Source organism: Burkholderia sp. BKH01 (assembly GCF_025685725.1).
Lineage (GTDB): Bacteria > Pseudomonadota > Gammaproteobacteria > Burkholderiales > Burkholderiaceae > Burkholderia > Burkholderia pyrrocinia_C.
Genome location: NZ_JAOTQT010000001.1, coordinates 114,890 through 169,634, shown reverse-complemented (window position 1 = coordinate 169,634; position 54,745 = coordinate 114,890). Strand labels below are relative to the sequence as shown.

Genomic DNA, 54,745 nt, shown 5'->3' with positions numbered 1-54,745 from the left:
ACGAATCTCGGCCACACCTCCTTCACGGGCGGGAAATCGACGACCGTGTCGTTGATGCGGTTGAACGTGTTGGTGAAGATCGTCAGCGCGATCGCGAGCGAGATTTCCGCGAGTTGCGCGTCCGTGTAGCCGGCTTCGCGGATCGACGCGCATTCGTCGTCGGTGATCGTGCCGCTGGTCCGTTCCGTTGCAGGTTCAACACGAAGCGGATCAGCGCGTCGCCGGTGTTCGGCTGGCCCGAGCGGCTCGCGCGCAGCGCGCCGACCGACGCTATCGCCACCTGGTCAACAAGATTTCTTCTGTGAAACCGACGAACTCGCGCAGCCTGCCGATCAGTGAATGGCCCTCGGTACCAGGCCTTGCCGCGTCTCAAACTCCCGCCAGTATCTCGTGTCGGCTTTTCCGCTGCCATTCGTAGCGCTCGATAAAATGATCGAAGACGGCGGGGCGGTTCAGGACCCTGGCGAATTCGTTCTCCAGTTCCTCGGCCTCGTTGTCGTCACTAATCGTGACGAACAGCGTGATCTTCTCGCACTCGGCACTGCGTTGGCGCGACTTTCCTAGTGGGGCGATCGTCTCGACCGCCATGCCCTCGCTGTTGTAGCGTATATGGGTCTTCGTGTCGTCCGCTCGGGTGATGGTGCTCAGATTGAAAAACGAATCGGCGACGGTGTGGAATCGTGTCGGCGACGAACGGCTCGATATTCGGGTGAAAAGATTCAGAGCCATATCCGGCGCGTAGCCGGCAGGGAACCCTGACGAGGCGTCGTTCGGGCGAAAACGTTTGCGGAAAACCGCTTGCGCTGGCCAATGCGAGGCACGGTAAAGTTACTCGAAATATCATTACAAAATATTACGTACGGCGCGACGCATGGTTCCCTACAATCCTCGCAACTGAAGGACGTGCATGCCTTGCAGCGGTTTCCGCTCTGTCGTCAAAGGGCTTGCAGCGACGAAGGCGGCGACCGATACACGCGGTTTCCCGCGTTCGGCGCGCCACTGCCGGCATTGAACGCATGTGGTCGGTGTTGACGTCGCAGGCCTTCGAGGGGCAAGCATCCGGACCGTACGATGTATTGACAGGAGTGCGAAATGGAACCGCTGCAGGTCAGCCAGAATCTCGATGTGCTCACGAATGCGATCGAAGTCGCGGTCGCCCGGGCTGACTGGAGCGAGGCCGTCCGGGCGGCCGAAACACGTTCAAGGTTCGTGATTACGCTTGCGCCCGATCCACCGGACGAGGTTCGCGCGGCGATCGGGAAAATGCAGGAGATCGATGTCCGGATCTTCACCGTCGCCCGGGAGACGTTCGAGGCACTCATCGCCGAGGGCGGGATCGCGTTGTACGAATCCGGGCCGGCGACGCAGGCGTTGGCGGCGCAGCCGCTGTCGCCCGGGGCGGATGCGATGGCATCCCGGTTCTCTTCTTTTCCCGCATGAGCGTCACTACCCGGGCGATGCACATGCTCAATACGCGGACAAACCTTTGGAATTGCCTGTCGCGGGTTTAACGTTTCGGTGGCGGTATGCGATTCCGAAAACGCATCAATTATGTCGATGCAACACGGTGGTTCGCCGACGGCGACTATGATCGAGTGGAGCACCGTGAAGGCGTGTGGGCGGTTGCCACGCCGGAAGGTTGGCGTTCGGTGAAGCCCGGCGACTGGATATTGCTCGACGAGCGCAGCAACTGCTGGTCGATGGACGACAGGCTCTTTACGAATTTCTACGAACCGGCTGCGGAATGAGTGCGGCTGAAGTACACGCGCCGCAAGCGGATGCGCCATCGTGCCTACCGGCTCGCGCGTGAAAACAGCAACGAATCGGCGTCGTTGAAGCGGACGCGCACCGGCTCGCCATAACCGGCTTTCTCCGCCACGCGGATCGACGCGACGTTGGTCGGCGCGATCAGACACACGCTGCGTTCGAACCGCTGCTGCGAATCGAGCCATGCGAGCGCGGCCGCGAGCGCCTCGGTCGCATAACCCTTGCCGTGTGCCCACGTAGCCAGCGCCCAGCCGGCTTCCGGTACGCCGCGAATCGACGGCTCGACGAGCCGGTGGAAATCGGCGAAGCCGAGATCGCCGACGTAAGGGCCCGACGCCTTCTCGCGAATTGCCCAGTATCCGTAGCCGAGCAGCGGCCACAGCCCGCGATACGCGAGCAGGCGCATCCACGAATCGCGCGGCGCGGACGGCTCGCCGTTGAAGATGTGCGCGACGACGTCCGGCTCGGCCCACATCGCGGCGAGCGCGTCGAAGTCACCCAGCGGATGGCCCTCGAGGACGAGGCGCGGCGTGTCGAGGACGGGCGGGGCATTCGACGTCATCGGGCATTCCATGGGCACGAAGGGGGAAGGCGCGCGAACCGGCCGCGCGGACGTGCCGGTACGATACCGCGGAATCCGCCCGCGCGGCCGCTACTTCAGGCTTTTCAGGAAGGTCCGTCCTGCGGACGTGATCGAAATGCCGGAGCGGCCATGCGGCGGATGGCTGGCGAAACCCGCACCGACGAGTTCCCGCGCGATCGACCAGCCGAGTGCCGGCGAATCCCGGCCGTAGCGAACGTCGGCGAGGCGTTCGAGTGCCCAGACGGCGGACGCCGACAGGTTGGGGGCGTTTGACGTGTCTTGGTCGCTCATGACTTCCTCCGGGAATGGGTATACGGTGTGGAGCGCGGGTGCGGAATGCGGCGGCAGGCATTCCGTCATCGGGCGCGTGTCTCGCGGCGTGAGCGCATCGACAGCAGCAGGTCGACGCGCGACGAGGCGGAGGGCTGCACGCGGGTCACCCCTCCTGCAGCAACGGCAGCAGCGCCTGAAGCGCCGCTTCCTCATCGGGCCCGGCGGCCAGCACCTGGGTGGACGTGCCGCCGCGCAACTCCAGCGACGCGATCGGGCGCCGTTTTTCGCGTTGCCGCGGCCCCCGTTCACGATCAGCACGATGTCGCTTTCGAAGCGGCGTGCCGCTGCGACGACCGCGTCCCTGGCCGCGCCTGCGCGAGTCCGGTTCCACGCGGCGCCGAGCCCGCAGTGCGCCAGAAACGCGCGAAACGCGGTTTCCCACGCGGCGTCGTGCAAGTCGATGTCGATGCGGGCGAGTCGTTCCATTTGAATCTGGCCGTCATCTGAATTTGGAAATCTCAGCAGTTCAGTGTGGAGGAAGGTCTCATGCATGTGCCCCCGGTTTTTCGATTGTCACGCCATACATCTGTGTCGACGGTGCCGAGGCGTATATCGCTTTTCTTGAGCATGCCCTCGACGAGAGGGAGAGAGGACGCAGCTTGCGCCCCGATGGCAAGATCGCGAATGCCCAGATCTCCTTCGGGCCATCGACGGTGATGGTAAGCGAAGCCCTGACGAGCGTTTCCCGTTTGCGATGTAGTGTCGCAGCCGTTCCCAGGCGTCCAGATAGCGATACCACGGGATCGCGGCTAGCTGCTCGTCGTGGACGACGAGAATACGTTCGATGATCGCCAGTTCGTGGTCAAGCAGTAGACAACGTTCGCCTTGCTCCACACGAGTGACGCACGCATTGAGCGCCGCCTCGGCACGTCGGTACAGACAAAATCCGCGCCGGACGAAGTCGCCTCCCGCAGATAGAAGGCGACGTACACCACGCGCACCAGGCAACTGACCTGATCAAGATCACGGCGACCGCCACGCACGGTAGCCAGAGCAAGATGGGTTACCGCCACTTGATGGAGCCAAAATGAAGTCAGATCCAGTGCTGAGCGCTTTAATCTTGGGGCAATGATGGCAGACCACGTGGATTAAACATTGAGATTGGATGGGTAGCGGCCTGTTCTCTTATTGTGATCGGAAGGAACTACCCAATTTCGGCGTTACTTCAGCGGCAAAAACAGTTCCGCGACCGTCTCATGTTCCTGCACCTCTGGGAAGAAACTCAGCCGCTGGCAATAGATTGGGAAGTCGCGGGCTTCCTCGCCACTGGCCGGGAGCCAGTCGCGATAAAGGTAGAGTGCGGCAGGCTCCAAATTGTCGGTGTTGCCAACGACGCGCAGCACTGCGCAGCGTCCGCCGGGAATCTCTCCCAGTTTGACCTGCTCTCCGTTTGCATCTATCGGTTGGTCGATCCCGACACAAAGATCCACACTGTAGTCGGCAGGCGCTGCGGGACGCCGTTCGGAACGCCAGACGTTGAAGGTCGGACTTGTCTTGGGATGCAGACCAGAGGCCTTGCGCCACGCGATGAATCGCTGAATAGTCGCGCCGAGCGTCGCTGGGTCGCCACGATGCTCCATGATTGCCACCCGCGTGGTGTCTACATCACGAATCGTCACATCGTCAGTGGTAAAAGTCTTCTGCATGATTTTTCTCCTTGCGTTGTCGAGAGGCTCGAAGGCCGAAAGCCATGGCTCCCAGTCGGGAGACTTCCGGAACGATGAAGGCGATTGTCCAAAACGTTGCCTAAAGGCCCGAGCAAAGGCGTCTGGTGCTTCGTAACCAGCATCCATTGCTATCCCCGTGACGCTTTGAGCATCTCCGTAGGCCAGCCGGTAAGAAGCTCGCTTCATGCGAGCGAGTTGGACGTAGCGATGCACGGACAGCCCGAAGGCCGCAGTGAACTGCCGATGAAAATGGAATTTCGAGTAGGCTGCGACGCCAGCCAGCGCGTCGAGGTCAAGATCGTCATCCAGATGTCGGTCTATGTAATCCAGCACCCGCTGCATTCGAGCATGGTAGTTTTGAAGCGCAGCTTTCATCGTTATTCTCCGAAGAAGCATCAGTTTCGCGCAGTCAGACGGTAAACGCTCGACCGATCTTGCCGTTTTATAGCGGAGCTACAACGGCCATTTAGGGTTATGCCTTTCTGCCCCATAGCTCGCCGTCCTACGCTACAGCAAGTTGTCGCAACGGTTATTAAAGCTCCGCAGGCCGTGCCGCTCACCGTGTACACGCACGCGATGCTGCGCGCCCGCGCCCTGTCCTTCGCCGACGCCTGCGCCCGCGAGCAGGGCGGGCTCGACCTAGATGCGGGGCCGCTGTTCCGCGCGGCGCTGCTCGCCACGCACGACGCCGAGCCGGACCGGCTGCTGCTGGTTGCGCACCACCTGGTCGTCGACGCGGTATCGTGGCGTATCCTCGTGAGCGACCTCGCGGCCCTGTTGAGCGGCGTCGAGCCGCCGCGCTCGCCGTCGTTTGCCGCGTGGGCGCAGCAGACCACCGGGCAGGCGCATGAGCCCTGGCTGGTTGGCCGCGCGGCGCCGTGGCTGAGCGCCGCCCCCGCCGTTGCCCCCACTCCCTTGGCCGACGCAGGCACCGAGGCGGAAGCGGCCTGCTTCGCGTGGACGGCATCCCGGGACCAGCGCGACGATCGACCGTGTCCGCAACATTTCGGATACGTTGTTTTGGCCTTTTTCGACGATCTGGCGCCAAGCCTCCCACGCTCTGGGAGCACCCGTCGCATGCGGATTCAACCCGTCGATGCAACACACTTGAGGCTGCATAGCAGCGAGGAGTGTTGCAATGAAACAGAGGCGGCGGATCTTGTTGAAGGAAGCCGTTAAAAACCCCGGGATGTTTGCTCCCAGGGCCACGTAATGCGTCGCTGCCCAATCCATGGAAATAGTCGCTGTGCGAGTTCGTGAAATTCTCGGTTCAACAACGCGACGCGCAATTGCACAATACGGTGTGCTCCCGGGCGACTCCAGCACATATGCTGGCTCTTGCCCATTCGACGGCCAACGATTCGGTTAATCGAAGACTCGACGAAACCTGTGGAGATTCGGCATCCCGCACGTTGCCATGTGCGATAGTCAATCAGCGAGTCAACGTTGTTTTGCAGATAGGTGACTACATTCGAGAGGCTGTGACTTGTTTTTCTGGCTTGGTTGCTCATTGCTGGATCCTGTTTCTCACGCAGATCGAGCAAGTCGGCGAGCTCGGCTGCGGACTGTTGCCGAGCCCATGTGTCTCCAATCCAAACGTAGTGGCGGAATCGGACAAACAGATCCCAGAGCTCGAACGCTGAGCCACCCTCCGTAAGTCGTCCATACGCCAAAGGCGCGATTGCTTGATCGACACGATGCAACATCCGCCCGATGTGTGCCCAATCGAGGATCCACTCGTTATCGTAGGGAAGATCGGTGGCAACGCCAGCCAGGTCCCGTGCTCCATCAGTCAGAACAAGGACTTCATTTGGGTCCGCGTATCCGCTGTCCTCCAGAAATTGCGTCATTTCTTGATTCAAGCGTCTAGTGCGGGGCATGGCCGAAGCCCACACTCGTGGTTGCTCGTCGGCTTGGCTCACAGCAGCAACGACAACGGCGATCGACGCTGAACAGTTGCCCGCTTCTGCGCGATTGTCCTTGCCCGAATCTTTGCGATTGCAACGGGCGCGACGGACATAGCCGACGTCAATGCCGAGCGCCACATCCGGCTTTGTCGTCTCGCACTGCCGGCGCACGGGCCGCGCGTGCTGTATCGACTTTCCGACGGCCACGGTTGTGATTGCGAATGGTTACGTGACTGTCGCGGCCTGAGGTGGGTGACAAAAGGTCCGTGACACTCTTGGCTTGCCGATAGGGCATCGTAGCGCCAAGCTCCGCGTGCAGCCATCTCAGTTCACCAGTGCTTGCCTCCGTCAGATAGTCCTTGAGCGGAGAGACATACGTTGATCTGTCAGCACCGCAATTACAGGCCTTCCACCGTTCGCGGCAATAGAAAACCTTTCCCAGCGTGGTTTTCAGCTCCGAGCAATGACTATCGTGCAAACGACGCAGTCCGCCGCAATCAGCACAGGATCTACGCGACGCGCAATACCGTTCGATCTGCTCGACAACGAACTGTTGCTGCACACAATTGAGCAATGACTTGCCTTCGGCAAGTGTTAGTCCCACGTCCCCGGGCGCCTGCTCCCCGGCAGCCCTGTGAAATCGCATGACCTCCGCCCGCTTCACCACACTCCCATCGCCGCTATCGAACTCAAGAACGATCGTGCATCGCATGGCAGCTCCTCGTCTCGAAGTTAGGGAGACGATACGCTTTCACGCGGCTGCTTCCCAGCCTTTTTAACGGCTCCCTTCAACACGGGTTCCGGGAAAATCTGGCTGGCGGAACGTATTGCCGCGCACATCGGCGCCGCCTGCGTCGATCTCGATCCGATCCATTGGCTTCCCGGCGGGGACAACGCTGCCCGCGAGCGGGCGGACGCGATCCGGCTGGTTCGACAGGCTGCCGGCGACAGGATCGTGCTTCGGTCGCACGATGTCGTGACGCAGTTTGCCGGCCGGCTTTGTCGATGTTACGGAGAAGCCGGTACTTGACGAGGCTTCGATTGCACGAGTGCCCGACGTCGCGCATCCCGGTAAGGCGCGCACTGGTTCTGGGGGCACCGAACGTACGGATGATCGCGGCAGGCGCGTTGCGTGTACGACCTCCCACGCGTTGCAGCGACGTTGTAAATTTGGCGCGCGGATCGCGCGGCCGGGGCCGGCTGCGGCATGTCGATTGCCACGCCATTCGCGCTCCGGTGTGCTGCCTTTCACGATGCCGTGGCGGCTGCCGGCTATGCCGAGCGACGGGAGGAACCAGGCGCGAAGACGGTCGCTAACGTCGCACTGCGCGCGGCAATGTGCTGGCGTGACCGGCTCGTGCGGGCGATTCGCTCTTCCGGCCGCGCGGCGTCGGCGATCACGTCGACATCGCGCGGATTGCCTTCCCGCGGGGCGGCAAGGTCGCCGGGCATGCGACATGCTCGTCCGTGGGCGGCGCGTGCATACGGGACCGAACGCCGCGCCGAGATCGACAGTCCCGTCCGGGAGGCGCCATGCGCGAATCGAACGATCCTTCCCGCGTCCGGCAGGACGCGGGCGGCGAACTCAGAGCCGGCGTCGCGGCGGCGTACCGGCCGGCACGCCATCCCGTCACGCGCCTCTTCGAACGCTTCGCGTCGCACGTGACCGTGTGGGCCGGTTCGCCGGTCGCGTTCGGCAGCGCGGTCGCCGTCACGGTGCTGTGGCTTTTCACCGGGCCGCTCTTCCACTATTCGGATGCGTGGCAGCTCGTCATCAATACCGGGACGACGATCATCACGTTCCTGATGGTGTTCCTGCTTCAACGCAACCAGAACCGCGACAGCGTCGCGCTGCATCTGAAGCTCGACGAGCTTCTCGCGGTCACGCACGCGGCGAGCGACCGGCTGATCGGGATCGAGGACGCATCCGAGGAAGAATTGCGCGCACTCGCGCGGACCTACCTCGACATGGCGAAGCGGGCAGCCGAGCGGGAAGGCGAGCCGCCCGACAATCCGCCCGAATCGTGACGGAAGTGACGGGGGGAGAACAGGTGCGCGGCACGGCTGCGGCACGACCGGCACGAGAACTGCGGACATTTTTTCAACCTGTTGTCATTTCTGTTGCGGCATCGCAAAGCGAGATGCATCCGCGCGATGAACGCGGGTTGCGCGTCGGCACGCATTCGGCGTTATTCCCACGCTTGCTTGCTGAACTGATAGCCATTGCGGCGGATCGTTTTGATTCGCTTCGGTTCGAGCGCGTCATCACACAATTTGCGGCGCAGCTTCGAGATGCGACAGTCGATCGAGCGATCGAGGCCGTCGAACTCGATGCGGCGTAACAGCAGCGTCAGGTCTTCCCGGCTGACCACCTCGCCGGCGCGGCTGGCAAGGGCCCTCGGCAGGTCGACGATCTCCGGCGCGTGGCCGGCAGGGAATACCGACGACGCGTCGTTCGGGCGGAAAAACTACTCATGCAAATGCCGCTTGTGCTGGCCAACCCGAAGCCCGGTCAAGGATACTCGACATATCAATACAAAATATTACGTACGCTGCGGCGCATGGTTCCCTACAATCGTCGCAACTGACGGGCGTGCATGCCGCACCGCGGTTTACACTCTGTCGTCAAAGGGCTTGCGGCGACGAAGGCGGCGACCGATACACGCGGTTTCCCGCATTCGGCGCGCCACTGCCGGCATTGAACGCATGTGGTCGGTGTTGACGTCGCAGGCCGTCGAGGGGCAAGCATCCGGACCGTACGATGTATTGACAGGAGTGCGAAATGACGCCGCTGCAAATCGTCCAGAATCTCGACGTGCTCACGAACGCGATCGAAGTCGCGGTCGCCCAGGCTGACTGGAGCGAGGCCGTCCGGGCGGCCGAAACACGTTCAAGGTTCGTGATCGCGCTTGCGCCCGATCAACCGGACGAGGTTCGAGCGGCGATCGGGCGAATGCAGGAGACCGATATCCGGATCTCCACCGTCGCACGGGAAACGTTGGTGGCACTCGTCACCGAGGGCTGGATTGCTCGGTGCGGAACCCAGCGGGCGACGCAGACGTTGGCGGCGAAGTCGCTGTCGCTCGGGGCGGATGCCATGGCATCACGAAACCCTTTTTTTCCCGCATGAGCGTCACCGCACCGGCGATGCACACGCTCAATACGCGGACGGATCGTTGGAAGTGCCTGTCACGGGTCAACGTTTCGGTGGCGGTATGCGATTTCGAAAACGCACCAGTTATGTCGATGCAACACGGTGGTTCGTCGACGGCGACCATGATCGAGTGGAGAACCATCAAGGCATGTGGGCGGTCGCCACGCCGGAAGGCTGGCGTTCGGTGAAGCCTGGCGACTGGATATTGCTCGATGAGCGTGGCAACTGCTGGCCGATGGACGACAGGCTCTTTACGAATTTCTACGAACCGGTCGCGGAGTGAGCGCGGCTGAAACACACGCGCGCCGCAGGCGGATGCGGCACGCCCGCGATAGCGGGTGCGCCATCGTGCCTACCGGCTTGCGCGTGAAAACAGCAACGAATCGGCGTCGTTGAACCTGATACGCACCGGCTCGCCGTAACCGGCTTTCTCCGCCACGCGGATCGACGCGACGTTGGTCGGCGCGATCAAACACACGCTGCGTTCGAACCGCTGCTGCGCATCGAGCCATGCGAGCGCGGCCGCGAGCGCCTCGGTTGCATAACCCTTGCCGTGCGCCCACGTCGCGAGTGCCCAGCCGGCTTCCGGCACGCCGCGAATCGACGGCTCGATGAGCCGGTGGAAATCGGCGAAGCCGAGGTCGCCGACATAGCGGCCGGACGCTTTCTCGCGAATCGCCCAGTAGCCATAGCCGAGCAGCGGCCACAGCCCGCGATACGCGAGCATGCGCATCCACGAGTCGCGCGGCGCGGACGGCTTGCCGTTGAAGATGTGCGCGACGACGTCCGGCTCGGCCCACATCGCGGCGAGCGCGTCGAAGTCGCCGAGCGGATGGCCTTCGAGGATGAGGCGCGGCGTGTCGAGAACAGGCGGGGAGGAGACGGGCGGCATCGCGGTTTCCGGGAAGGCGTTGAACGGGGCGGCTGGACTGTCGACTTGTCGACGCCGCGTTGCCGAAGATCGTCGATCACGGCCGGATCGGCGCCTGTATCGGTGATCGGCATGTCGAGCGGCTCGACGCTCGCGATCGCGGACAGGTTGCATTTCATCCGCTTCGACGAATCGATGACGGCGATTACCTGGCCCGCACGGCAGAGCGCTGAAATGATATCAAAGCTCTTCGCCGGCGTGAGCGCACGCAACGCCGAAGGTTCGCGCGGCCGTCCGTCCGGGCCGGCCGCGCAAACATCCGCTTCGGCGTCACGCAACCGCTGCTTCCCGATGAAATGGATAGTCCGTATACCCGCGCGCACCGCCGCCATAGAACGTCGTGCGGTCGTAGCGCGTCAGCGGCGCGCCGGTACGGAGCCGTTCCGGCAGATCGGGGTTCGAGATGAACAGGCGGCCGAACGCGACAAGATCCGCATGACCGTCCGCGAGGATCTGTTCCGCGTTGTCGCGCGTGAAACCGCCGGCCGCGACGATCGTCCCGTGGAACGCGTTGCGCAGGTCCTTCGCCGACACGTCGTGTTCGCTCGCGTCCGCGTTTTCCTCGTTGCCGCGAATCCGCGGCTCAATCACGTGCAGGTATGCGAGGCCGTAGTCGTTCAGGCGCCGCGCGACATAACCGAACGTCGCGTGCGGATCGCTGTCGGACACCGTACCGTACGAACCGCTCGGCGACAGTCGTACCGCGACGCGGCCGGCGCCCCAGACGGATACCGTCGCATCGACGACTTCGAACAGGAAGCGCGCGCGATTCTCGATCGGCCCGCCATAAGCGTCGGTACGGTCGTTTGCGCCGTCGAGCAGGAACTGGTCGAGCAGATAACCGTTCGCCGCATGCAGTTCGACGCCGTCGAAACCGGCCGCCTTCGCGCGCTGCGCGCCCGCGCGAAACTGCTCGACGATGCCCGGAATCTCGTGCAGCGCGAGCGGGCGAGGCTCGACGAGCTCGGCTTCGGTAATCGCGCCATGCGCGTCGCGGATCGCCGCGTGCTCGAGCGAGCGCCGCGCGGACGGCGCGATCGGCGTCACGCCGCCGGTGTTGGCCGGATGCGCCTGACGGCCCGCATGCCAGAGCTGCAGGAAAATGCGCGCGCCCTTCGCATGCACGGCGTCGACGACCTGCTTCCAGCCGGCGACCTGTGCGTCGGTATAGATCCCCGGCGCATCCACGTAGGCGATCGCGAGCGGCGAGATCGCGGTGGCGTCCGTGATCAGCAGGCCGCCGTCGGTCGCGCGCTGCGTGTAGTACTCGACCATCAGGTCGCCCGGCACGTTGCCCGGTTCGGTGCGCATCCGGGTCACCGGCGCATGCACGATACGGTGGTTGAGCGTGACGGGGCCGAGCTTCAGCGGGTTGAACAGCTTGTTCATCGTGTTCTCCTTGGAACAGGTGTGAGACGACTCGATGGTCGTCTCGAACGCTGCCGGCCAGAAGACCGGTCGGGGCGATAAAACCCATTCCGCGGCGGAATAACCGCTGCACCGCAGCCGCCGGCAGCACGGCCGGGCAAGATTGAACGGCCGTCCCGCGCGATAATCGGGGTTGCACGTGTCGCGCGTCGTGCGCGCGCCGCATTCCCGATTGGCCTCCACCACTCATCATGACGCTCGACTCCGATTGGCTCAGCCGTTTCATGACGCTCGTCACGGTCACGGGGAAGCTGGAAATCCGCTGCGCGTTCGGCGCGCCGTGGGCGATCGCGTACGAGCGCTCGCCCGCGTGCGAGATTCCGTATCACGTCGTGCTGCGCGGCCGCGCGATCCTCGAGAATCCCGACGACGGCACGGTGCGCGAGCTCGGCGGCGGCGACCTCGTGCTGCTTCCGCACGGCTCGCCGCACGTGCTGCACGACGGCAGCGGGCTACCGCCGGTGCCGGCGATCAAGCGGCCCGGCGGTCACGTTTTCATCGGCGAGAACGCGGGCACGGGGGCGCGGCTGGACATGTTGTGCGGGCGTTTCGTGGTCGCGCCGCCGCACGACCGGCTGATCCGGCGTCACCTGCCGACGGATCTCGTCGTGCGCTCGGCGGCGGACAGCCGGGTGCCAGATGCACTGGCCGCGACCGCGCGGCTGACCGCGCTCGTGGAAATGATGCGAGCGGAATCGCTCGAGCAGCAGCTCGGCGGCCTTGCGATCCTGAACGCGCTGTCGGCGGCGCTGTTCGCGCTCGCGCTGCGCGCGATCAGCGAATCGGGGCAGGCGCCGACCGGCCTGCTGGCGCTGGCCGGCCATCCGCGCCTCGCGCCCGCGATCGTCGCGATGCTCGACGATCCGGCGAGACCATGGACGCTGCCCGAGTTGGCCGCGCTGTGCAGCATGTCGCGCGCGACCTTCATGCGTCATTTCCAGTCGAAGCTCGGGCACTCGGCCGCCGACCTGCTGACCGACATCCGCATGAGCCTCGCCGCGAATGCGCTGCGCCAGCCGTCGGCGAGCGCCGAGGCCGTGTCGGCCGACGTCGGCTACCAGTCGGTGGCCGCGTTCCGGCGCGTGTTCACGCGCTGGGCGGGGATGACGCCCGGCGACTGGCGGCGCCAGGCGTTCGGCGATCGACGAGATGCGGCGGCAGCGGACGATGGTGTTGTCGACGACGCGAAGTAGGCGGGAAGGGGGCGTCGTCGCATCTGGTGTCGTTTGCCCTGACAGCCGTCGCGGGCTGACGTGACGCTTTGCCGGATCGCATCTCAACTGACTTTCGGTTCATTTCCGACGGTTGCCGGAGCGAACGGCGTGCCGGCGAAGAACAACGTCCATGCGCGAATCGAAACGAGCGCAATCGACGTCGAGAATCCAGGCCGCAGCCCCTGGCGGGAATCGAATGCGTTGCGGGAGACGTATTCTCCTTTGGAAGAGAATTCGGGGGCAAACAACAGCGGCAAGTGCAGTGGGAGGCTGTTCGGCTGCACGTAAGCCCGGGCGGGGCAGCCAAGGGAATCGCGTTGGTTGCGGGAAGCCGGGCGAGCCCGTGAGACATACGGATTCATATGGCTTTGAGTGTGACGGGACGCCGGATCACGTCGTATGGCTGGCCGCCCGGAGGGCCTCACATGAGAGGCCCTGCAAATTCGGATTCGCGCGTTGACTTTCTTCTATAGGAGATATAATCTCCGGAGATGCCAGTCGTGGCGTGTCGGAAATCTTCACGAATGGTTGGCTGCAGGCAGCAGGATTGTCCGAGGAGATTTGATCCGAGCCCTGCAGGGATCACTGCATCAAATTTTGTAGTGCTTAGAAATATCTGCCGAATCGCCCGGTGCCGACCAGCGGGATAAAAGGTAGCTGCCGGTGCGAAATGGACGTGTTGTTTCTCTTCAGTGTGTCTTCAAGGGAGTGAGCGATGAGCATCAAGTTGCACAATCCGGCCAGCATTGCGCCGCCGTTCTCCTGCTACAGTCAGGGCGCTTCGGCGTCCGGTGACGCACGCTGGCTATATGTTTCCGGTCAAGTGGGCGTGACGGCGGACGGTGTCGTTCCGGACGATCCGGAGCGGCAAACCGAGTTGGCGTGGGATAACCTTCTGGCCGTGCTGGCCGATGCCGGGATGACCGCGAAGGATCTGGTCAAGGTCGACGGCTTCATCACGAGCCCGGACCTCGTACCGTTCTTCCGCAAGGAGCGCGAACGGCGATTTGCGGGACACGCCGCTGCAACCACGATGGTCATCGTTGCGGGGCTGGCCGAGTCAAATCTTCTTGTGGAGATTCAGGCGGTCGCGGCCCGCTGACGCAATTTCGGTTCTGGTCGAGCGGTGGACATCCGTTGAACCGTGTTCGGCGCTTGGCCTGGCGTTGGCGCTCATCGCGAGTCGTGGCAGTCATCGTGCGCCTGCCACGGCTCGCCTGTCGGCAAGCCGTCCGGGCTCGCGGCACCGGCGAACGGCGGCGCTCGTGCCTGTTCAACGCGGATTGCCGCGGCGATACGCCGAACGTCCGGACGCGACGGTGTCGATGCAGTTATGAAGGACGGGCGGGCTACGTGCGGCGAGAAATGACCATGAAATAGCCGCACGGCTCCGACGTCTGATTGACGAAACCGTGCTCGACGTCAGCCTGGAAGAACAGCGAGTCGCCTGGTCCCAGATATTCCTTCTTTGCCCTGAACTCCACGACGAGATTTCCGATCGTCACGACGATCTGTTTCTCTACCCCGGACGGGTACGCAGGAAGCAGGCCGGTCGACACGCCGGCGGGAAGATAGTGATAGATGAGTTCCACGCGGCCGCCGCCTGTCGCCGGCGAAACGATGTGCCGTTCAAAACCCGTTTCGGGGTCGCGAAAGATCGGGCGTGCGTCCCTGCGCATGACCACCGTATTGCCTTCGGGTTGATCTCCGCCGACCAGTTCCGTCAGCGACGTTTGAAGGCTGTGCGCGATTTTCGTTGCGATGCCGATCGTCGGGCTCTTCTCCCCGCGCTCGACCTTGGAGAGCATGGCACGGCTGACCCCCGAAAGTTGCGACAGCTGCTCCAGCGTCAACCCGGACGCTTCCCGCAATCCGCGGACACGGCCCCCAAAGGCACGTGAGAGCGAGTCGTCCTCGTCCGCCGTGCTCGATTCGGTGTCTTGTCCCTGCGGCATATGTTCCTTTCCCGTGATGAGTCGAGTCGACAAACGGATATTATCATCCACCATAGAAGAAGTAATCAAGCGGGCAAGACGTATCCTGCCGTGCCCTCGGGCAGACGTCGTCTAGAAGAGCCATTGGGTAAGGGCCGGATGCGCAGCCATGGTGGCCGCACGGGCGGTTGAACGTTACCCTCGGCTCGTACGCTTGCTTGTGTCTCCTATGGTAGATATTATTCCACCCGATGATGGATCAATTATCTGATTCCGAGGGGCGTCGAGCATGGACACGAACACGATGAAGCTGGTTGCAAAAGGTCGGAACTTCGCATCCTTTCAGTTTGGCGACCTGAAGATCGTTGCGCTCCGCGACGGATACGTCGACATGCCTGCCACGAGGCTCCGGCAAGTCGATGGGGGGACGTTCGACCAGCCGCCCGTCGGGACGCATCTGGTCGACAGCCAATTGCGACTGTCGGTCAATGCGTTCGTCATCATCGACGGCGAACGGTCCGTCATCGTCGACACGGGCGCGTCGAACACGTGGTATCCCACGATGGGGGAACTGGTGGATGGGATCGCCGAAGCCGGGATCGACAGGTCCGGTATCACGGACGTGTTGTTGACGCACACGCATGAGGATCATGTGAACGGCCTTATCGCACCGGACGGTTCGGACGCATTTCCGCAAGCGAAGAGAATTTTCGTCGGCCCGGAGGAAATCCCGGAATTCACCGGCCGGTTGGCCCGGCTGCGGGATCGCGTCACCCCGGTTACGGACAATTTCGCCGTGAGCGACCGGATCACTGCGGTTCGCGCGACCGGACATTCTCCCGGGCACACCGCATACGAAGTGGCAAGCAGCGTCGGGCGCTTGCTGGTATGGGGCGACATTATCCACGTGCCGTCGGTGCAGTTCGGGCGCCCCGAAATTTCATGGGAGTTCGACAGCAATCAGTCGAGGGCTCGCGATACGCGATTGGCCCTTCTGGAGCGTGCGGCACAGCCGCATTATTTCGTGGCTGGAGCCCATCTGGATTTCCCCGGTATCGGCAGCGTGACGGCTGGTGGTGACGGCTTCGCGTTTCATCCCGTTGCCGTCGAGTGACACGTTGACGAACTCGTCAACGACGAAGGCGCGACGTCGTGGATCAGTTGCGATATCGATCGGAACGCGACGCTGCCTCACGCGCCGCAGCGGGACGCGTGACAGGTGAATCAGCGGCGGGGCGGGCGACGCATGCGGGCGGCACAACGCGCGACGGACACCCGGCGGGCCGAACGGGAGCGTGGTACTACAATTTGCGCGTGCGGCTGCCGATGCCGGCAGCCTGTGCGGAACGGCAACGCCGCACGGAACCAGGATACGGAGACGCAGCGCATGGATCGACTCGCGGCAATGGAAACCTATGTCAGCGTCGTGGAAGCGGGCTCGTTCTCGGCGGCCGCGAAGCGGATGAACCTCGGCCAGCCGGCCATCTCGAAGTCGATCGCGCAGCTCGAGGAGCGGCTCGGCGTACGTCTGCTGCTGCGCTCGACGCGCGGGCTGGCGACGACCGACGCCGGACAGCGCTTCTACGAACACGCGAAGCGGGCGATCCACGAGGCCGACGAGGCCGAGCACGTCGTGCGCGATGCGTCCGCGAGCCTGTCCGGCAAGCTGCGCGTGAGCGCCGCCGTGAGCTTCACGTGCCTGCACGTGCTGCCGCTGCTCGACACGTTCCTGAACCGTCATCCCGACCTGGAGATCGATCTCACGCTCGACGACCGCAACATCGATCTGCTCGAAGAGGGCACCGACGTCGCGCTGCGGATGGGCACGCTGATCGACTCGTCGATGATCGCGCGCCGCATCGCGCGCAGCCCGCGGCTCGTCGTCGGCGCGCCGGCGTATTTCGCGCGGGCAGGCGTCCCGGCATCGCCGGCCGATCTCGCTCGTCACCAGGCGATCGTGTATGCGCAACGTGGCGGCGGCGAATCCTGGTCGTTCAGCCGCAACGGCTCCGAAGTCGCGGTGGCGGTGTCCGGGCGCCTGCGCGTGAGCGCGGCCGAAGGGATGCGAACTGCCGTGATCGGCGGCATGGGGCTGGCGGTCGCGTCGCGCTGGATGTTCTCGCCCGAGCTCGCATCCGGCGCGGTGCAGGCGGTGCTGACCGACTGGGAACTGCCGCCGATCGACCTGTGGGCCGTGTTTCCGGCCGGCCGGCTCGTGACGGCGCGCGCCCGTGCGTTCGTCGAATTCGTCGAGCAGGCGCTGGCAGAGGGTGAGCCCGCGCCGACGCAATGACGCCGACCGGGCAGGGCCGCCGGTTCCGCCGAACGGCGCCGCCGCTCAGAACGGCGCCTTGCCGATCGACGCGCCGCCGTCGACGTAGAGCGTCTGCCCCGTCATGAAGCCGGCGTCGTCCGACAGCAGGTACGCGATCGTCGCCGCGATTTCGTCGGGCTTGCCGAAGCGTCCCATCGGGACGGCGGCGAGATAGCTCCGCTCGCCTTCGCTGCCCGGCGCATTGTTCGCGCGAAACAGTTCCGTTTCGGTCGGCCCGGGCGCCACCGCGTTGACCGTGATGCCCGTGCTCGCGAGTTCCAGCGCCCACGATCGCGAAAAACTCACGAGCGCGGCTTTCGCCGCCGCATACGCGGTGCGCTGCACGATGCCGAGCACGGTCAGGCTGGCAATGTTGACGACGCGTCCCCAGCCGCGCTCGCGCATGCCGGGCAGCAGCGCCTGGACGGTCTGGATGGCCGGATGCAGGTTCAGTGCGAGCACGTCGTCGAGATCGCCGAGCGTCACGTCGCCGACGAACTGCGGGCGCACGAGGCCGACGTTGTTCACGACGCCGTCGATCGCGTGCCGCTGCACGAGCGCTTGCAGTGCGGCATCGGTCGCGCGGCTGTCGGCGAGATCGACGCGTACCAGTTCGCCCGGGAACGCCGCGTCGTCGCGCGCGAGGCCGATGACGCGATGCCCGGTGCGCACGAGCCGTTCGGAAAGCGCGCGTCCGATCCCTTTCGTCGCGCCCGTGACGAGAAAAGTGCGTGTGGTCATGATGCAGGACTCCAAAACAAATCGTGAAACAGGAAAAGCCGCACGCACCACGTGCGGCGGCATGCGCTCACGCGTGCACGGCCTTCTCGATGACCGGGAACATGTCCGACGGATCGGGGCGATGCGTGTAGTCGGGATTGACTTCCGAATACAGTACGATGCCGTCCTGGCCGATCACGTAGCGTGCCGGCATCGGCAGCGTCCAGCCCGGATCGTTGTTGAATGCGGGCAGGTCGTTCTTCAGACTCTTGTACAGGTCGATCAGATAGTCGGGCAGGTTGAAGCGCAGGCCGAACGCCGCGCCCGTCTCGCCGTTCACGTCGCCGAGCACGGGGAAATCGAGATGGTTCGTGCGGACCGACTTGCGGCTGTTGACGGCCGTCTGCGGCGAAATCGCGACCACGTTCGCGCCGAGCGCGTTGAGCCGCGGCAGCGCCTCGTTCAGCGCCTGCAGTTCGAGGTTGCAATACGGGCACCAGACGCCGCGATAGAACGTGACGACGAGCGGCCCCTTCGCGAGCAGGTCGACCGACGACACTTCGTTGCCGTCCTGGTCCTTCAGGCGGAACGTCGGCGCGCGATCGCCGGCCTTGATCGCGCGGGCGGCCTGGCCGCTCGCGATCAGTTCGGCCGTCGCGCGTTCCATGATCGGGTGGATTTCGGGCGGCGCGTAGTACGGCGGCTTGCCGGACTTGAAGTCGGCCTTGAATGCATCGAGTTTGTCCTGGAGCGACATGGCGAATCTCCTGTGCGTGGATGGAAGTCGGGTTGCGTGGCGGGCGAGCAATCGGCTCGTCGTGGAACCCATCTTCGACGAACGGATGTCGCGTCGGTAGCGGGCACGGACGCATAACTTCCATTCCCGGCGGGAATGGAGCGACGTGTCCGGCGTTACGGCAGTCGTCAAGGCAACGCGCCCGTCGCGGCAACAGGGCCGGAGACGGGCGCGATCGAAACGGAGGAGGGGGCAGGCATCGGGACGGCATGCCGTCCCGAATGCCGGCGATACCGCTTACTTCACGGGCGGGAAATCGACGACCGTGTCGTTGATGCGGTTGAACGTGTTGGTGAAGATCGTCAGCGCGATCGCGAGCGAGATTTCCGCGAGTTGCGCGTCCGTGTAGCCGGCTTCGCGGATCGACGCGAATTCGTCGTCGGTGATCGTGCCGCTGGTCCGTTGCAGGTTCAGCACGAAGCGGATCAGCGCGTCGCGCTTCGCGTCGCCGGTGTTCGGCTGGGCCGAGCGGATCGAGCGCAGCGCATCGGCCGACAGGCCGGTCATCTTGCCGAGCAGATTGTGCGCGGCGACGCAGTAGTCGCACCCGGTGTCGGCGCTGACCAGCAGCTTGATCGTTTCGAGATCCTGCTTGCTCAGCGTGCCGCCGGCGAGCACGCCTTCGGCGTTGAGCACGGCCGCGAGCGCGTTCGGCGCGAGATGGCCGACGGCGGCGAACAGGTTGGGGACGGTGCCGCCGGCGACCTTGCGGACTTGTGCGTACACGTCGGCGGTTGCGCCGGTGGCGGATTCGATGGCGGGGATGGCGATGCGGCTCATGACTGGCTCCTTGATCGGAAAGTTGACGCCCGTTCGTTCGGGGTGACGCCACTTTAGAAGCGCAGGCTGATCCTGATAAGTCGCAAAATTGCCAAATCAATGCTCAAAAGTATCAACCGGATTCTTGGCAGCTCGAGATCGCCGGTACCGGAAACCGGCACCGGCTCCGAGCCCGGCGGCGCGCCGGCGCTCTACTTCCGGCTTTTCAGGAAGGTCCGCCCTTCGGCCGTGATCGACGCGCCGGAGCGGCCGTGCACGGGATGGCTGACGAAACCCGCGCTGACGAGCTCCCGCGCGATCGACCAGCCGAGCGCCGGCGCATCGCGTCCGTAGCGAACGTCGGCGAGGCGTTCGAGCGCCCAGATTGCGGAGGCTGACAGGTTGGGGGTGTTGGACGTGTCGTTGTCGGTCATCGCTTCCTCGGGGAATGGGGATTCGGGGTGGGCGGCGCGATGCCGCGAGAGTGGCGGTGCAAGCGTCAGCGCGCCTGTAGCAACGGAATCAGCGCGTGCAGCGCCGCTTCCTCGTCGGGGCCGGTAGCCAGCACCTGGGCCGACGTGCCGCCGTGTACCTGCAGCGCCGCGATGGCGGCGCCGTCCTTCGCGTTCTCGCCCTGGCCGTTCGCGATCAGCAGGATGTCGCTTTCGAAGCGGCGTGCCGCGTCGACGGCCGCGTCTCGTGCGGCGCAGCCGCGGTTGCGGTTCCACGCGGGGCCGATTTGAACGTACACAACGGTTGCCACGATGCTGGAAAGCCTCCGGACGGGTGGTCGGGTCGGTACGCGGCACCGGGCCGGTAACACACCGGGGCGCGCGAAACGCGGTTTCACGACACGTGTCGCGTACATCGTGTGGCCGGCCTTTCACGGTTTCCCGCGGGGTCGCGGGGCGTCGATCGGGTGGTCGAGGTGCGTCATTCGGTGCGAACATGCCGGCATCCTCACTGAAGCCGCCTTCAAGTTCGCCGAATGTCGCGAAGTTGTGGATTATAATGCATAGGTCAGATTATGTGTATTGCATTATAATGTCGTGTGCGCCGATGACGGCCCGCCACTCCGTTGGCGGGCATGTCCCGGGCACCCTTGCCGGGGCGCGCAGCCTGCTCGCCCGGCATTTCCCTATCGACCGACCCGAACTCATCCCGAATGGAAGCTGCAATGAACGCCGCCCCCGCCTGCCCGCAATGCGCGATGGAAAACACCTACCCGGACGGCACGCTGACCGTGTGCGCGGACTGCGGCCATGAATGGTCGGCCGGCGCCGGCGCCGAAACGGGCGACGAGCCGGCGGGCGACGTCGTCAAGGACGCGAACGGCAACGTGCTGTCGGACGGCGATTCGGTCGTGTTGATCAAGGACCTGCGCGTGAAGGGCTCGTCGATCACGCTGAAGATGGGCACCAAGGTGAAGAGCATCCGGCTCGTCGGCGGCGATCACGAAGTCGATTGCAAGACCGACATGGGCGGCTTCATGCTGAAGGCCTGTTATTTGAAGAAGGTCTGAGCGTACACCGCGATCGACCGTTCCCATCCGACTACCCGAGCATGATCGAAGATCGCACTTCCTACGAAGCGTTCGTCAGATTCCTGGCGACACCGCTGAACGACGGCCGGCCTTTCGTGCTGGAGACGCAGCACGCGCTCTCGCTGCACTTCGATCATTTCGGTACGCAGAGCTTCATGTCGCTCAGGGATCCGGCGCGGCTCGAGCTCGGCTATACGCGCGTGATGATGGGCTTTCTGCTGCTGCAGCCGGAGCCTGCACATATCTGCATGCTCGGGCTCGGCGGCGGCTCGCTCGCGAAGTACTGCTACCGGCACCTGCCCGGCGCGGCGATCGACGCGGTCGAGATCAACCCGGACGTGATCGCGCTGCGCGATGTGTTCAGGATTCCTGCCGACGATGCACGGTTCGCGGTGGTGTGTGCCGACGGCGCGGATCATGTGGCGAGGGCGGACGTCCGGACCGACGTGATCCTGCACGACGTGTTTGTCGCCGACGGCACGCCGGGCCGGTGTACCGGCGCCGCATTCCTCGATGCGTGCCGCGCGCGCCTGAGCGAAACGGGCGTGCTGGCGATCAACCTGATGGACGACGATCCGGCGCTGCCGCGGCATCTCGAGCAGCTGCGCTCGGTGTTCGGTTCGTCGTATGCGCTGGTGCCGTGCGGCGACGACAACAACTTCGTCGTGTTCGCATGGAAGGGCGACCGCCGGCTGCCGTCGCTGCGCGTCCTGCTCGAACGCGCGCTCGCGTGTGCGCAGGCGGGCGAGCTCAAGCTGGCAGCCACCGCAAGGCGCATGAAGGCCGGGGAAGGCGTCGATCCGCAGCGGCTGGTCTGGCGTGGGCAATCGCACGGGCGATGGGAAATCGGCGCGTAACAGGCGCGTAACCCGCTCGTAACCGGCACCGCTGGTGCGGCCCGCGCGGCCGCGCTTACTTCACGCGCTTGCCGAGCGCGCTCTTGGTCTTGTACGTCACGCCGTGCCGATCGAGATACTCGCGGATCAACTGACGGACGACTTGCGATGGCGTGAGATCCTGCGCCGCGCAGAGCATCTCGAATGCTTCCTTCTTGGCGGGATCGATCAGGACGGTCAGGCGGGCGGTCTTCGTTTCCATTGCGCGGACAGGTCGGCGAATATGTTAATCAAATTATAATACATCTGCGTTCGGCGCCATGGCCGAAACGGGTTGTCCGGCCGGTTGCCGTGCATCCATCCGGACGTCCCGCCGGGATGCGCCCGCACGGGTTGGGTTGCGCGGCGGCTCACGGCCGGCGATCGAGCCGGCAGAGCCAGGTCAGCACGTCGTCGGCCACGGGCACGATCGCGAGCGTGACGAGCATGCCGGCGAGCGGTACCGTCGACACGTAGCCGACGTACTTGAAGCCGATCGCGCCGGCCAGGCCGCCGACGAAGAACGACGCCAGCATCGTGGCGTGAATTCTCAGCTTCGCACGGTTGGCGACGACCGCATGCATGTCCACGTCGACGGCCGAGCGGTTCCAGTAAAACAGCTTGCCCAACTCGATGCCGAGGTCGGTCACGATGCCGGTCATGTGCGTCGTGCGGATCTCCGCGCCCGACAGCTTCGTGATCATCGCGTTTTGCAGCCCCATGATGAAGCACAGCAGGATCACGGTCACCGGCACGAAGAACGCCTCCCACAGCGCGAGGTGGCTGCCGAGCAGCCCGAACAGCAGGAGCAGCACGGCCTCGACCAGCAGCGGCAGCACGTACTGGCTGTGCAGGCCGCGGCGACGGCCCCAGTTGACGAGCACCGCCGAGCAGCCGGCGCCGACGAGAAACGACGCCAGCGAACTGATGCCGGCCAGCGCGAGCGGAATGTCGCCGAGCGCCGCCTGGTCGGCGATCGCCGACACGATGCCGCTCATGTGCGACGTGTATTGCCTGACCGCAAGGAAGCCGCCCGCGTTGGTCGCACCGGCGACGAACGCGAGCGAAAAACCGAGCTGGCGGTTCGCGGTCGCGCTGCGGTGTTTTCCCGTCAGGCTTCGAAAGTACTGCGCTGGCATAAGGGTTTCGCTCAATCGCCGGGATCGAGGGCGCGGACGTGCCGGACGGCGCCCTTCGGGCCGAACGGGCGGCCCGCGAGGGCGCCGGCTTTCTCGAATCATGTGGCTTATATGATAATGCAATTATCATGTTCTGTTAGCCAGATTGCGCTTTCGATGCAATAATGCGCGTGGAGCCGGCGCGCCTGCCGTCGCCGTTCCATGCCCCCGTTCAACCCGAGCGTACTGGAGACAATCCGGATGGCACCCGTGCCGGTCGTCCATTTCGTGCTGCTGGTCGTGGCCGCCTGGCTCGCGATCGGCGCGCTGGGGCTCGGGGCGCTGCATCGCACGCGAGTCGTCGCGCACGGGCTGTTTCCGCTCGGTGCGCTGGGCGGGCTGCTGCTGGCGGCCGCGGGGCTCGCGGGCGTGTTTGCCGAGCCGTCCGTCGCGGTGCTGCCGATCGGGCTGCCCGACCTGCCGTTCCATCTGCGGCTCGACCGCCTGTCCGGCTATTTCCTGTTCGTGCTCGGCCTCGTCAGCGCCGGGATCGGCGCGTTTTCCGCCGGCTACTTCCGCAAGGGCGAGGGCGCCGCGCCCGGGCTCATCTGCTGCGAATATCACGTGTGCGTCGCGAGCATCGCGCTCGTGCTCGTCGCGGACGACGCCTACGCGTTCATGGTCGCGTGGGAAACGCTGACGCTGTCCGCGACCTTCCTCGTGATGACCAACCACCGGATCGGCGAAATCCGCCGTGCGGGCTACCTGTATTTCCTGATTTCGCATGTCGGCGCGCTCGCGCTGCTGCTGTGCTTCGGCATTCTGCAGGCGCGCACCGGCGATTACACGTTCGCGAACATGCGCACCCAGTCGCTCGATGCAACCTGGGCGTCGCTCGCGTTCCTGCTCGCGCTCGTCGGCTTCGGCGCGAAGGCGGGCGTGTTTCCGCTGCATGTGTGGTTGCCCGATGCGCATCCGGCCGCACCGTCCCCGGTCTCGGCGCTCCTGAGCGGGTTCGTGCTGAAGGTGGGGCTGTACGGGCTGCTGCGCACCGTGTTCGACCTGCTGCACGTGCAGATCGCGTGGTGGGGCGTGCTGCTGCTCGTGCTCGGCGGCGGCACCGCGCTGCTCGGCGTGGTATTCAGCACGATCCAGGTCGACATGAAGCGCCTGCTTGCGTATTCGTCGATCGACAACATCGGCCTGATGATCGTGTCGCTCGGGCTCGCGGTGCTGTTTCGCGCGTTCGGCATGACGACCCTGGCGGCGCTCGCGCTGACCGCGATGCTCTATCAGGTCGTCGCGCATGCGGCATACAAGAGCCTGCTGTTCCTGGGGACGGGCGCCGTGCTGCACGCCACCGGCGAGCGCAATCTCGGCAAGCTCGGCGGGTTGATCCGTTTCATGCCGTGGACGGCCTGGGCCGTGCTCGTGGGCGTCGCGGCGAGCGCGGGCCTGCCGCCGCTGAGCGGTTTCGTCGCGGAGTGGCTGTTGCTGCAGGCGTTCCTGTTTACGCCCGGCCTGCCGGATTCGGTGCTGGCGATGACGGTGCCGATCGCGGCCGCGCTGGTGGCGATGTCGGCCGCGCTCGCCGGCTACACGATGGTCAAGTTCTTCGGCATCGTGTTTCTCGGGCAGCCGCGGGAAGCCAAACTGAGCCGCGCCCGCGACGCGAATGCGTGGGAGCGGCTCGCGTTCTGCTGGTTCGCGGCGGTCAGCGTGCTGCTCGGGCTGATGCCCGCGCAGTTCGTCAAGCTGCTGGATCCGGTCACGCGCGGGCTCGTCGGCGCCGGAGTCGGCGCCGACAATCACGGCTGGCTGCTGTTCGTGCCGGTGTCGACCGCGCGAGCGAGCTACATGCCGGCCGTGTTCATGCTGTTTTTCGTCGCGTGCTGCGGGCTCGCGTGGCTGCTGGTGCGGCGCTTCTACCACGGCCGGCTGCGCCGCGCCGCGCCGTGGGGTTGCGGCTTCCCGTTTCCGACCACGCGGATGCAGGACACGGCCGAGGGGTTCGGGCAGCCCATCCGCGAGATCTTTGCGCCGCTGCTGCGCATCGAGCGGCAGGTGCCGTCGCCGTTCGACGCGCAGCCCGCGTACCGGGTGTCGGTCGCCGATCGCACCTGGCTGCTCTACGAGCGCATCGCGGCGATCACGCTGCGCGCGGCCGAATGGGCGGGCCGGCTGCAGACGGGCCGGATCGCCGTCTACCTGACCTACAGCTTCGCGGTGCTGATCCTGCTCCTGATGCTGGTGAGAAGATGGTGACCGTCTCCGGCGTGGTATCGCAGATCCTCGAGATCGTGGTAGCGCTCGCCGCCGCGCCGCTGCTGTCCGGCTGGATCAACCAGTGCCGCGCGTGGCTGCAGAACCGGCGCGCGCCGTCGGTCTGGCAGCCGTACCGGATGCTCCACAAGCTGTTCAACAAGGAATCGGTCGTCGCGCACGGCGCGAGCGCGGTGTTCCGCGGCGCGCCCTACGTCGTCTGGGCCGCGATGACGCTCGCGTGCGCGATCGTGCCGACGCTGTCGACGGAACTGCCGCTGTCGCCCGCCGCGGACGCGATCGCGCTCGTCGGCCTGTTCGCGCTCGCGCGCGTCGCGCTGTCGCTCGCCGCGATGGACATCGGCACGGCGTTCGGCACGCTCGGCGCCCGGCGCGAGATGCTGATCGGCTTCCTCGCGGAGCCGGCGCTGCTGATGGTCCTGCTGTCCGCGTCGCTGATCACGCAGTCGACGCTGCTGACAAGCATCGTCGGCACGCTCGGGCGCGGCGAGCTCACGCTCTATCCGAGCCTGGCGTTCGCCGGCATCGCGTTCACGCTGGTGTCGCTCGCCGAAAACGCACGGCTGCCCGTCGACAATCCGGCCACCCATCTCGAACTGACGATGATCCACGAGGCGCTGATGCTCGAATACTCGGGACGGCATCTCGCGCTGATGGAATGGGCGGCGAGCCTGAAGCTGTTCGCCTATTCGTGCATCGGTCTCGCGCTGTTCGTCCCGTGGGGCATCGCCGAGGCCGGTAACCCGCTCGCGCTGCTGCTGGCGGTGCCGGTGCTGTTCGTCAAGCTGATGGCGGGCGGCGCGGTGCTCGCCGCGGTCGAGACCGTCAATGCGAAGATGCGGCTGTTCAGGGTGCCCGAGTTTCTCGCCACCGCGTTCCTGCTCGCGGTGATCGGCATGCTCGTGCACATCCTGCTGGGGGCGTGAATGCACGGCTACGCGACGCAACTGATCAACTTCCTGGCGGCGCTGCTGCTCATCCTGTCGTTCGCGATGCTGAGCCAGCGACGCACGTTGTCGCTGATCCATCTCTATACGCTGCAGGGTGTCGCGCTCGTGTCGGCCAACCTGATCCTCGGCGTCCTGACGGGCGACGCGCACCTGTTCGTCTCGGCCGGGCTGACGCTCGTGCTGAAGGTCGGCGTGATCCCGTGGCTCCTGTATCGGCTGGTGCGCCGGCTCGACGTGCGCGCCGACGTCGAACCGCTCATCAACATCCCGACCACGCAACTGATCGGCATCGTGCTCGTGATCGTCGCGTTCAACGTCGCATCGCCGATCAGCCAGCTCGCGACCTCGGTCGCGCGCGGTGCGCTCGGCATCGCGCTCGCCTGCGTGCTCCTGTCGTTCATGGCGATGATCACGCGCGCCAAGGCGATTCCGCAGGTGATCGGCTTCCTGTCGATGGAGAATGGGCTGTTTTTCGCGGCGACGGCCGCGACCAACGGGATGCCGATGATCGTCGAGCTCGGCATCGGGCTCGACGTGCTGGTCGGCATCCTGATCCTGGGCGTGTTCATGTTCCAGATCCGCGAGCAGTTCGACAGCCTGGACATCCATCACCTCGAGACGCTCAAAGATGAATGAGGCCCATGTCGTGCTCGCCGTGCTCGGCCTGCCGCTCGCGGCCGCCGCGACGCTCGCGTGCGTGCGGTCCAGCCGCGTCGCGCGCAACCTGAACGCCGGCTTCAGTTTCGCGACGTTCGCGGCGACGCTCGCGCTCGCCGCGCACACCGTCGAAAACGGCCCGTCGAGCGTGTTCGACGGCGCGTTCTTCGTCGATCCGCTCAACGTCTACCTGGTCGCGCTGACCGCGTTCGTCGGCTGGACGACGTCGTTGTTCTCGCGTCCGTACATGCAGGTCGAGGAGGATCGCGGCCGGATGACGGCCGTGCGGATGCGGCTCTATCACGCGATGTATCAGCTCTTCATGTTTGCGATGCTGCTCGCGCTGCTGACCGACAACCTCGGCGTGCTGTGGGTCGCGATGGAGGCGGCGACGCTGGCGACCGTGCTGCTCGTCAGCGTCTACCGGACGGCCGCGAGCCTCGAGGCCGCGTGGAAGTATTTCATCCTGTGCGGCGTCGGCATCGCGCAGGCGCTGTTCGGCACGATCCTGCTGTACCTCGCCGCAAGCCGGCAGCTGGCCGGCGGGGATGCGCTGCTGTGGACCAGCCTCGTCGCGGTCAAGGCGCACCTCGACCCGACCATCGTGTCGATCGCCTTCGTGTTCCTGCTCGTCGGCTACGGCACGAAGGTCGGCCTCGTGCCGATGCACAGCTGGCTGCCGGACGCGCATGCCGAAGGCCCGACGCCGATTTCGGCGGTGCTGTCGGGCTTGCTGCTGAACGTCGCGCTGTATGCGGTACTGCGCTGCAAGGTGCTGGCCGACGGTGCTCTCGGCAACGGGCTGCCGGGGCGGCTGCTGGTCGGGTTCGGGCTCGTGTCGGTGCTGGTCGCGTCGTTCTCGCTGTTCCGGCAGAAGGACGTGAAGCGGCTGTTCTCGTATTCGTCGATCGAGCACATGGGGCTGGTGACGTTCGCATTCGGCCTCGGCGGCCCGGTCGCGACCTTCGCCGGATTGCTGCACATGACGGTGCACTCGCTCGTCAAGTCGGCGATCTTCTTCGCGGTCGGCCATGCGGCGCAGAAGGCCGGCACGCAGGCGATCGACGGCATTCGCGGGCTGCTGCAGGTCAGTCCGACCGTCGGCTGGGGGATGATGCTCGGCACGCTCGCGATTCTCGGCCTGCCGCCATTCGGCGTGTTCGCGAGCGAATTCCTGATCCTCACGACCGCGATGAACACGCTGCCGTGGACGGCGCCGTTGCTGCTGCTCGGGCTCGCCGTCGCCTTCGCGGCGATCTTCGCGCGCGTGCAGCGGATGGTGTTCGGCGGCACGACGACGGCGAAACCGCTCGGACACCGGCCGGCGCTGTTGCCGGTGTTCGTCCACCTGGCGCTCGGCCTGACGCTCGGCCTGTACGTGCCGCCTTATCTGGCGACCTGGTATCGCCAGGCCGCGACGATGCTGGCGGGGTGACGCATGCGACTCGAATCGATACCCAGGGAGGCCGCGGTTCCGCTCGAATGCCGGGCGGGCCAGGTTCGCGCGGCGCTGATGGAAGTCGACCCGGCGGGGTGGCTCGAGGCGGCGCGCGTCGCGCGCTCGGAGCGGAGCCGGCTCGTCGCGATGTGGGGCGGCGACGCGCGCGACGCGGGTTTTGCGGTGAACGCCGCGTACGAATGCGACGACGGCATCCTGTGGGTGCGTCTCGCGACCGGGCGGCAGCCCGACGCCGGCGGGGATTTCCCTGACCTGGCGCCGCTGTTTCCGTCCGCCGCCCGGATGCAGCGGGCGATCTTCGACCTGACCGGCCTGAGTGCGCGCGGCGCGCAGGACGCGCGGCCGTGGCTCAATCACGGCAACTGGCCCGACGACTATTTCCCGCTGCAACGATCGGCGAGCGGTGTCGAGGCGTTCGAATCGAACGAGGCGAATTACCGGTTCGTGCCGGTGGCCGGCGACGGCGTGCACGAGATCGCGGTCGGGCCCATCCACGCCGGCATCATCGAGCCGGGACATTTCCGCTTCTCGGTTGTCGGCGAGAAGGTGCTGCGCCTCGAGGAGCGCCTCGGCTACGCGCATCGCGGCGTCGAGCGACTGTTCGAGCGGACGGCCGCGTCGAACGGCCATCGGGTCGCGGGCCGGGTCGCCGGCGATTCGACCGTCGCGTTCTCGTGGGCCTATTGCATGGCGCTCGAGCACGCATGCCGCACCGCGGTGCCGAAGCGCGCGCTGTATCTGCGCGCGCTCCTGCTCGAACGCGAACGCGTGGCGAATCACCTGGGCGATCTCGGCGCACTCGGCAACGACGCCGGGTTCGGGTTCGGTCTCGCGCAGTTTTCCCGGCTCAAGGAGGACTGGGTCCGGATGAACGATCGCGCGTTCGGGCATCGATACCTGATGGACCGGATCGTGCCCGGCGGCGTGGCGGTCGACGTCGGGCCCGACAGCGTCGCGAGCCTGTCGGACGCGTGCGAACGCATCGAACATGACGTGCGCGTCATGCGGACGATCTACGAAGACCAGTCGGGGCTGCAGGACCGGTTCGTGGGCACCGGCCGATTGACCGCCGAGGTCGCCGCGCACTTCGGCGTGCGCGGCCTGGCCGCCCGCGCCAGCGCTCACGGGTTCGACGTGCGCGCGGCGATGCGGTCCGCGCCGTACGACGAGGTCGCCGTCAACGCGGCGAGCGATCCGCGCGGCGACGTCGCCGCGCGCGTGGCCGTGCGGTTCGCCGAGATCGACGAATCGGTGCGCGTGATGCGCGTGCTGCTGGCGAATCTGCCGGCGGGCGAGGTTGCCGTCGACGTGGCGCCCGCCGCGGCGCCTGCCCGCGGGATCGGCTGGGTCGAGGGATGGCGCGGCGATATATTCGTCGCGCTCGAGACGGAAGCGGACGATGCGATCGCGCGGTGCCATTGCCACGATCCGTCGTGGCAGAACTGGCCGGCGCTCGAACATGCGATCATCGGCAATATCGTTGCCGATTTTCCGTTGATCAACAAATCGTTCAACCTGAATTACGCGGGGCACGACCTCTGATGTGGCAGCTTATCCGGCAATTTGCGCGCACCGATTTTCCCGACGAGCCCGTGCCGGCGGCGGAGGACGCGTGGCGCCGCGAGGAGGGGCGCATCCGGCAGGACATTCTCGATCTGCTCGGGCGCGCGCTCTGCATCCGGCAGATCGACGCGGGATCCTGCAACGGCTGCGAGCTGGAGATCCATGCGCTGAACAACGCCTACTACAACATCGAGGGGCTCGGCATCAAGTTCGTTGCGAGTCCCCGCCATGCGGACCTGCTGCTCGTGACCGGGCCCGTGACGCTGAACATGCGGGCGGCCGTGCTCGCCGCATACGACGCGACGCCGGCGCCGAAGCTCGTCGTCGCGGCCGGCGAGTGCGCGTGCACGGGCGGCATCTTTGCCGACAGCTATGCGGTGTGCGGTCCGGTTGCGTCGATCCTGCCGGTCGACGTGACGATCCCCGGCTGCCCGCCGCCGCCTCGCGACTTGTTGCGCGGGATCCTGACGGCCTGCCGGGCGCGCGGTGTTTGACGTGGCGGGGCCGTGGCGACTTTCAGCGCGTTCGTTCGGGGATCCTGCGATCATCGTGCCGCGACCGGGCCGTGCGGCGCGACGGGTGCCGGGAGCGCGGCCGAATCCTGTGTTTATCCCCGCTTTTATCGGCTGACGAGCCGGATATCCGGCTCGTTTGCCATGACTTCGACTCCTGCTTCATGACACCCATCAAATTCATTCTTCGCTACACGGCGATCCCTTTTACGGCCATCGTGGCCGTGGTGATCTGGACCGTCATACCATCGTCGAAAGAGATCGATGCGAGACAATATGCGGCGCTGTCGCGTTCGTATGCAAGTTTCCCGCTGCCGTTCCGGCACGAGATCTCGGAAGCGATGGACCACGGCCGGATCAACGACCGGCGTTACCAGGCACTCGTGCGCGATTCGCTGGGCAACGGCGTCGCGCTGGACTGGCCGGCATCAGGTGTCGGCGGCATCGCGGACGAACGACAAAAACTGGCCGAACTGATTCAGGCCGATTCGGATCTTCAAAGGCAACACCCATGAAAACTCTGCTGGTCTCCGTGGCATTCGCGATGATTATCGCGAGCCTGATTTTCGCGCTGTATTTCATGAATCACGATCGCGGCAAGTCCAAGCGGATGGCGTGGTCGCTCGCGGCACGCGTCGGGCTGTCGGTCACGCTGTTCCTGTCGCTGCTGATCGCATACAAGCTCGGCTGGATCGAACCGACCGGGTTGCCGATCGGGCGTTGAGCAGGGCACGCCCCGCTGCATGCGGGGCGTTCTCGTGAATGCAAGTTTGATTGGGTAATCGATGTATTGTGATAAGAATACTTATCTTGTTGAACGTTATTTGCGGTAGCGCAAGGCGCGCAGCAAATGCCGTGTCGGTATTACAGCCGTAGATTGCCGTTGGGCAAGGCCGTCACTCGGTTGCCCGGCGCATTCGTCCGTCGGATCGGCTCCATCCGACGGACGCAAACCGAACGACCTGGTCATCCACGGGCTGTCAGTCGAAAGTAACCAGCACCTTCATCGCCTTCGTGCGATCGCCGGCTGTCTGAAAGGCCTTCACGCATTCCTGATACGGGAAGATGTCGGAAATCAACGGCCTGACGTCGACAAGGCCCTTGTTCAGCAGTTCGACGGCTACCGCGAATTCCTCGTGGAATCGAAAGGCCCCGCGCAGGTCGAATTCCTTGGCGACGATGACGTTCATCGGCAGCGCGCCATCGCCACCGAGCCCGACCTGAACGACGATTCCGCGCGGCCGCAGCACGTCGAATGCGGAGCGTAGCGCGGCCGCGTTGCCGCTCGCCTCGAACAGCACGTCGAAGGTTCCTTTGCCGCCCAAGAACTGTTCGAGCCCGGCGGGGTCATCGGCGACGTTGACCGCGAGATCCGCACCGACCTGCGTGGCGCTGTCGAGCGGCATCGCGTTGACGTCGGTGGCGACGATTGTTGCGGCCCCCGCACGGCGTGCAGCCGCGACGATCAGCGAGCCGATCGGACCGCAGCCGGTGACGAGTACGCGCTTGCCGAGCAGCGGCCCGGCGCGGCGTACCGCATGCAGCGCGACCGACAGCGGTTCGGCCATCGCGGCTTCCGCATCGCTGACGGTATCGGCGACGCAATGCGCCTGCGTGCTGTCGATCACGACTTCCTGCCGGAACGCGCCCTGGACGTGCGGCGTACGCATTGCGCTGCCGTAGTAGCGCATATCCATGCAATGGTTCTGCAGCCCTTGCTGACAGTATTCGCACGATCCGCAAGGCCGGCTGGGGCTGATCGCGATACGCTGGCCCGGCGAGAAACCGCGAACGTTCGCGCCGACCCGGCTGACGACGCCGGATACTTCATGGCCCAGCACCATCGGTTCCTTGATGCGAACGGTGCCGAATCCGCCATGATTGTAGTAATGGAGATCCGATCCGCAGATGCCGCCCGCGCGGACGCGAATCAGCATCTGGTCCGGTCCGGCTTCCGGCGTCGGAACATCCTCGATCCGCAGATCGAGCGGGGCATGAATGACGAGGGCCTGCATGAAAGGTGTCTCCGGCTTTGAAGAGGAAGGGGTGACCCCACGATAGGCGCGCCCGACGGGTTCCGCAAAGACGATTATCGTCTGGCCCGAGAGGCGCGGCGAATGACGCTCAGTCCAGCGCTTTCGTCATGTTCTCGATGACCTTCTTCGCATCTGAGAACACCATCATGGTCTTGTCCATATAGAACAGCTCGTTGTCGAGGCCTGCGTATCCCGACGCCATCGACCGCTTGTTCACGATGACCGTGCGGGCCTTGTATGCGTCGAGAATCGGCATGCCGGCGATCGGCGACGCCGGATCGTTCCTGGCGGCAGGATTGACCACGTCGTTGGCGCCCAGTACGAGCACGACATCGGTCTGGCCAAATTCCGCGTTGATGTCCTCCATCTCGAACACCTGCTCGTAAGGCACTTCCGCCTCGGCCAGCAGCACGTTCATATGGCCCGGCATCCGTCCCGCCACCGGATGGATCGCATAACGGACGTCGATGCCCTTGGCGGCCAGCTTGTCCGAGAGTTCCTTGAGCGCATGCTGCGCGCGGGCGACGGCGAGCCCGTAACCCGGCACGATGACGACCGATTCCGCGTTGCCGAGCAGGAACGCCGCATCGTCCGCGGAACCCGATTTGACGGGCCGCTGCTCCTGCCTTGCACCGCCTTGCGCCGCCGATTCGGTGCCGAATCCGCCCAGGAGCACGTTAAGGAACGAACGGTTCATCGCGCGGCACATGATGTACGACAGGATCGCACCCGAGGAACCGACCAGCGAGCCCGAAATGATCAGCATCGGATTGTTCAGGGAAAAACCGATGCCGGCCGCGGCCCAGCCCGAGTACGAATTCAGCATCGACACGACGACCGGCATGTCGGCGCCGCCGATCGGAATGATGATAAGCACGCCGAGCACGAATGCGAGCACGGTCATCGCGATGAACGGCAGCCACGACTGCGTGACGAAGAATGCGATGCCGAAGCCGAGCATCGCGATCGCGAGCGCCAGATTGAGCGCGTGCTGGAACGGATAGACGACCGGCGCGCCCTGGAACAGCCGGAACCGGTATTTGCCGGCCAGCTTGCCGAACGCGATGACCGAGCCGGAGAACGTGATGGCGCCGATGAAGGTGCCGATGAACAGTTCGACCCGATTGCCGTAGGGGATGCTGCGGCCATCCGTGGCGAGCCCGAACGCGGAGGGTTCGCAGACCACGGCGTAGGCGATGCAGACCGCGGCCAGGCCGATCAGCGAATGCATGGCCGCGACGAGCTCGGGCATCTTGGTCATTTCGACGCGGGCAGCGACGATCGCGCCGACGATGCCGCCGATCGCGAGTGCGCCTGCCAGCAGGCCGAGCCCGAGCGTGAGGTTCGACCCCAGTGCGGCGGCCTGCTTGCCGATCAACGCGATCGTCGTCAGGATCGCGATGGCCATGCCCGCCATGCCGAAGGCGTTGCCCAGTCTTGCGGTGCGAGGATGTGAGAGGCCCTTGAGCGCCTGGATGAAGCAGACGGAGGCAACGAGATATAGCAGGGTGACGAGGTTCATGCTCATTGCGCGGCTCCGGAACCTTGCTGACGGTTGTCTTTCTTCCGGAACATCTCGAGCATGCGCCGCGTCACCAGGAAGCCGCCGAATACGTTGACCGCGGCGAGCGCGACGGCCGCCGCGCCGAACGTCTTGCCGGGTCCCCCGACCGTCAGCCCGGTGGCCAGCATCGCGCCGACGATGACGATTGCCGAGATCGCGTTCGTCACGGCCATCAGCGGCGTATGCAGTGCCGGCGTGACGTTCCACACGACGTGGTAGCCGACATAGATCGCCAGCGTGAAGATGATGAGATTGAGGGTGGTGTGATTGATCAGTTCCATCGTGCAGCCTTTATGCGGATTGCTGATGCGAAGCATCGTGACCGAGCAGCGTGGCGGCCACGATGTCGTCGGTCGTATCGATCCTGAGCCGGCCGTCGTCGCCGATGATCAGCTTGAGAAAGTCGAGCACGTTGCGTGCGTAGAGCGACGATGCATCGGATGCGACCATCGCGGGCAAGTTGGTGAATCCCGCGATGTGGACGCCATGCCGCGTGACGACGCGATCCGCTTCGGTCAGCGGGCAGTTTCCGCCACGCCGGCCGTCTGTCTCGGTGCCGCGTCCGGCCGCGAGATCCACGATGACCGAACCGGGCTTCATGTCCCGGACGATGTCTTCAGGAAGAAGGGTGGGCGCCGTTCTGCCGGGGATCAACGCGGTCGCGACGACGATATCGGCCGCGCTGGCGCGCTCGCGCACCAGCGCGCTCTGGCGGGCCAGCCACGACGCGGGCATCGGACGCGCATAACCGCCGGTTCCCTCGGCGGCCTCGCGCTCTTCGTTCGTTTCGAACGGCACGTCGAGGAATTTGGCGCCGAGCGATTCGATCTGTTCCCTGACCGCCGGGCGCACGTCCGACGCCTCGATTACCGCGCCCATGCGCTTCGCCGTCGCGATCGCCTGCAAACCTGCCACGCCCGCGCCGAGAATCAGTACGCGCGCGGCCTTGACGGTACCTGCCGCGGTCATCAGCATCGGGAAAAAGCGCTGGTAGAGCCCCGCGGCGATCAGCACGGCCTTGTAACCGGCGATGTTGGCCTGCGACGACAGGACGTCCATGCTCTGCGCGCGCGTTGTTCTGGGGATCGCCTCGAGCGCGAATGCGGTGATGCCAGCGCCCGCCAGACGCGCGGCACGTTCGGCGTTGAACGGATCGAGCATGCCGATCAGCACGGCGCCTTTTCGCAATAGCGTGAACTCGGTATCCGTGGGTGCCTGGACCTTCAGGACGACATCGGCCTCAAGTGCGCGCGGCAAATCGACGAGCGTTGCGCCGGATGACGCGTACGCGTCATCCGTGAAATTCGCCCGTTCGCCGGCGCTGGCTTGAACGAGCACTTCGTGCCCTCGCGCAGCGAGCTTCCTGACGGTTTCCGGCGTGGCGGCGACTCTCGCTTCACCCGCTACGCTTTCGGCGGGAATGCCGATTCTCATGTGTTCTATCTCCTGAATGGCGCGTGCCGCTCGCCCATGCGTGACGTGACGCGTCGGGCGAACTGACGGAGCCGATCCGCATGGGTCCGGCCCCGTTCGACGCGATCGTTAGAATTTATGCCGCAAGCCGATTGCCGCCTCGAACAGCGAGTTGTAGCCATAGAACGGCTGGTTTGAGCCCGAGGCCGCCGCGAGGGTCGTCCACGCCCCGGTCAGGTGGTTGTAGTCGACGCCGACATACACGTCCGTTCGCTTGCTCAGGAAGTAATCGAGCGTCGGGCCGCCGGTGATCCGGGTGCCGCTCTGTCCCGCGTGATGGACGACGTCCACGTAGACGGGCAGTTTCAGCGTCAGGAACGGCGTGAAGTTGTAGTCGATCGCCGCGGAAAACGAGTCGTTGCGGTAATCCGCCGGGTAGACGTGGCTATAGATATACGAGCCGTAAATCTTCGCGCGGGCGAACGAATACGTCGCCCCCACCGTGAAGATCTTCTGCGCGCTGTCCGGAATCGTGACGCCGAAATACGTGCTGCCGTACACGCTCGACGCCGGATTCAGGCCGCCGATGTCGTTGACGATCTGGTATGCCGCGCCGACGCTCAGCGGGCCGCGGTCGTACGACAGGCTGACGGCCGGGGACGAGTTGCGGTGGATATCGCCCGCGGTCTGGCCGAACGTATAGGATGCCTTGGCGGTGAAGCCTGCGATCGTCGGGGACGTATAGCGCACGGAATTGTCGAGGCGGCCGCCGCCGGTGAGCCCGGCGCCCTGGAAGCCCAGCGTGCCCGTGTAGTTGGCGAGCGCGTAGAGGTCGTGGGACCAGGCCATCTCGTGGGCCAGCGTATAGAGGCGCCCGCCCGAGATCGTTCCGTAGGGGCTGCTCAAGCCGACCATCGCGGTCCGGCCGAACAGCCGCTGGGTGCCGGACGGGGTCGACTGCTGGGAAATCCCGGTATTCGGCGTGAATCCGGACTCGAGCTGGAAGATCGCCTTCATGCCGCCACCGAGATCCTCCGCTCCCTGGAGGCCCCAGCGGCTGCCCTGGATCTGGCCGCCGCTGCCCATCGTGAAGAGCTTGCCGCCGGTCTTGCTCTGGTGCGTGTCGAAGCGGACCGCTTCGTCGATGATGCCGTACAGCGTGACGCTCGACTGGGCGCGCGCAGTCACGGTGACGAGCATTCCACAACCGATTAGGGTAACTAATATTCTGGTGTTCATCTGCATCCCCTTGTCAGTGAAAGTAAAGCGATACCGGGTCCGGCTGCCGCGTCCGCAGGCGCGGCATGCCTTTATGTCATGCGGACGGAAAGCGCAGCAGCGAGTCCGGCCGATCCCTCAGTTCAGTGCGCCGGCCGCTTCGGCGATCTTTCGGCAGCCCTCGCCGATGATGTCCACGCTGGTGGCGATCGACATCCGGAAGTAAGGCGAGAGGCCATACGATGTTCCCGCGACCACCGCCACGCCCGCGTGCTCGAGCAGATACAGAACGACGTCCGAATCGGTATCGAGGCGCTTGCCGAACGGCGTCGTCTTGCCGAGCAGCCCGCCGCAATTGACGTACAGGTAGAACGCGCCGTCGGGTGCGCCGCAGCTGATGCCTGGAATCGCATTGAGCGCGGCGAGCGCGTGATCGCGCCGATCCTGATAGACGCCCACCGATTGCGCGACGAACGTCTGGTCGCCGGTCAGCGCCGCAAGCGCGGCGGCCTGGCTGATCGAACAGGCATTGCTGGTCGATTGCGACTGCAGCGTGTCCATGGCGGCGATCAGGTCGGCGGGGCCCGCCGCATAGCCGATGCGCCAGCCCGTCATCGCGTAGGTCTTCGACACGCCGTTGACGACCAGCGTGCGCGACGCGAGGGCCGGCTCGACCGTCAGCAGATGCGGCGTTCGGCCGTCGGTGTAGCGAATGTGCTCGTAGATGTCGTCCATCATTACGAGGACGTTGGGGTGACGCAGCAGCACGTCGGCGAGCGCGCGCAGTTCGTCTGCCGAATAGGCCGCGCCGGTCGGATTAGTCGGCGAATTGACGATCAGCCACTTGGTGCGCGGCGTGATCGCGGCGTCGAGCGCCGGCGCGGTGAGCTTGAAGCCGTGCGCTTCGGTGCACGGCACGACGACGGGCACGCCGTCGCACGCGAGCGTCATGTCGGGATAGGACACCCAGTAAGGCGCGGGGATCAGCACTTCGTCGCCGGCTTCGACCGTGATCGCGAGCGCGTTGAAGATCGCGTGCTTCGCGCCGCAGGTGACGATGACCTGCTTCGGATCGTAGGTGAGGCCGTTTTCGCGTTCGAGTTTCGCGGCGATCGCGGCGCGCAGCGCGGGGGTGCCGGCGGTCGGCGTGTAGCGGGTTTCGCCGCGTTCCATTGCGTCGACGGCGGCCTGGCGGATATGCGCGGGCGTATCGAAGTCGGGTTCGCCGACCACGAGATTGACGATGGCCTTGCCCTGACGACGCAATTCGGCGGCCCGGTCGGCCGCCGCGCTGCTCGGAGACGGTTTGATGCGCTGAACGCGGGCGGCAATGCGCGATGCACTCACTCTGGGCTCCTGGACGAAATTTGAGTAGCCTTAACAGTAAGCGGGCGAAAACACGCGCGCCAAGATGACTTTCCGCTGGGGCGAGAGCATCCGCTTATGACGAATCGTCCGACGATGCGCGGGCGCGATCCGCATCGTCGTCCGCTGCCGCTAGGGTTTTTGTCCACTTCCCGGGCCGGTGGGTTCGTCCTACCATTAACCGATCCGTACATCGAAGACCTGATCACCGTGAACCTGCGGCGCCTGAAGTATTTCGTGAAGAGTGTCGATATCGGCAGCCTGACGCAGGCCGCCGAGGTGCTGCACATCGCTCAGCCGGCGCTCAGCCAGCAACTGATCACGCTGGAAGACGAATTCCAGCAGCAACTGCTCGTTCGCACGAAGCGCGGCGTGACGCCGACCGAAGCAGGCGTCACGCTCTACCGCCACGCGCAACTGATCCTGCGCCAGTTCGAGCAGGCGCAGGCCGATGTGAAGAGCGCGGGGCAGACGCTGGCCGGGCAGGTATCGGTCGGGCTGGCGCCTGGCACCGGTGCGTCCGCGTTGTCGCTGCCGTTGTTGCGCGCGGTCCGCGCGCGCCATCCGTCGATCCTCCTGTACATCAACGAAAATTTCGGCACGACGCTGAGCGAGCTGATCATGAACGGCCGCATGGACATGGCGGTGCTGTACGGCGACAAGCCCGTGCACGGCCTGTCGTTCCAGCTGCTGATGAACGAGGAACTGTTCCTCGTCGCGCCGCGCAGCATGGGCATCGCGGCAGGCGAAATCGACGTGACCTCGCTGCGCGATGTTCCGTTGTTGCTGCCGCGCCCGTACAACTATCTGCGCAAATACGTCGACGAGGCCTTCGCGCGGATGCAGATGATTCCGAACGTGATCGCCGAGATCGAGTCGGCCACGACGCTGTCCGCAGCCGTCGGGGCCGGGATCGGCGCGACGATCCTGCCGGACTCCACCGCGCGCGTCGTCGCGGAGTCCGGCGACGTCGTCCAGTGCCGCATCGTCTCGCCGGTGATCAAGATCCCGTTGTCGGTCTGCCTGTCGGATCATCTTCCGCTGTCCGAGCCGGCCGCGGCGGTCAAGGACATCCTGCTCGAGCTCGCGGGCGATCTCGCTTTCGACACGCGTTCGGAACCGAACGCGGATACATAAGCTCGCCTTATCGCTACAAAGCGAATCCGTCTTGGCGCAATTTTTCTGCGCCCGATACATTGAATCCATCGTCAGTTGCCCGGCGCGTCGCGCGGGGCGACAGGGCGTGCCGCGATCGGGTCCGCGCAGCCGGTGAATGCACCGCAGCGGCCGTCGTGGCGCAACGTATGCATCGGCGAATTTCCGTTTGCCGTTGCTTGCCAACCGGGCTACGGGCCAAACGATGGATCTCAACAAGATTAAGTCTCTGATCGACCTGCTGTCGGATTCTCCGCTGATGGAGCTCGAACTGATCGAGGGCGACGACAAGGTCAAGCTGGTCAAGCGGAACCTGGGCGATGCCGCCGCCGCGCCGGTGCGCGAAGTAACCCCCGCGCGCGGGTCGCGAGCGCATGCCGGGCGGGAGGCGGCGCTGCCGCCGGCCGCGTCGCCCGGCCTGTCGCCTGTCGAGCCGCGCATCGTACGTGCGCCGATGTTCGGCATCGCGCATCTTCGGCCGTCGCCGAACGATCCGGACTTCGTCCGCGCCGATGATCCCGTGCAGGCCGGCCAGGTGCTTTGCACGATCGAGGCGATGAAGGTGTTTCATGCGATCGAATCGGACTACGCGGGCCGGGTGGCCGAGGTGCTCGTGAATTCCGGCGACGAGGTCGAAGCCGGCCAGCCGCTGTTCCGGATCGAATGACGATGCGCTTCTTCCTTGCCAGCCGTGACGCGAACAGCCGCGGCGCCATCGTAGCCAACGAGCGGGGCGACCATGTTCGATAAGGTGCTGATCGCGAATCGGGGCGAAATTGCGCTCAGGATCCAGCGCGCCTGCCGCGAGCTCGGCCTGCGGACGGTCGCCGTTCATTCGGAGGCGGATGCCGACGCGCGCTACGTTCGCCTCGCGGATCAGGCACTCTGTATCGGGCCTGCGGCGCCGGATCGCAGCTACCTGAACCAGGAGGCGATCCTGCTCGCCGCACGCGTGAGCGGCGCGGGGGCGATCCATCCCGGATACGGCTTCCTGTCTGAAAACGCGGTGTTCGCGGAGCAGGTCGAGGCGGCCGGGCTGGCGTTCATCGGGCCGGCGGCCGACTCGATTCGTGCAATGGGGGACAAGGTGGCGGCCAAGCGCGCGATGCGCGCGGCAGGCGTGCCTTGCGTACCGGGCCCGGACGGCAGCTTGCCCGACGATCCCGACGAGATCCTGGGCATTGCGGCCGAAATCGGCTATCCCGTCATCGTGAAGGCGGCGGGCGGTGGCGGCGGCCGCGGCATGCGCGTCGTGCATGCCGCGCCGCAGCTGCTCGAAGCGGTGGCCGTGACGCGCGAGGAGGCGCGGCGCGCGTTCGGCAAGCCCGAGCTTTACGTCGAGAAGTTCCTCGAGCATCCGCGTCACGTCGAAATCCAGGTGCTCTGCGACAGTCACGGCACGGCGTTGTGGCTCGGGTCGCGCGATTGCTCGCTGCAGCGGCGCCATCAGAAGGTGCTCGAGGAGGCGCCCGCGCCTCACATCGATCCCGGGCTGATTCGCGAAGTGGGCGAGCGTTGCGTGGAGGCTTGCCGGCAGATCGGGTATCGCGGCGCGGGAACGTTCGAGTTCCTGTTCGAGAACGGTCGGTTCTATTTCATCGAAATGAACACGCGGCTGCAGGTCGAGCATCCGGTGACCGAGGCGACGGCCGGAATCGACATCGTGCGCGAGCAGATCCGCATCGCACAGGGCCACGCGCTGACGCTGAAGCAAGCCGACATTCGCACGGCCGGGCACGCGCTCGAATGCCGGATCAACGCGGAAGATCCGTTCACCTTCGTCCCGTGTCCGGGCCGGATCGTCGAATGGGAGGTTCCCGGCGGGAATGGGGTTCGCGTGGATTCGCACCTGAGCGCCGGTCAGGTCGTGCCGCCGTACTACGACTCGCTGATCGCGAAGGTCGTGACGCATGGCGCGACCCGCGACGAGGCGATCGCGCGCATGCGCGTCGCACTGTCGGAGATGCGCATCGAAGGAATTCGGACCAACGTGCCGCTGCATCGCGCGATCCTGGACGATCCGGCGTTCGGCGACGGCGGTGTGGATATTCATCATCTGGAACGCTGGCTCGCCGCGCGGGAGGCCGTATGACCCGAATCGTCGAGCCTGCGCCGCCCGGGCTGCAGAGCGACATCGCAGCCGCGTGTCCCGAGCCGCAACGAAGAGTTCTCGCAATGAAACAGGATGAATCGGAACAGAAGCTGCACGTCAGTCTGCTCGGCACGACCGCGATGCTGTTCGAGGCACCGGGCGCGCTCGACCTGCGAGTGCAGCGCCGCATCTGGGCGCTCGCGCGCACCGTCGAGCGATGGCCCGGCGTGCGCGAGGCCGTGCCCGGCGTGACCAACCTGATGCTGACGTTCACGCGTCCGCCGAAGGATCCCGCCGCACTGGAAGCGCAGCTGGTCGACGCATGGCATGCCGCCGGCGAACTCGACATCGCGGGCAACGTGATCGAACTCGCGGTGCAGTACGGCGGGGAGTTCGGACCGCATCTGGACGACGTGGTCGCGCATACGGGCCTGTCGGTCGACGACGTCGTCGGGATTCATTGCGCGCCGCTCTATACGGTGTATGCGCTCGGCAGCCATCCCGGCTACTGCTATCTCGGCGGCATGGACCCGCGTATCGCCACGCCGCGACGCAAGGTTCCGGTGCTCGGGCTGCCCGGCGGCGCCGTGTCGATCGGCGGCGTGCAGACAGGTGTGTCGGCCTCCGCGGGCCCCAGCGGGTGGAACACGATCGGCCGCACGGCGATGACGTTTTTCGACCCCGCGCGCGAGCAGCCGGCCACGCTCGCGCCCGGCGACATGATTCGTTTCCGTGCCGAAAGGATCGTCCGATGATCGAGATCTTGTCTTCAGCCGCATTGGCCACGGTGCAGGACCGCGGTCGCGAGGGCTACCTGCGATTCGGCGTGGGCACGTCGGGGGCGATGGACCGGGTCGCGCTCGCGATCGGCAACCTGCTGCTGGGCAATCCCGACGATGCGGCCGCGATCGAAATTCCGATGTTTCCGTTTCGCGTCCGCTTCCTCGAGGATCTGGCGTTTGCGATCACGGGCGCCGATTGCGCGGCCCGGCTCGACGAGCGGCCGATTCTCCCGTGGTGGACGATCGAGGCCAGGCGGGGTGAAGTGCTGACGATCGGCATCCCCGCATCGGGAACGCGCTGCTACCTGTCGCTGGCGGGCGGCGTCGACGTGCCCCGTGTGCTCGGGTCGCGCAGCACGCAGTTGCGCGGGGAGTTCGGCGGATTCAACGGACGGCCGTTGCAGAAGGGCGACGTGCTCCACGCGATCGGGCTCGATGCGCGTGCACCGTTGCAGTCCGCCGCGAACGGCGGGTTCGGCGCGGTGCCGCCGGCCTATCTGTTGCCGACGCCCGCGGCCATGCCGGCCGCGGACGGCGGCGACACGGTGGTGAGGGTGTTGCCGGCCGCCGAGTACGAGTGCTACGACGCCGATTCGCTCGATGCATTCTGGCGTGAAGGCTGGAAGGTGACGCCGCAGAGCGATCGATACGGTTATCGGCTTGCCGGCCCGACGCTCGCGGCCCGTCGGCCGATCGAGAAACGCTCGCACGGCATCGTGCCTGGTGTCATCCAGGTGCCGCACAGCGGCCAGCCGATCATCCAGCTGCGCGACGCGCAGCCGTCGGGCGGCTACCCGAAGATCGGCACGGTGATCGAGGCCGATTTGTGGCGCCTCGCGCAGGCACGGATCGGCACGCGAATTCGCTTTGCCAGGACGACTTACGAGGAGGCGGTCGACGCGCTCGACGAAGTGGAGCGCTATCTCGCCAAGGTTCGCAATCTCGCCGGGCTGTTCCGTGCGTCGAAATACTGACCGATGACAAACAACAACGAAGTGGATATCCAGGAGCTTCGGCAGGTCACGTCGTGGCTTGCCGCCGCCGAGATCGAATTCGCGGAGATCCGGCTTGCGGGATCGACGGTCCGCCTGACGCTCGAGCCTGAGGTGCCGTCGGGCGATGCGGGCTCGATCGGGACGCCGTCGCAGGTTGCCGCCCCGACGTCGATCGTCAGGTCGCCGTCGACCGGAATCTTCGTGACCACCCATCCCGACCGGGCGGCGCCGCAAGCCGCGATCGGCCATCGTGTCGAAGCCGGGAACGTCGTCGGTCTGCTGCAGATCGCCGAGTTGTACAGGCCGGTCGTCGCGGAGCGCGGCGGCGTGATCTCGGCGATTCATGCGGAACCGGGGGGCCTCGTCGGGTATCGGGCGCCGCTGTTCGAACTGGCGGCCGACGTGCCGCCGCCACCCCTCCCACGCATCGAGAGAGCAGATGATGGAAATTGACCTGAATGCAGATGTCGGCGAAGGATTCGGCCCGTACCGGATGGGCGACGACGAAGCGATGTTCGATATCGTCTCGTCGATCAATATCGCATGCGGTTATCACGCCGGCGACCCGGTGATCATGGATCGGACCGTGCGCATTGCCGGCGCGAAGGGAATCGACCTCGGCGCGCACGTCGGCTTTCCCGATCTGCTCGGGTTCGGGCGGCGGCCCATTCAGGCGGACCCGCTCGAACTCGCGAAGTACGTGCTGTACCAGATGGGCGCACTCGAAGGGATCGCACGCGCGGCAGGCCATCGCCTGACCCACATGAGCTTTCACGGTGCGCTCGGCAACATGGCCGCCGCGTCGTTTGAACTCGCGGAGCCGCTGGTGCGGGCGGTTGCGGAGTTCGACCGGAATCTCGTGATCAGCGTGTCGACCAACACCGAGATCGAGCGCGCGGCCGACCGGATCGGCATGCGCACGGCTAACACGTTCCTGGCCGACCGCGCGTACGACGACCACGGCGCACTCGTGTCCCGCAAGCTCGCGGGCGCGGTGATCAAGGATCGGGCGGCGGTGCTCGCACGCGTGCAGCAGCTGCTCGAAGACGGCACGGTCACCACGATCGCGGGCAACACCATCGGGATGAGCGCGAGGTCGATCCTGCTTCATGGCGACACGCCGGGCGCGGTGGAACTCGCGCGCACCGTGCGCAGCGCGATCGAAGCGAAGGGCGGGCGCGTGGTGCCCGTATCGCGGCTCGTCGATCGCCCGTCGCCGTCATAAGTCCGCCTTATCGCACCACATCGAATCCGTATTGGCGCACGAATTCGGCGCCGAATACATTGCCAGATATCGACAGCGTTCATCGACATGCCGATGCAACGCGAATCCACAGAGGTGAACCATGCCGTTTTCCGATTACAAAACCGCACTCGTCACGGGCGCTTCGACGGGGATGGGCGCCGCGATCGTCGAGCGCTTTTGCCGCGAGGGGCTCGAGGTCCATGCACTGGCGCGCAGCGCGGACCGGCTCGACGCGCTCGCGAAACGCACGGGGTGCATTCCGCATGCGATCGACGTCTGCGACCTGGACGCGGTCACGAAGCTGACGCAGGAAGTCGAATTCGACATCGTCGTGAACAACGCGGGGGTATCGCGCAAGGGGTCGATTCTCGACGCCAACGTCGACGACATCGACGTGCAGGTGGAAGTCAACCTGCAGTCCGTGCTGCATATCGTGCGGCTCACGATGCCGGGTATGGTCGAGCGCGACCGCGGGCACATCGTCAACATCAGCTCGATCGCGGCGATCTACAACTTCAACGGCAACTCGATCTATCACGCGACGAAAGCGGCCATTCATGCGTTGTCGCGACAGCTTCGCGTCGACGCGACCGGCCGGCGCGTGCGCGTGACGGAAATCTGCCCGGGACGCGTCGCGACCGATATCTTCGGCCACGTGAGCGGCGACATCGAAGCGGCGCGCAAGCAGTTCATCGAAGGGTTCGAGCTGCCGCAGCCGTCGGATATCGCGGATGCGATCGCGTTTGCGATCGCAGCGCCGCTCGCGGTCAACATCAGCAACATGGAAATCCTCCCGACCCTGCAGGTGCCGGGCGGTCTCACGACGGTCAAGCGCGACGCATAAGCGGATCGATTCGGTCACGTCCAAACGAACGGAGAGCACATCATGCAACAACGTATCGGTTCCCGAAAGAACGCGTCGGCGCCGCAGGCCGATCCTGCGATCATCGACGCGCTGCGCGACATTCCGGCCGCGCTGATCAGCGACAACATGCGGCGCATCGTCGGCACGGCCGCGCTGCGCCCCTATCACCGGTCGGGCGGGATGGTCGGCACCGCGGTCACGGTACGCGTGCGCCGCGGCGACAATCTAGCGATTCACCGCGCGTTCGAGTATTGCCGGCCGGGCGACGTGCTGGTCGTCGACGGCGGCGGCGACGTCACACAGGCGCTGCTCGGCGAAATCATGTCGATGTATGCGGAGAGCATCGGCGTGGCCGGGCTCGTGCTCGACGGCGCGATTCGCGACGTCGCGGCGATCCGCGAGAAGGATTTCCCGGTGTTCGCGCGAGGCGTCACGCACAAAGGGCCCTACAAGGCCGGTCCCGGCGAGATCAATGTGCCCGTGTCGATCGATGGCCTGGTGATCCATCCCGGCGATATCGTCGTCGGCGACGATGACGGCCTCGTCGCGTTTCCGCAGGAAGAGGCCGAATACCTGATCGGGAAGGCGCGCGCGCAGATGCGCAAGGAAGCCGACACGATCCAGTCGATCAAGGAAGGCCGCTTCGACCGTTCGTGGATCGACGCGTTCGAAGCGAACATGGCTGGCTGAGCGATGGAACCGCGCGGCGAAGCATGCGAAGGCGCTGCCGTCACGGCGCTGGCGAACCGGCTTCTGGCACTGACCGCCGCGACGCGCGTGCGGTCGGAGGGTGACCCGTTCGCCAATCCGGTGCTGTCGCTCGCATGTTCGATCATGCAGTCGATCGGCGACGGGCGAATCGGCGGCGGAGATACGCTCGAGCTGGTGCGACAGCTGCGTGACCAGGCGTTCTCGGATCGGGCGGCGCGGATCGCCGCCTATGTCGGCGGCGTCGGTGTCGACGCGAACGAAGCGGCGCTCGAATCGATTGCCGGTCGTGTCGTGTGCGACGCGAACGACTGGGACGGCTTTCGCGCGCGCGCCGAGCGCACCCGCTATGCGGCGGTATTCACCGGCCATCCGACCTTCGCGCTGAATCCGGAGGTCGCGCGCCATCTCGCGGATCGCGCTTGCGGCGCGGCGCCACGGCGATTCGAGTCGCATCGCCCGGGGACGGTCACGCTCGACGCGGAGTTCCAGCAATCGGTGCAGGCGATCGATCATGCCCGCGATGCGCTGGATCGCTTCAATGCCGCATTGCTGTCGGCGGCACGCCGGGCATTTCCCGACCGTTGGCTGGCGCTGGTGCCTCGGCCGCTGATCGTGTCGACCTGGGTCGGCTACGACACCGACGGCCGGACCGACATCGGCTGGTGGGATACGCTGCGCTTTCGCCTGCGGATCAAGCGCCTGCAGCTTGCGCGCATTCATCGGCAGGCGTCCGCCGTCAGCAGCGCGCGGAAGCTCACCGAACGTGTCGCGAAGGCACTCGACGTGCTGGACCGCCAGATCGCCGCATGCCCGGACGGCGCGGATGCGCGCCAGACTTCCCGGTTCGCGCAGGTGCTCGTCGCGCACCGAGACGACGCGCTGGTGGAGCCGGAAACGCTGGACGAGCTTTATCGCGACGCGATCGCGGCTGCGCCCGATCGCGACAAGCTGGCGCTGGCCGTGTCGCGCGCGGGCCTCGCATCGCACGGGCTTGCGCTCGCGCATACGCATTTCCGGCTGAACGCCGCGCAGCTTCATAACGCCGCGCGTCAAAGGCTCAATATCGCCGATTCCGTCGATGCGCCGCTGCATCGGCGCGCGATGCTGGCGGCGATCAACGCCGAGCTGGACAAGGTGCAGCCGCTGCCGGTCGACTTCGGCGCGCTGCTCGAGGAGCAGGCGACGGCAGCGCGGACGATGATGACGATCGCGCAGCTCGTCAAGCACATCGACGGCGCGACACCGGTTCGATTCCTGATAGCGGAGACTGAGAGCGGATACACGTTGCTGGTCGCGTTGTGGCTTGCTCGGCTTTTCGGCGTGGAGCGGCATGTGGAAATCAGCCCGCTGTTCGAGACCGAGGAGGCGCTCGAGCATGGCGCGCATGTCCTCGATGAAGCGCTGCGCAGCCCGCACTATCGCGCCTACGTGAAATCGCACGGACGGTTGGCACTGCAATTCGGCTATTCGGATTCCGGCCGCTATGTCGGTCAGCTTGCCGCGAGCTACCTGATCGAGCGGCTCAGGATGAAGATAACCGGCATGCTCGCGCGCCACGGGCTGGACGGCGTCGAGGTCGTGCTATTCGACACGCACGGCGAAAGCGTCGGCCGCGGTGCGCATCCCGGCTCGCTGGCCGATCGCCTCAAATACCTGTCGCCGACGGCATCGCGCCATGCGTTGAACGATTGGGGGTTGCAGGTACGGGAGGAGAGCGCATTCCAGGGCGGCGACGGCTATCTGCTGTTTGGCACGCCGGCGCTGGCGCTCGCGACGGTCGCGCGGATCGCCGAGCATGCGTTCCATCATGCGGTCGGCCCGGTCGACGATCCGATCTACGACGATCCGGATTTCGCCGCCGATTTCTTCGGTTCGGTGCGCGCGACGATGACGGCGCTCGTCGACGACGCAGGCTATACGGCGATGCTGAGCGCGTTCGGTCCCGCGCTGCTCGACCGTACGGGTTCGCGGCCCGCGGCGCGGCAAGCGGACGGCGCCGCGTTCCGCGCCCTGATTCGCCACCCGAGCGAACTGCGCGCGATCCCGAACAACGCGATCCTGCAGCAGCTCGGCTGGTGCGCGAACACCGTGCACGGCCTGGGCGCCGCTGCGGCCCGGCAGCCGGAGGGCTTCATGGAGATGCGCGGGCGCAGCCGCAGATTCAGGCGCGCGCTCGATCTCGCGGAAGCCGCGTTCGCGCACTCCGACATCGAAGTGCTGAGAGCCGTGACTTCGTTGCTCGATCCCGGCACGTGGCTCGACCGCGCGCTTCACACGGCGGATGGCGGTGCGCGGGACGCGCTGCTCGCGGTCGCCGCGATGCTGGAGCGGATCGACGCGTCAGCTGCGACGCGGGCGATGTTCCGCCGCGCGCTGGCCGACGATCTGGCGCTGCGCACCGTATGGCCGAATCGCGCACGCATGAGCGATCGCGAAATTCTGCTGCATGCGCTGCGGCTTGCGCTGATCCAGCTGGTCTGGTTGAAGGCGACGGAGATTCCGGAATTTTCGCCGCGGCCCGATGTGACGGTCGACGATCTGCATCGGGCGATCGTCGGCCTCGACATGCCGTCCGTGCTGCCGGTACTCGGGCGGATATTTCCCGAGCGGACGGACGATACGGCCGAATACGAGTACGCCGAGCCCGCCGCGCCGCGCGCGTCGGGCTCCTATGCGAGAGAGCACCGCGAGATTTTCGCGCCGATGCGGCAGTGGTTCGAATCGATTCGCGAAATCTCCGTGGCCGTAACCCACGAAGTCGGCACGTTCGGCTGACGCCGCCCCGCACGCGTATCGCGGGCGATGGCGTTCGCGATGCGACGCGCACCGGGCGGCCTCGGGCGCCGGCACGGTCCGACTCATTCAATCCTTACCGAAATCCAACAAGGAGTGTTGTCATGCGAGCGTCGATTCTTGTGACCCGGGCGTCGTTTCCCGACATTGTCGAGCGTTTGAGGGGGCCCTTCGACGTGACCGACAACCCGGACGACACGATCTGGTCGCAACTGGAACTGATCGCCCGGCTGCAGGGGAAACGCGGTGCCGTCACCGCGGGCAGCGACCGGATCGACGCGACCCTGCTCGATGCGTGCCCCGGGCTCGAGGCGGTCTGCAACATCGGTGTCGGGTACAACAACATCGATGTCGACGCGTGCTCAGCGCGCGGCGTGATCGTGACCAACACGCCGGACGTGCTGACCGACACGACCGCGGATTTCGGGTTCGCGCTGATGATGGCGACCGCGCGGCGCATCACCGAGTCCGAGCACTTTCTGCGCAGCGGCGCGTGGACGAAGACGGGACGTTACGACATGTTCGTCGGCTCGGACATTCATGGCGCGACGCTCGGGATACTGGGCATGGGCCGCATCGGCCAGGCGATCGCGCGTCGCGGCGCGCTCGGTTTTGGCATGAAGGTGATCTATCACAATCGCTCGCGACTATCGCCGGAAGTGGAGGCGGGATGCGGCGCGCGCTATGTCGACAAGGACGCGCTGCTGCGCGAATCCGATCACCTGATCATCGTGGTGCCGTATTCGTCGACCTCACATCATGCGATCGGCGCGCGCGAGCTCAGGCAGATGAAATCGACGGCAACGCTGACGAATATCGCACGGGGTGGCGTGGTCGACGACAGCGCACTGGCTGCCGCGCTCGCCGAAGGCGCGATCGCCGCGGCGGGACTCGATGTCTTCGAGGGCGAGCCGGTCGTATGTCCGGCATTGCTCGCGCAGAAGAATGTGGTGCTGACGCCGCATATCGGCAGCGCATCGGTGGCGACGCGACGGGCGATGGCGTCGCTCGCCGTCGACAACCTGATCGCGGCGCTGGGATCCGGACCCCACGCCGGCCGGCCGCCGACGCCTGTCAATCCGCAAGTGTTGATCGACGCATCGCGCGTCGGTCGATAGCCGCCTTAGGCGCACCGATCGACGTATGGGTGTTTGCCCGAACGCATCGCCGACCGGGGGCGCGACGGTCGACCGGAACGCGGCGCACAGCGCCGCCGCACGGGGCTCGAGCGAGTGTGCCGACCGGTCATTGCTCGAGCTTATCGCACCAGAGGAAAGGCGTCTGCAAGCTGCTTTTTTTGCGGGCTAGTATGAATTCAACGCAGTCGTCGATGCCGGCACCGCGTTGAACCACGAAGTCATGGCGGGGCGCGCGTCGCGGCACGCCACGATCCGGATTCATTCGAGAGGCGCGGATTATGAAGCTGCATTTTGACCTTTCTGCAGTGCTGCGAGGCGACTACGGTGCACTGTTTCTGCACGGCATCGAGCTGACGCTGTTGATGGCCATTTCGGCGTGGCTGCTGTCGATCGTGGTCGGGTTGACCCTCACGTTGATTCGCATGACGAATATCCGGATCGCGGAACGCTTCGTCGCCGCGTTCGTCGCGTATCACCGCAACGTGCCGATGCTCGTGCAGATCCTGTTCTGGTACTTCGGCATCTCGAACATCCTGCCTGACGGGATTCAGGCGTTTCTCAACCAGTACAACGGCCAGTTCGTGTTCGCGGTCGTCGCGATCGGCCTGTGCAGCGGCGCCTATTTCTCGGAAGACATCCGCAGCGGGTTGCGCGCCGTTCCGTACGGCCAGTATGAAGCCTGCCGCGCACTCGGCCTGAATTTCCTGAAGGGGATGCGCCATGTCGTCCTGCCGCAGGCGCTGCGAAACGCGATCCCGCCGATGGTCAATCATGCGGTGCTGCTCTTCAAGAACACGAGCCTCGCGATGGCGATCGGCGCCGCGGAGCTGACCTACGTGACGCGGCAGATCGAGAACGACACGTTCCTGTCGTTCGAATCGTATTTCGTCGCAACCGTGATGTATCTGGCCATCTCGCTGCTGATCATGCTCCTGGGCGCACGGCTCGCAGCCTTCTACCGTATTCCGGGAGTGAAATGACCATGTTCGAGATCATTCGAGACAACTGGGCGCTGTTGCTGATCGGTCAGTATCCGCACGGGCCGCTCGGCGGCATCGCGCTGACGATCCTGCTTTCCGTCGCCGCGCTCGCGATCGCGTTTCCGCTCGGGATACTCGTTGCGCTCGCGAGAATCAGCCCGTTTCCGGTGCTGCGCGCGCCGGCCACCGCGCTTGTCTACGCGGTGCGTGGTGTGCCGCTGCTGATGGTCGTGTTCTGGGTGTACTTCCTCGTGCCCGTGCTCACCGGCTATCCGGTCACGGGGTTCGTCACGATGCTGTGCGCGCTCGTCGTCTATGACTCGGCGTATCTCGGCGAGATCATTCGCGGCGGCATCGAAGCGCTGCCGAAAGGGCAGATCGAGGCGTCGCGTGCGCTCGGCATGAGCTACCTGAAGACCATGCGGTGCGTGGTCCTGCCGCAGACCCTGTACAACGTGGTGCCGAGCATGATGACGCAGTTCGTATCGACCATCAAGGAGACGTCGCTCGGCTACATCATCAACGTCCAGGAGATCTCGTTCGCGGCCGACCAGATCAACAACCGGCTGCTGACGAAGCCGTTCCCGGTCTATCTGATCCTCGCGCTCTGCTACTTCGCGCTCTGCTACGCGCTGACGCAGTTCGCGCAATACCTGGAACGCCGTGTGACGCGCAAGCGCGCCGGCATGAACGTCCGCGCGAAGTCGGCGAACGCGGTTTCGCTGGCCGGCTCGGTATCCACCGGGAACTGAGTGACCCGACTCTCTCAAGGAACTCGTATGATCAAGTTTTCCAACGTCGACAAGTGGTATGGCGAATATCACGCGCTCGTCGACATCAACGCCGAAGTGCGCAAGGGCGAAGTGGTGGTTGTCTGCGGGCCGTCGGGTTCCGGGAAATCGACACTGATTCGCACGGTCAACCGGCTGGAAGAAATCAATCGCGGCAAGATTTCGTTCGACGGACAGGATATCCACGACCGGAAGATGAGCGTGAACGCCTATCGAAGCCGTATCGGGTTCGTGTTCCAGCAATTCAATCTCTTCCCGCATCTGTCGGTATTGGAGAACATCACGCTCGCGCCGATGCGCGTCAGCGGCGTGAAGCGCGCCGAGGCGGAGAGCAAGGCGCTGGATTTGCTCGCCCGTGTCGGATTGTCGAACAAGGCGAACGCCTATCCGCCCCAGTTGTCGGGCGGCCAGCAACAACGCGTCGCGATTGCGCGGGCGCTCGCGATGAACCCGCCGGCGATGTTGTTCGACGAACCGACCAGCGCGCTCGATCCGGAGATGGTCGGCGAGGTGCTGAGCGTGATGAAGAGTCTCGCGCAGGAAGGCATGACGATGATGTGCGTGACGCACGAAATGGGGTTTGCGCGCGAAGTTGCCGACCGCATCTGGTTCATGGACGCGGGAACGATTCTCGAGACGGCCGATCCCGACGCGTTCTTCACGGCGCCGAAGCACGATCGCGCGAAAAAATTCCTGTCGGATCTGCGTTCGCATTGATCGCGAGCGTGGCCGGCCGGGTACTGCAGGTCTTCCGTAGTTCATTTCAAAACATGTTTGCCAGTCAAGCCTCAAGGGGTTACACGATGGAAAAGTTGAAAGTCATCGCGGGAATGTTGCTGTCGGTCGGCATCTTCATGTACGTCGCGCCCGCTCGCGCCGATCAGTTGGCTGATGTCAAGGCGCGCGGCGAATTGAACTGCGGCGTGTATTCGAACGTCGAGCCTTTTTCCTATCCGAACGCGCAGACACGCCAGCTCGAGGGGATGGACGTCGACCTCTGCAACGCGATCGCGAAACAGATCGGCGTGAAGGCGAAACTCTCGCCGCTGGCCGTCGAGGCGCGCATTCCGCAATTGAAGCTCGGGAGAGTGGATATCGTCGTCGCCAACCTCGCTTATACGAAGACGCGGGCGACCCAGATCGCGTTCAGCGATGCGTATTACTCGACCAAGGAAGTGCTGGTCGTGAAAAAGGCCGACGGCGGCAAGAAGCTGGCCGATTTCACGGGCCAGAAGATCAGCGCAGCCGATGGATCGACGTCGGCGCAATCGATCCCGCTGTCGATCAAGGATGGCCAGGCGGTGACGTTCCACGACACGAGTTCGGCGTTCCTCGCCCTCGCGCAAGGCAAGGTTAAGGGTTTCGTGACCAACCAGATGACGGCGATCAAGATCGCGAAACAGGTCGATGGCACGGACGGCGCGGTCACCATTGCGGCCGAGCCGATGTTGATCGAGCCGATTGCCGTCGGGTTGCGTCTGAGCGAGCAGGGGATGCTCGGCGTCGTGAACCAGGCGCTGGCGTCGCTCGAACAGAGCGGGCAGATGCAGGCCATCTTCGATAAATGGCTGGGGCCGAAGACACCGTACGGCCTGGTACGGACCGACAAGGTCACGCCGATCAATCAGCTGAAGTTCACGCCGGTTTCGTAACGTGGCCGTGCGATGGCGTGGGAACACGCCATCCTGACCGCAGCAGCCGGTACCCGGCGCTTGCCAGTGAGAATCGGAATGGCATCGGTAGAGACGAGACACAGGATTGCCGTGATGGGCGTGTGCGGTTGCGGGAAGTCGACGCTTGGCGCGATGCTGGCGGCTGTCGTCGGCGGCGTGTTCGTCGAGGGCGACGATTACCACCTGCCGGAAAGCAAGCACAAGATGCGCAACGGCATTGCGCTGGGCGATTCCGATCGGGAGCCGTGGCTGGACCGGCTGGCAAGCATGATGACGACGCCAGCCGCTTCCGTCGTGTTGTCGTGCTCGGCGCTGAGGGCCGCTTATCGCGCCCGGCTGCGCGCGCGCGTTCCCGGGTTGCGGTTCGTCTATCTCGAGATCGGGATGGAAGAGGCGTTGAAGCGCGTATCGGGACGAGTCGGGCACGAGTTTCCGGCCGGGCTCGTTTCGAATCAGTTCGACACCCTCGAGTCGCCGGTCGGCGAGGATCGCGTGCTGCGCTTGCTTGCGTGCGACCCACAAGAGCGGAATCTCGCGTCGATCGTTCGATGGCTGGATGGATCGATGGATGCAGTCGGCGAGTGACGACGTCTCGCTTTCGCTGACGCTAGCCGTCCGACCCGATCGACATGTCATGGCGGCAGGCGCGTGGCGAGTAGCCCACGATGCGCATGAACGCATGTCCGAACGCGCTATCGGAGTCGTAGCCGCAGCCTCTGCGCGAGCGCAGAAAGCCGTTCATCCGCGCGCGTGACGAAGCGCGCGGCTCATCTCCGCGATCGGCATCGACGCAATCGAGTTCAGCAGGCGGATTTCCCCGGCATCGGGGCGGGCGATCTCGCGCACTTCGTCGAGCGTCTGCGCGACGCTGCGATCGAGCGGTTCGAGAAAGCGCCGGAGCTCGCTTTCGGCCGCCTTCTCCTTGAGCCCGAGCGCGTTGCCGAATGCGATCAGTGCGCCCATGTCGATGTCGGAGAAGCGCGTCGCCGTGCCGAGCGGCATCGTCAGTTCGCAGTGCGGCCAGTGGTCGCCGCGATGGCCGGGCCGGTGCGTGGGCGTGTGATAGACGACCGTGCTGACGATGTCGTAGAACGGCGCAAGCCGGTAGCCGCGCGCGTCGACGAAGAACGACAGGTTTTTCAGGTGCGCGTCGCCATTGCCGACCACCACGTTGAAGATCGTCCAGCGGAACACCGACAGGCGCGCGAGTGCGCGCGTGCTCGTCTGCCCGATCGCGCGGCCGAGCTCCTCCGCATTCGCGCGCTGGTACTTGAAGCCGCGATCGTAGTTGAGCAACTGCATCGCATCGATCGTGTGCAGGCGTCCGGCCGGCTCCGACGCGGTGTCGCGGTCGAAGCGGTCGATCACGTAGCACGCGGACGGCGCACGAAGAAAATGCACGTCAGGAACGTCGAGCCCCATCCGCTTCGCGAGCTTCATGCAGAAGAATTCGTTGATCG

The 54,745-nt window shown here is 65.3% G+C and carries 59 protein-coding genes and 2 pseudogenes (1 of these 61 only partly in view); 37 read left to right on the top strand and 24 right to left on the bottom strand.

The window, feature by feature from the left end; translation table 11 throughout:
* Positions 1-369: 369 nt before the first annotated feature.
* Positions 370-729: a hypothetical protein gene (locus tag OEJ37_RS00810; RefSeq protein WP_263342849.1), complete on the bottom strand. Its 360-nt coding sequence runs from the start codon at positions 727-729 to the stop codon at positions 370-372.
* Positions 730-1,092: 363 nt separating this feature from the next.
* Between OEJ37_RS00810 and OEJ37_RS00805 the strand changes: the two genes are divergently transcribed.
* Both OEJ37_RS00805 and OEJ37_RS00800 read left to right on the top strand, forming a co-directional pair.
* Positions 1,093-1,440 carry a hypothetical protein gene (locus OEJ37_RS00805; protein ID WP_263342848.1) on the top strand — a complete coding sequence of 116 codons (348 nt, stop codon included), beginning with the start codon at positions 1,093-1,095 and terminating at the stop codon, positions 1,438-1,440.
* A gap of 86 nt (positions 1,441-1,526) precedes the next feature.
* Positions 1,527-1,748 carry a hypothetical protein gene (locus tag OEJ37_RS00800; protein WP_263342847.1) on the top strand — a complete coding sequence of 74 codons (222 nt, stop codon included), beginning with the start codon at positions 1,527-1,529 and terminating at the stop codon, positions 1,746-1,748.
* Between the two features lie 44 nt (positions 1,749-1,792).
* Here OEJ37_RS00800 and OEJ37_RS00795 read toward each other — a convergent pair whose 3' ends face one another.
* The 3 genes from OEJ37_RS00795 to OEJ37_RS00780 form a co-directional block, all read right to left on the bottom strand.
* Positions 1,793-2,341: a GNAT family N-acetyltransferase gene (locus OEJ37_RS00795; protein WP_263342846.1), complete on the bottom strand. Its 549-nt coding sequence runs from the start codon at positions 2,339-2,341 to the stop codon at positions 1,793-1,795.
* Between the two features lie 78 nt (positions 2,342-2,419).
* Positions 2,420-2,641, bottom strand: coding sequence for a hypothetical protein (locus tag OEJ37_RS00790; protein ID WP_263342845.1), 222 nt, complete (start codon positions 2,639-2,641; stop codon positions 2,420-2,422).
* A 1,202-nt stretch (positions 2,642-3,843) separates the two neighbouring features.
* On the bottom strand, positions 3,844-4,725 hold the full coding sequence (locus OEJ37_RS00780; RefSeq protein WP_263342844.1) for a GyrI-like domain-containing protein: 882 nt from the start codon (positions 4,723-4,725) through the stop codon (positions 3,844-3,846).
* A gap of 174 nt (positions 4,726-4,899) precedes the next feature.
* On the opposite strand from OEJ37_RS00780, the gene OEJ37_RS00775 reads away from it, so the two are divergent.
* A complete protein-coding gene (locus OEJ37_RS00775; protein ID WP_263342843.1) occupies positions 4,900-5,529 on the top strand; it encodes a condensation domain-containing protein in 630 nt (209 codons plus the stop codon).
* Here the strand turns inward: OEJ37_RS00775 and OEJ37_RS00770 are convergent.
* Positions 5,526-6,969: pseudogene (locus OEJ37_RS00770) on the bottom strand (ISKra4 family transposase). The gene OEJ37_RS00775 and the pseudogene OEJ37_RS00770 overlap by 4 nt on opposite strands.
* Before the next feature lie 560 nt (positions 6,970-7,529).
* A complete protein-coding gene (locus OEJ37_RS00765) occupies positions 7,530-7,709 on the bottom strand; it encodes a hypothetical protein (RefSeq protein ID WP_263342842.1) in 180 nt (59 codons plus the stop codon).
* An 81-nt stretch (positions 7,710-7,790) separates the two neighbouring features.
* On the opposite strand from OEJ37_RS00765, the gene OEJ37_RS00760 reads away from it, so the two are divergent.
* The gene (locus OEJ37_RS00760) at positions 7,791-8,285 is read left to right on the top strand and encodes a low affinity iron permease family protein (protein ID WP_174418582.1); all 495 of its coding nucleotides are present in this window, start codon (positions 7,791-7,793) and stop codon (positions 8,283-8,285) included.
* A 161-nt stretch (positions 8,286-8,446) separates the two neighbouring features.
* On the opposite strand, the pseudogene OEJ37_RS00755 reads toward OEJ37_RS00760, so the two are convergent.
* Positions 8,447-8,692 (bottom strand): annotated as a pseudogene (locus OEJ37_RS00755) (winged helix-turn-helix domain-containing protein); the annotation flags it as partial.
* 347 nt (positions 8,693-9,039) lie between these two features.
* On the opposite strand from OEJ37_RS00755, the gene OEJ37_RS00750 reads away from it, so the two are divergent.
* Both OEJ37_RS00750 and OEJ37_RS00745 read left to right on the top strand, forming a co-directional pair.
* Positions 9,040-9,387 (top strand): hypothetical protein, encoded by a 348-nt coding sequence (locus tag OEJ37_RS00750; RefSeq protein ID WP_263342840.1) that lies wholly within the window; start codon positions 9,040-9,042, stop codon positions 9,385-9,387.
* Positions 9,388-9,439: 52 nt separating this feature from the next.
* Positions 9,440-9,694 (top strand): hypothetical protein, encoded by a 255-nt coding sequence (locus OEJ37_RS00745; protein ID WP_244136947.1) that lies wholly within the window; start codon positions 9,440-9,442, stop codon positions 9,692-9,694.
* A gap of 69 nt (positions 9,695-9,763) precedes the next feature.
* On the opposite strand, the gene OEJ37_RS00740 is transcribed toward OEJ37_RS00745, so the two are convergent.
* Complete coding sequence (locus OEJ37_RS00740) at positions 9,764-10,303, bottom strand: GNAT family N-acetyltransferase (protein ID WP_263342839.1); 540 nt, start codon at positions 10,301-10,303, stop codon at positions 9,764-9,766.
* A 59-nt stretch (positions 10,304-10,362) separates the two neighbouring features.
* Between OEJ37_RS00740 and OEJ37_RS00735 the strand changes: the two genes are divergently transcribed.
* Positions 10,363-10,515 (top strand): hypothetical protein, encoded by a 153-nt coding sequence (locus OEJ37_RS00735; protein ID WP_174418585.1) that lies wholly within the window; start codon positions 10,363-10,365, stop codon positions 10,513-10,515.
* Positions 10,516-10,612: 97 nt separating this feature from the next.
* Here the strand turns inward: OEJ37_RS00735 and OEJ37_RS00730 are convergent, their stop codons facing one another.
* Positions 10,613-11,731, bottom strand: coding sequence for an alkene reductase (locus OEJ37_RS00730; RefSeq protein WP_175945999.1), 1,119 nt, complete (start codon positions 11,729-11,731; stop codon positions 10,613-10,615).
* Positions 11,732-11,961: 230 nt separating this feature from the next.
* On the opposite strand from OEJ37_RS00730, the gene OEJ37_RS00725 reads away from it, so the two are divergent.
* Together OEJ37_RS00725 and OEJ37_RS00720 are read left to right on the top strand one after the other, a co-directional pair.
* The gene (locus OEJ37_RS00725) at positions 11,962-12,963 is read left to right on the top strand and encodes an AraC family transcriptional regulator (RefSeq protein ID WP_175945998.1); all 1,002 of its coding nucleotides are present in this window, start codon (positions 11,962-11,964) and stop codon (positions 12,961-12,963) included.
* Between the two features lie 736 nt (positions 12,964-13,699).
* The gene (locus OEJ37_RS00720) at positions 13,700-14,086 is read left to right on the top strand and encodes a RidA family protein (protein ID WP_174418588.1); all 387 of its coding nucleotides are present in this window, start codon (positions 13,700-13,702) and stop codon (positions 14,084-14,086) included.
* A 247-nt stretch (positions 14,087-14,333) separates the two neighbouring features.
* On the opposite strand, the gene OEJ37_RS00715 is transcribed toward OEJ37_RS00720, so the two are convergent.
* A complete protein-coding gene (locus tag OEJ37_RS00715; protein ID WP_175919847.1) occupies positions 14,334-14,939 on the bottom strand; it encodes a helix-turn-helix domain-containing protein in 606 nt (201 codons plus the stop codon).
* A gap of 268 nt (positions 14,940-15,207) precedes the next feature.
* On the opposite strand from OEJ37_RS00715, the gene OEJ37_RS00710 reads away from it, so the two are divergent.
* Both OEJ37_RS00710 and OEJ37_RS00705 read left to right on the top strand, forming a co-directional pair.
* Positions 15,208-16,032 carry an MBL fold metallo-hydrolase gene (locus tag OEJ37_RS00710; RefSeq protein ID WP_263342838.1) on the top strand — a complete coding sequence of 275 codons (825 nt, stop codon included), beginning with the start codon at positions 15,208-15,210 and terminating at the stop codon, positions 16,030-16,032.
* A 273-nt stretch (positions 16,033-16,305) separates the two neighbouring features.
* Complete coding sequence (locus OEJ37_RS00705) at positions 16,306-17,211, top strand: LysR family transcriptional regulator (protein ID WP_174418589.1); 906 nt, start codon at positions 16,306-16,308, stop codon at positions 17,209-17,211.
* A 45-nt stretch (positions 17,212-17,256) separates the two neighbouring features.
* Here OEJ37_RS00705 and OEJ37_RS00700 read toward each other — a convergent pair whose 3' ends face one another.
* The 5 genes from OEJ37_RS00700 to OEJ37_RS00680 all read right to left on the bottom strand — a co-directional run bounded on the left by OEJ37_RS00700 (position 17,257) and on the right by OEJ37_RS00680 (position 20,270).
* Positions 17,257-17,973: an SDR family oxidoreductase gene (locus tag OEJ37_RS00700; RefSeq protein WP_263342837.1), complete on the bottom strand. Its 717-nt coding sequence runs from the start codon at positions 17,971-17,973 to the stop codon at positions 17,257-17,259.
* Between the two features lie 67 nt (positions 17,974-18,040).
* Complete coding sequence (locus tag OEJ37_RS00695; RefSeq protein ID WP_263342836.1) at positions 18,041-18,709, bottom strand: peroxiredoxin-like family protein; 669 nt, start codon at positions 18,707-18,709, stop codon at positions 18,041-18,043.
* Positions 18,710-18,985: 276 nt separating this feature from the next.
* Complete coding sequence (locus tag OEJ37_RS00690; protein ID WP_175919646.1) at positions 18,986-19,528, bottom strand: carboxymuconolactone decarboxylase family protein; 543 nt, start codon at positions 19,526-19,528, stop codon at positions 18,986-18,988.
* A gap of 191 nt (positions 19,529-19,719) precedes the next feature.
* Positions 19,720-19,941 (bottom strand): hypothetical protein, encoded by a 222-nt coding sequence (locus OEJ37_RS00685; protein WP_174418593.1) that lies wholly within the window; start codon positions 19,939-19,941, stop codon positions 19,720-19,722.
* A gap of 65 nt (positions 19,942-20,006) precedes the next feature.
* Positions 20,007-20,270 (bottom strand): HPr family phosphocarrier protein, encoded by a 264-nt coding sequence (locus tag OEJ37_RS00680; protein ID WP_244136946.1) that lies wholly within the window; start codon positions 20,268-20,270, stop codon positions 20,007-20,009.
* A gap of 414 nt (positions 20,271-20,684) precedes the next feature.
* On the opposite strand from OEJ37_RS00680, the gene OEJ37_RS00675 reads away from it, so the two are divergent.
* Positions 20,685-21,029, top strand: a complete 345-nt coding sequence (locus OEJ37_RS00675; RefSeq protein ID WP_021158207.1) for a zinc ribbon domain-containing protein YjdM — start codon at positions 20,685-20,687, stop codon at positions 21,027-21,029.
* 41 nt (positions 21,030-21,070) lie between these two features.
* Positions 21,071-21,907: a spermidine synthase gene (locus OEJ37_RS00670; protein WP_174419899.1), complete on the top strand. Its 837-nt coding sequence runs from the start codon at positions 21,071-21,073 to the stop codon at positions 21,905-21,907.
* 55 nt (positions 21,908-21,962) lie between these two features.
* On the opposite strand, the gene OEJ37_RS00665 is transcribed toward OEJ37_RS00670, so the two are convergent.
* Both OEJ37_RS00665 and OEJ37_RS00660 read right to left on the bottom strand, forming a co-directional pair.
* The gene (locus tag OEJ37_RS00665) at positions 21,963-22,148 is read right to left on the bottom strand and encodes a ribbon-helix-helix protein, CopG family (RefSeq protein WP_174419898.1); all 186 of its coding nucleotides are present in this window, start codon (positions 22,146-22,148) and stop codon (positions 21,963-21,965) included.
* Between the two features lie 148 nt (positions 22,149-22,296).
* The gene (locus tag OEJ37_RS00660) at positions 22,297-23,064 is read right to left on the bottom strand and encodes a YoaK family protein (RefSeq protein ID WP_111021410.1); all 768 of its coding nucleotides are present in this window, start codon (positions 23,062-23,064) and stop codon (positions 22,297-22,299) included.
* Positions 23,065-23,304: 240 nt separating this feature from the next.
* On the opposite strand from OEJ37_RS00660, the gene hyfB reads away from it, so the two are divergent.
* From hyfB to OEJ37_RS00620, 8 genes are all read left to right on the top strand, one after another.
* Positions 23,305-25,308, top strand: a complete 2,004-nt coding sequence (hyfB, locus tag OEJ37_RS00655; RefSeq protein WP_175919644.1) for a hydrogenase 4 subunit B — start codon at positions 23,305-23,307, stop codon at positions 25,306-25,308.
* Entirely contained in the window at positions 25,302-26,252 is a 951-nt protein-coding gene (locus OEJ37_RS00650) for a respiratory chain complex I subunit 1 family protein (RefSeq protein WP_174419896.1), read from the top strand. Before hyfB ends, OEJ37_RS00650 begins: the two co-directional genes overlap by 7 nt.
* On the top strand, positions 26,253-26,912 hold the full coding sequence (locus OEJ37_RS00645; protein ID WP_072437918.1) for a formate hydrogenlyase: 660 nt from the start codon (positions 26,253-26,255) through the stop codon (positions 26,910-26,912).
* Positions 26,905-28,368 carry a hydrogenase 4 subunit F gene (locus OEJ37_RS00640; protein WP_263342834.1) on the top strand — a complete coding sequence of 488 codons (1,464 nt, stop codon included), beginning with the start codon at positions 26,905-26,907 and terminating at the stop codon, positions 28,366-28,368. Before OEJ37_RS00645 ends, OEJ37_RS00640 begins: the two co-directional genes overlap by 8 nt.
* Before the next feature lie 3 nt (positions 28,369-28,371).
* The gene (locus OEJ37_RS00635; RefSeq protein ID WP_263342833.1) at positions 28,372-29,934 is read left to right on the top strand and encodes an NADH-quinone oxidoreductase subunit C; all 1,563 of its coding nucleotides are present in this window, start codon (positions 28,372-28,374) and stop codon (positions 29,932-29,934) included.
* A complete protein-coding gene (locus tag OEJ37_RS00630) occupies positions 29,934-30,449 on the top strand; it encodes an NADH-quinone oxidoreductase subunit B family protein (RefSeq protein ID WP_174419893.1) in 516 nt (171 codons plus the stop codon). Before OEJ37_RS00635 ends, OEJ37_RS00630 begins: the two co-directional genes overlap by 1 nt.
* 182 nt (positions 30,450-30,631) lie before the next feature.
* The gene (locus tag OEJ37_RS00625) at positions 30,632-30,982 is read left to right on the top strand and encodes a hypothetical protein (protein ID WP_111021415.1); all 351 of its coding nucleotides are present in this window, start codon (positions 30,632-30,634) and stop codon (positions 30,980-30,982) included.
* Positions 30,979-31,191, top strand: a complete 213-nt coding sequence (locus tag OEJ37_RS00620; protein ID WP_006489184.1) for a twin transmembrane helix small protein — start codon at positions 30,979-30,981, stop codon at positions 31,189-31,191. Before OEJ37_RS00625 ends, OEJ37_RS00620 begins: the two co-directional genes overlap by 4 nt.
* 256 nt (positions 31,192-31,447) lie before the next feature.
* On the opposite strand, the gene OEJ37_RS00615 is transcribed toward OEJ37_RS00620, so the two are convergent.
* The 6 genes from OEJ37_RS00615 to OEJ37_RS00590 all read right to left on the bottom strand — a co-directional run bounded on the left by OEJ37_RS00615 (position 31,448) and on the right by OEJ37_RS00590 (position 38,045).
* Positions 31,448-32,482 carry an L-idonate 5-dehydrogenase gene (locus OEJ37_RS00615; RefSeq protein ID WP_175945979.1) on the bottom strand — a complete coding sequence of 345 codons (1,035 nt, stop codon included), beginning with the start codon at positions 32,480-32,482 and terminating at the stop codon, positions 31,448-31,450.
* A gap of 109 nt (positions 32,483-32,591) precedes the next feature.
* Complete coding sequence (locus OEJ37_RS00610) at positions 32,592-34,031, bottom strand: NAD(P)(+) transhydrogenase (Re/Si-specific) subunit beta (protein ID WP_174419890.1); 1,440 nt, start codon at positions 34,029-34,031, stop codon at positions 32,592-32,594.
* The gene (locus tag OEJ37_RS00605; protein ID WP_174419889.1) at positions 34,028-34,348 is read right to left on the bottom strand and encodes an NAD(P) transhydrogenase subunit alpha; all 321 of its coding nucleotides are present in this window, start codon (positions 34,346-34,348) and stop codon (positions 34,028-34,030) included. The genes OEJ37_RS00610 and OEJ37_RS00605 overlap by 4 nt, the downstream gene beginning before the upstream one ends.
* A 10-nt stretch (positions 34,349-34,358) precedes the next feature.
* On the bottom strand, positions 34,359-35,501 hold the full coding sequence (locus tag OEJ37_RS00600) for a Re/Si-specific NAD(P)(+) transhydrogenase subunit alpha (protein ID WP_263342832.1): 1,143 nt from the start codon (positions 35,499-35,501) through the stop codon (positions 34,359-34,361).
* A gap of 108 nt (positions 35,502-35,609) precedes the next feature.
* The gene (locus tag OEJ37_RS00595) at positions 35,610-36,680 is read right to left on the bottom strand and encodes a porin (protein WP_174419887.1); all 1,071 of its coding nucleotides are present in this window, start codon (positions 36,678-36,680) and stop codon (positions 35,610-35,612) included.
* 156 nt (positions 36,681-36,836) lie between these two features.
* Positions 36,837-38,045, bottom strand: a complete 1,209-nt coding sequence (locus tag OEJ37_RS00590; protein ID WP_124628844.1) for an aspartate transaminase — start codon at positions 38,043-38,045, stop codon at positions 36,837-36,839.
* A gap of 228 nt (positions 38,046-38,273) precedes the next feature.
* On the opposite strand from OEJ37_RS00590, the gene nac reads away from it, so the two are divergent.
* The 16 genes from nac (at position 38,274) to OEJ37_RS00510 (ending at position 53,870) form a co-directional block, all read left to right on the top strand.
* Positions 38,274-39,200: a nitrogen assimilation transcriptional regulator NAC gene (nac, locus tag OEJ37_RS00585; RefSeq protein ID WP_124628912.1), complete on the top strand. Its 927-nt coding sequence runs from the start codon at positions 38,274-38,276 to the stop codon at positions 39,198-39,200.
* Positions 39,201-39,336: 136 nt separating this feature from the next.
* Positions 39,337-39,885, top strand: a complete 549-nt coding sequence (locus OEJ37_RS00580) for an acetyl-CoA carboxylase biotin carboxyl carrier protein (RefSeq protein ID WP_263342831.1) — start codon at positions 39,337-39,339, stop codon at positions 39,883-39,885.
* A gap of 72 nt (positions 39,886-39,957) precedes the next feature.
* Positions 39,958-41,310 (top strand): acetyl-CoA carboxylase biotin carboxylase subunit, encoded by a 1,353-nt coding sequence (accC, locus tag OEJ37_RS00575; protein WP_174419886.1) that lies wholly within the window; start codon positions 39,958-39,960, stop codon positions 41,308-41,310.
* An 83-nt stretch (positions 41,311-41,393) separates the two neighbouring features.
* Entirely contained in the window at positions 41,394-42,065 is a 672-nt protein-coding gene (gene pxpB, locus OEJ37_RS00570; protein ID WP_208459193.1) for a 5-oxoprolinase subunit PxpB, read from the top strand.
* A complete protein-coding gene (locus OEJ37_RS00565; protein WP_124628850.1) occupies positions 42,062-43,066 on the top strand; it encodes a biotin-dependent carboxyltransferase family protein in 1,005 nt (334 codons plus the stop codon). The genes pxpB and OEJ37_RS00565 overlap by 4 nt, the downstream gene beginning before the upstream one ends.
* Before the next feature lie 3 nt (positions 43,067-43,069).
* The gene (locus OEJ37_RS00560; RefSeq protein WP_124628852.1) at positions 43,070-43,540 is read left to right on the top strand and encodes a hypothetical protein; all 471 of its coding nucleotides are present in this window, start codon (positions 43,070-43,072) and stop codon (positions 43,538-43,540) included.
* Positions 43,530-44,312, top strand: coding sequence for a LamB/YcsF family protein (locus tag OEJ37_RS00555; RefSeq protein WP_124628915.1), 783 nt, complete (start codon positions 43,530-43,532; stop codon positions 44,310-44,312). The genes OEJ37_RS00560 and OEJ37_RS00555 overlap by 11 nt, the downstream gene beginning before the upstream one ends.
* A gap of 121 nt (positions 44,313-44,433) precedes the next feature.
* On the top strand, positions 44,434-45,177 hold the full coding sequence (locus OEJ37_RS00550; protein WP_124628854.1) for an SDR family oxidoreductase: 744 nt from the start codon (positions 44,434-44,436) through the stop codon (positions 45,175-45,177).
* Positions 45,178-45,219: 42 nt separating this feature from the next.
* Positions 45,220-45,888, top strand: coding sequence for an RraA family protein (locus OEJ37_RS00545; protein WP_174419884.1), 669 nt, complete (start codon positions 45,220-45,222; stop codon positions 45,886-45,888).
* Between the two features lie 3 nt (positions 45,889-45,891).
* Entirely contained in the window at positions 45,892-48,684 is a 2,793-nt protein-coding gene (locus tag OEJ37_RS00540) for a phosphoenolpyruvate carboxylase (protein ID WP_263342830.1), read from the top strand.
* Positions 48,685-48,806: 122 nt separating this feature from the next.
* Positions 48,807-49,820 (top strand): 2-hydroxyacid dehydrogenase, encoded by a 1,014-nt coding sequence (locus tag OEJ37_RS00535; protein ID WP_174419909.1) that lies wholly within the window; start codon positions 48,807-48,809, stop codon positions 49,818-49,820.
* A gap of 299 nt (positions 49,821-50,119) precedes the next feature.
* Positions 50,120-50,821 carry an amino acid ABC transporter permease gene (locus OEJ37_RS00530; protein ID WP_174419882.1) on the top strand — a complete coding sequence of 234 codons (702 nt, stop codon included), beginning with the start codon at positions 50,120-50,122 and terminating at the stop codon, positions 50,819-50,821.
* Between the two features lie 2 nt (positions 50,822-50,823).
* A complete protein-coding gene (locus OEJ37_RS00525) occupies positions 50,824-51,573 on the top strand; it encodes an amino acid ABC transporter permease (RefSeq protein ID WP_174419881.1) in 750 nt (249 codons plus the stop codon).
* Positions 51,574-51,600: 27 nt separating this feature from the next.
* Positions 51,601-52,329: an amino acid ABC transporter ATP-binding protein gene (locus OEJ37_RS00520; protein WP_174419880.1), complete on the top strand. Its 729-nt coding sequence runs from the start codon at positions 51,601-51,603 to the stop codon at positions 52,327-52,329.
* Positions 52,326-53,264: a transporter substrate-binding domain-containing protein gene (locus OEJ37_RS00515; protein WP_244130774.1), complete on the top strand. Its 939-nt coding sequence runs from the start codon at positions 52,326-52,328 to the stop codon at positions 53,262-53,264. Before OEJ37_RS00520 ends, OEJ37_RS00515 begins: the two co-directional genes overlap by 4 nt.
* Positions 53,265-53,276: 12 nt before the next feature.
* Positions 53,277-53,870: a gluconokinase gene (locus tag OEJ37_RS00510; RefSeq protein ID WP_244130773.1), complete on the top strand. Its 594-nt coding sequence runs from the start codon at positions 53,277-53,279 to the stop codon at positions 53,868-53,870.
* 153 nt (positions 53,871-54,023) lie between these two features.
* Here OEJ37_RS00510 and OEJ37_RS00505 read toward each other — a convergent pair whose 3' ends face one another.
* Positions 54,024-54,745, bottom strand: partial view of a HipA domain-containing protein gene (locus tag OEJ37_RS00505; protein WP_263342828.1) — the 3' portion only. 583 nt of this gene lie beyond the right edge of the window; only the last 722 of its 1,305 coding nucleotides appear in the window; the start codon falls outside the window, past its right edge; its stop codon occupies positions 54,024-54,026.

Excerpts from the sequence above, each read along its gene's own strand:
- OEJ37_RS00720 (WP_174418588.1), top strand. The coding sequence starts at position 13,700 with ATGAGCATCAAGTTGCACAATCCGGCCAGCATTGCGCCGCCGTTCTCC.
- OEJ37_RS00665 (WP_174419898.1), bottom strand. The coding sequence starts at position 22,148 with ATGGAAACGAAGACCGCCCGCCTGACCGTCCTGATCGATCCCGCCAAG.
- OEJ37_RS00550 (WP_124628854.1), top strand. The coding sequence starts at position 44,434 with ATGCCGTTTTCCGATTACAAAACCGCACTCGTCACGGGCGCTTCGACG.
- OEJ37_RS00695 (WP_263342836.1), bottom strand. The coding sequence starts at position 18,709 with ATGTCGCTCCAGGACAAACTCGATGCATTCAAGGCCGACTTCAAGTCC.
- hyfB (WP_175919644.1), top strand. The coding sequence starts at position 23,305 with ATGGCACCCGTGCCGGTCGTCCATTTCGTGCTGCTGGTCGTGGCCGCC.
- OEJ37_RS00690 (WP_175919646.1), bottom strand. The coding sequence starts at position 19,528 with ATGAGCCGCATCGCCATCCCCGCCATCGAATCCGCCACCGGCGCAACC.
- OEJ37_RS00710 (WP_263342838.1), top strand. The coding sequence starts at position 15,208 with ATGGACACGAACACGATGAAGCTGGTTGCAAAAGGTCGGAACTTCGCA.
- OEJ37_RS00610 (WP_174419890.1), bottom strand. The coding sequence starts at position 34,031 with ATGAGCATGAACCTCGTCACCCTGCTATATCTCGTTGCCTCCGTCTGC.
- OEJ37_RS00600 (WP_263342832.1), bottom strand. The coding sequence starts at position 35,501 with ATGAGAATCGGCATTCCCGCCGAAAGCGTAGCGGGTGAAGCGAGAGTC.
- OEJ37_RS00595 (WP_174419887.1), bottom strand. The coding sequence starts at position 36,680 with ATGCTCGTCACCGTGACTGCGCGCGCCCAGTCGAGCGTCACGCTGTAC.
- OEJ37_RS00555 (WP_124628915.1), top strand. The coding sequence starts at position 43,530 with ATGGAAATTGACCTGAATGCAGATGTCGGCGAAGGATTCGGCCCGTAC.
- OEJ37_RS00635 (WP_263342833.1), top strand. The coding sequence starts at position 28,372 with ATGCGACTCGAATCGATACCCAGGGAGGCCGCGGTTCCGCTCGAATGC.
- OEJ37_RS00730 (WP_175945999.1), bottom strand. The coding sequence starts at position 11,731 with ATGAACAAGCTGTTCAACCCGCTGAAGCTCGGCCCCGTCACGCTCAAC.
- OEJ37_RS00565 (WP_124628850.1), top strand. The coding sequence starts at position 42,062 with ATGATCGAGATCTTGTCTTCAGCCGCATTGGCCACGGTGCAGGACCGC.
- OEJ37_RS00765 (WP_263342842.1), bottom strand. The coding sequence starts at position 7,709 with ATGCCCGGCGACCTTGCCGCCCCGCGGGAAGGCAATCCGCGCGATGTC.
- OEJ37_RS00510 (WP_244130773.1), top strand. The coding sequence starts at position 53,277 with ATGGCGTGGGAACACGCCATCCTGACCGCAGCAGCCGGTACCCGGCGC.
- OEJ37_RS00750 (WP_263342840.1), top strand. The coding sequence starts at position 9,040 with ATGACGCCGCTGCAAATCGTCCAGAATCTCGACGTGCTCACGAACGCG.
- OEJ37_RS00650 (WP_174419896.1), top strand. The coding sequence starts at position 25,302 with ATGGTGACCGTCTCCGGCGTGGTATCGCAGATCCTCGAGATCGTGGTA.
- OEJ37_RS00780 (WP_263342844.1), bottom strand. The coding sequence starts at position 4,725 with ATGAAAGCTGCGCTTCAAAACTACCATGCTCGAATGCAGCGGGTGCTG.
- OEJ37_RS00525 (WP_174419881.1), top strand. The coding sequence starts at position 50,824 with ATGTTCGAGATCATTCGAGACAACTGGGCGCTGTTGCTGATCGGTCAG.
- OEJ37_RS00560 (WP_124628852.1), top strand. The coding sequence starts at position 43,070 with ATGACAAACAACAACGAAGTGGATATCCAGGAGCTTCGGCAGGTCACG.
- OEJ37_RS00800 (WP_263342847.1), top strand. The coding sequence starts at position 1,527 with ATGCGATTCCGAAAACGCATCAATTATGTCGATGCAACACGGTGGTTC.
- OEJ37_RS00700 (WP_263342837.1), bottom strand. The coding sequence starts at position 17,973 with ATGACCACACGCACTTTTCTCGTCACGGGCGCGACGAAAGGGATCGGA.
- OEJ37_RS00685 (WP_174418593.1), bottom strand. The coding sequence starts at position 19,941 with ATGACCGACAACGACACGTCCAACACCCCCAACCTGTCAGCCTCCGCA.
- OEJ37_RS00545 (WP_174419884.1), top strand. The coding sequence starts at position 45,220 with ATGCAACAACGTATCGGTTCCCGAAAGAACGCGTCGGCGCCGCAGGCC.
- OEJ37_RS00630 (WP_174419893.1), top strand. The coding sequence starts at position 29,934 with ATGTGGCAGCTTATCCGGCAATTTGCGCGCACCGATTTTCCCGACGAG.
- OEJ37_RS00535 (WP_174419909.1), top strand. The coding sequence starts at position 48,807 with ATGCGAGCGTCGATTCTTGTGACCCGGGCGTCGTTTCCCGACATTGTC.
- accC (WP_174419886.1), top strand. The coding sequence starts at position 39,958 with ATGTTCGATAAGGTGCTGATCGCGAATCGGGGCGAAATTGCGCTCAGG.
- OEJ37_RS00670 (WP_174419899.1), top strand. The coding sequence starts at position 21,071 with ATGATCGAAGATCGCACTTCCTACGAAGCGTTCGTCAGATTCCTGGCG.
- OEJ37_RS00615 (WP_175945979.1), bottom strand. The coding sequence starts at position 32,482 with ATGCAGGCCCTCGTCATTCATGCCCCGCTCGATCTGCGGATCGAGGAT.
- OEJ37_RS00795 (WP_263342846.1), bottom strand. The coding sequence starts at position 2,341 with ATGGAATGCCCGATGACGTCGAATGCCCCGCCCGTCCTCGACACGCCG.
- OEJ37_RS00715 (WP_175919847.1), bottom strand. The coding sequence starts at position 14,939 with ATGCCGCAGGGACAAGACACCGAATCGAGCACGGCGGACGAGGACGAC.
- OEJ37_RS00625 (WP_111021415.1), top strand. The coding sequence starts at position 30,632 with ATGACACCCATCAAATTCATTCTTCGCTACACGGCGATCCCTTTTACG.
- OEJ37_RS00675 (WP_021158207.1), top strand. The coding sequence starts at position 20,685 with ATGAACGCCGCCCCCGCCTGCCCGCAATGCGCGATGGAAAACACCTAC.
- OEJ37_RS00645 (WP_072437918.1), top strand. The coding sequence starts at position 26,253 with ATGCACGGCTACGCGACGCAACTGATCAACTTCCTGGCGGCGCTGCTG.
- OEJ37_RS00605 (WP_174419889.1), bottom strand. The coding sequence starts at position 34,348 with ATGGAACTGATCAATCACACCACCCTCAATCTCATCATCTTCACGCTG.
- OEJ37_RS00520 (WP_174419880.1), top strand. The coding sequence starts at position 51,601 with ATGATCAAGTTTTCCAACGTCGACAAGTGGTATGGCGAATATCACGCG.
- OEJ37_RS00790 (WP_263342845.1), bottom strand. The coding sequence starts at position 2,641 with ATGAGCGACCAAGACACGTCAAACGCCCCCAACCTGTCGGCGTCCGCC.
- OEJ37_RS00705 (WP_174418589.1), top strand. The coding sequence starts at position 16,306 with ATGGATCGACTCGCGGCAATGGAAACCTATGTCAGCGTCGTGGAAGCG.
- OEJ37_RS00740 (WP_263342839.1), bottom strand. The coding sequence starts at position 10,303 with ATGCCGCCCGTCTCCTCCCCGCCTGTTCTCGACACGCCGCGCCTCATC.
- OEJ37_RS00540 (WP_263342830.1), top strand. The coding sequence starts at position 45,892 with ATGGAACCGCGCGGCGAAGCATGCGAAGGCGCTGCCGTCACGGCGCTG.
- OEJ37_RS00580 (WP_263342831.1), top strand. The coding sequence starts at position 39,337 with ATGCACCGCAGCGGCCGTCGTGGCGCAACGTATGCATCGGCGAATTTC.
- OEJ37_RS00640 (WP_263342834.1), top strand. The coding sequence starts at position 26,905 with ATGAATGAGGCCCATGTCGTGCTCGCCGTGCTCGGCCTGCCGCTCGCG.
- OEJ37_RS00660 (WP_111021410.1), bottom strand. The coding sequence starts at position 23,064 with ATGCCAGCGCAGTACTTTCGAAGCCTGACGGGAAAACACCGCAGCGCG.
- OEJ37_RS00530 (WP_174419882.1), top strand. The coding sequence starts at position 50,120 with ATGAAGCTGCATTTTGACCTTTCTGCAGTGCTGCGAGGCGACTACGGT.
- OEJ37_RS00805 (WP_263342848.1), top strand. The coding sequence starts at position 1,093 with ATGGAACCGCTGCAGGTCAGCCAGAATCTCGATGTGCTCACGAATGCG.
- OEJ37_RS00620 (WP_006489184.1), top strand. The coding sequence starts at position 30,979 with ATGAAAACTCTGCTGGTCTCCGTGGCATTCGCGATGATTATCGCGAGC.
- OEJ37_RS00725 (WP_175945998.1), top strand. The coding sequence starts at position 11,962 with ATGACGCTCGACTCCGATTGGCTCAGCCGTTTCATGACGCTCGTCACG.
- OEJ37_RS00760 (WP_174418582.1), top strand. The coding sequence starts at position 7,791 with ATGCGCGAATCGAACGATCCTTCCCGCGTCCGGCAGGACGCGGGCGGC.
- pxpB (WP_208459193.1), top strand. The coding sequence starts at position 41,394 with ATGAAACAGGATGAATCGGAACAGAAGCTGCACGTCAGTCTGCTCGGC.
- OEJ37_RS00810 (WP_263342849.1), bottom strand. The coding sequence starts at position 729 with ATGGCTCTGAATCTTTTCACCCGAATATCGAGCCGTTCGTCGCCGACA.